A 57,671-nucleotide genomic window follows, 5' to 3' on the forward strand; every position below is an offset into this window, starting at 1 on the left:
AAGGTGCTGATCGAGCGCTGGCGGCAGTTCTACAACGAGCGCAGGCCGCACAGCGCCCATGGCTACAAGCCTCCGGCAAGCGTACGCCGGAACTGGTCCGAACCCGATACCATCCCCACAGGACTCACCGCCTGAGTGGCTACAAGATCCGTACGCAGGTCAACCGGACGGCAACTGTCCGCGAAATCGCTCGCTCATGCGCTTGAAATCAGCACGAAATGGCGAAAATTTCGCCACCCGGAATGTCGCCGGGGCCATGCGAAACACGTGAAAGGCAGAAAAGACGGCATCTGAACGCCGATCCCGGCCCACTGCGGGCACGGGATCGGTGATTGGCGGACGCGGACGTCACACCACGCTTCCACTCGTATCGGCGACTGGCTTTGGCGGAAATTTCGCCAAAACCGAGCCGCGATGCTACATGACGCCTCACCTCCACCGCCGAAAAACGGAATATCGGGCGATTGAACTGGACTGAAATCACCCCTAAGGGGTGACTGTCAGGATTCATGGACAGTGGAGATCACACCACGGTCACCGACGAGCGACTGCGCTGGATCGAGGATCGGCTCAACACCCGGCCAGGCAAGACGCCAGCCTTCCGTACGCCCCTCGCCATCTTCACGAGGGAAACCAAGACCGTTGCAAATCGGAGTTGAACTCGCCCGGCAAAAAAAAAGAAAGAGGCAAACTATCTTGCAATCAGCCTTCGTCTTGACCTTGCTGGACATGAACACCAAAGATGTCGCGTTTTGTTGTAATAAACCGAGGAGGCTGATAAAGCATATCGGCAGTTGCAATAATTTCATCAACCTCAAGTTGGCAGAGGCTAGAATCAAGTCGCACCACATCTCCTTCCCTCGCAAATATAGAGGAGAAAAAGCCGCCTTTATCGATAAGCGTGACTAGAGAATCAGCGGCCGATCCTGCCTCTCTTAACTTCATTTCGATCATCTTTGGAACACGAGCCCTAGATTTCAACCACGACAACAAACATATGCAAACAAGCCTCAAATTATGACTGCCCACAAGACTCTGAGCATCGAATAATTCTGGTGACGCTAGGCCGGATTTCACATACCCGAACATAGCTTCAACCAACGAAGCACCATTGAAATCAGTACGGGAAGAAGAGGTCATTTTTGTAATTCATCCAGATATGAAAGAGCATGTCACGAGGCGTCGCAAAATCAGGAGTCATTCCCGCGGCTTTCTGGAATTGATTCTCATAGAAGAACGCCCGCTTTTCCCACTGCCAACGGCTCTTGGGTGATTCGAGACCAAATCCATTCAAATAGTCCAGCCCATGAGTGCCCTCGTGAACTGCATCCGAGAGGATGTTACTTGAACTTCTACGCAAATAAATTTTGTTGCCAATAGCCATTCCGACTGTGTCTATAGGATCGCTCTTTGACAGAATGTATCGTTCAAACAGCTCATCGCCGAGAACGCTAACCTTGATATCACCAGCCTTAATCGCCCCTGCAATTTTAGTCGACTGCAGTGTGTGGCCATCGAGTCCTATGGCAATATCTCTGCCATTGACATTTAACATCCCATCAGGCGACCTGGCCCCAGGACGCAAGCTAGCGAGAGGGCTTCGAGCTTCGAAATTTACTCTGTTTGCGACTTCTCCCGCTTTTGCACCGTAAGCATCCTCAGCACTCGCAATCCTATAGTTCAGAATGCGCCCGCTGCCGCTTGCTACCGCCTCAGTCTCGGCAGCTATCCTAGCAGCGCCGGCCTCGGCGCGCACTGCATTGCCTGTCACCGCCCCAGCTTGGGACTCCGGCGCCACGAAGGATAGGGCCACCTGCGCCACGCCCCACATCGCCCCACCGGCTTCATAGTCCCCCTTGATGTCGAACATCGGCAATTGCATCTGCTGCCCCGTCACGGCGTAGGTCAGCCGTCCTGGCAACGAGATGCTGTTCAGTCCACTCAGCGTGCCGCTGACGGTATTGGCCACGCCCATGTAGTACCCGCCGGCCATTTTCAGCGGATTGCTGGAGACCTGATAGCCGTGATCCATCCACGGGAGGACGCCGGGAGCGCCGTTCCTGACGATGCCTTCCCAGCTCCACTGCGGCAACTGCAACGGACCATCGCCCATCAGACGCTGGCCGAACCCGGTCTGCCCCAGCGGGGTAGATGTGTAGACCGACCAACGCACATTGTTGCTGAAATTCACGATCGGCCTGGCTACGTTGTAGATCGCCATCCCCGGCGAGAACGCCTGCATCAACGGCGAATCCTGCTTCGAGTCCGCCCATTGGAGAAAGCGTGTCAGCAGCGACGGAGCTTCGATGGTTTCGCGGATGGCGCCGGAGACAGCAAGGGTCGGCGGCGTCAGCTCGACCGGATCGACATCCGGAATGGAAACCCGCTCGATCTCCGCACGCGCGGGCGGCGTACTGGCTGCCGCTGCACGATGCGGGCGCGGGCTTGAAGTCGCTGGCACGACATTCTTCGTGCCCCCAGAAAGGGTTCTGATGATGTTCGGAGCAGGCTCCAGTTCCTGACGTTGCGACGCCAACTCAAGCTGCCGGGCATATTCCTTGTTGAGCTTGTCGTCGTACCAGCTGATGCCATGCTGCGCCATTGATCTGTTGTGCATCACATAGCCCATTGAATCTTCGGGCTGCTGGAAGAACATGACTCCGGCAGGATATTTCGAGCTGATGTACATGGAGCCGGCGTTTCCAGCATCATCGATACGGATGTTCCCGCCAGTCTTTCCAGCCTCATGCAGCAGGCCACCACTCGCCTTGTCGAACTTGCCCCCTGTTCCCTCGGCATCGCCAGACATCATGCCCCCGGTCACCATCGCACTGATCCCATCGATGATCGCCGTGCCGATGTTGAAGTCTTCGTGGAATCCGAAGGCTTTCCTCACTTCATGACTAAGGGCGGCACCGAGCATCCCGCCCGCAAACTGCTGCACGCTGTCATTCTTCAGCCACGAAGTCGCGAGGGAAGATCCCTTTCCTGCGATAGCCGTCGACACTGCACTCGCCGCGACCGCCTTCCAGCTGAAGTGAGTATCCGGGACGCCGGCGATCTTGCCGCCCGCGTAGCCCGCCAGATTCCCGACGATGGCAGATGCTGCCACCTTCGCGGCGGATGACCCACCCATGATCGACGCAAGGCCAGTGGCAATGCCAGTGCCGGCAGCAAACGAGGTCAATCCGGCCGTAATGCCCGATGCGACCGCACCTCGCCAGCTGAAGCTCGCCACACCCATCATGCTGCCAATGGCCTGGGAGGCCACGCTGCCGGCAAAAGCACCGACGCCTGCGGAGATCGCCAATGTTGCCGAGAGGCCCGCGCTGGCAGCGAACGATCCGGCCGTCACGCCAAGGGTCGCGACACTGCCGACAGCCGTACCTGCCACGGCGCTGCCGCCGATTGCAGCCGTCGACGCCGCTGCGCCTGTGGCCGTCGTTCCGGTCACGCCCATCGCACTGGCAGCGGCTCCCGCCGTGTACACGGTCACCACGATGGCGACCACGACCATCAGGATCATCGCGACCTTGCCGCAGCCCGCATCCGGCGGCTGGATATACGGCAGACTCGGCGTGGTGCTCCCGATCGCCTCGTTCGGGTTGTACGGCTTGAACGTGTTGGCGTCGTTCTTGCCCACGTTCGTGCTCGGGGCCTTCAGCTGCACGCCCGCCGTCAGCGTCGCTTCCGGGTCGCTCAGCCCGTTCGCGTCCGCCAGCACGTACCACTGGCTGCTGCTGCCGTACACCCGCTGCGCCAGCGTCCGCAGCGTCTCGCCCGCCAGCGGCACCACCGTGCCACCACCGGCCTCGTACGCCTCCATCCCCGCCACCGACTGGATGCCGAGCGTCATCCCCGCCCGCACCTGGCCGCCGTCCTTCAGCTCCGCCATCGACTGACCGTTCGCGTACACGTACCGGTACAGCGGCTTGCTGCCGTAGCTGTCCGCATCGCCCTCCGCGAACTGGCTGTTCTTCCACGTGCCCTCGCGACGGTTCAGCACCTGGCCTTCGCCCGTGCTCGCGTACACCCGCACCCGGTCGTCGATCGCGTTGTCCTGGTACTCGGTGTGCTCCTGCTGCTTCGTCAGCCGACCGTAGCGGTCGTAGCTCAGCGTGTTCGTCGTCGGCTTGAACGTGGTGTTGGTGCTCGTCCCGGAGACCTGCTTCTCGCTCCAGCCCTCCCAGCCCTCGAAGCTGCTGGCGAACGTGTGCGTGAACCAGTTCCCGTCCTGTTTCGCCGAGTACCGGTAGCCCGTCAGCCGGCCCGCCGCGTCGTACTTCGACGTGTTGTTGCTCAGGTCCGTGTCCTCCCACGCCGACGTGCCGTCGCCCTGGGTGTAGTCCACACGCGCCTGCAACTGCAGCACGCTCGTGTCGCTGTACTGCGCCGACGGTGCGCCCTCCGCCCATGTCGCGTTCTGCCACCACGTGTCGCCGGTCGGTCGACCCAGCGTGTCCTGGCGCACCATCCGCCCGTCCGCGTCGTACTGGAACGTCTCACGACCCGACAGCATCCCGCCGATGTTCACCGTGTACAGCGGATAGCCCTCGCCATCCAGCGGGCCCGCCTTCCAGCTCTCCGCGCCCACGCTGAAGTAGCTGCGCGACTCCGTCATCTGGTTCGCTGCGTCGTACGTGTACGCCGTCTGCACCCCCGTGTTCGCGCCGCCCACCTCCTGCAGGTTGTACAGGTAGATCCGATTGCCGCGCGCATCGAAGATCGTCTGCGTCGCGAACGTCTTGATGCCCTGGTTGCCCACCGTCATCTGCCGGTAGATCACCGTCTGACGGCCCGCCGCGTCGTAGCCCACCTCGAACGCCTCGTTCGACGTCGTCGACGGCTGCAGCTGGATCGTCGCGTTCTGGCCCGGCGCGCCCGCCACCAGCGTGCCGCCGCTAATCTTGATCCGGTTCAGCGCGTCGTACGTGAACCACCGGTCCTGCACCTGCACCGACGCCACGCCCGAGGTCTGCGTGTAGCTCTGCGTCAGCGTCTCCTGGCTCAGGCCCATCTCGTACACCATCGCCTGCGAACCGCCGCCGCTGCTGGTCGAGAACACGAAATCGTCGTACACGCTCGCGCCCGACGGGTCCGTCGTCGTCACCCGGATCGTCCAGCTCGCGTCCGTCATCACCGGCGTCGTGCCCGAGAACGTCCGCGTCGAGGCGTTGAACGTCAGCCACGACGGCAGGTTGCTGCCGTCGCTCTTCTTCGCCGTGTACGTCAGCGTCGCCCCTTCCGGGTCCGTGAACGCATCCGCCGCCAGCTGGAAGCTGAAGCCCGTGCTCGGGTCGTACAGCATGTCCGGCAGCGGGTTCGTCACCACCGGCGCCTGGTTGCCCACCGGCTCGGCGATCGTGTAACCGAACGTCGTGCTGGTCACCCCGCCGCGGCCGTCGTTCGCCGTGTACGTCACCGTCCAGCTACCCGTCGCCGTCGGACGGCCCGTGATCGTGTGCGTCGACGCGTTGAAGCTCATCCCCGTCGGCAGGCCGCTGACGCTGTACGCCAACGTGTCGTTGTTCGCATCGGTGAACGCCGGCAGCTCGATGTACACCGGCGTGTTCCGCACCCCCGACTTCGCCGCGATCGTCGGCGCCACCGGCGCCACGTTCGCTTCCACCGCGATCGTGAAGCTCGTGCTCGTGGTCACCCGGCCGTCGTAGGCGCTGTAGGTCACCGTCCAGTTGCCGCCGGTCGTCGGCGTGCCGCTGATCGTGCGCGTCGCCGTGTTGAAGCTCAGCCCCGGCGGCAAGCCGGTCAGGCTGATCGTCAGCGTGTCGCCGTTGGCGTCGAAGAACGCCGGCAGCACCTCCGTGAACGCGGCGCCCTGCCGCGCATTGCGATTGCTCACCGGCGGTGCTTCCGGCGCGACGTTCGTCGTCACCCGCACCTGCACCGTCGTGCTCACCGTCGCACCGTCCGGGTCGGTCGCGGTCAGCACCACGTTGTACGTCGTGTTGTCCTGTTCGGTCGGCGGCACCACGCCGTTCAACACGAGCTTCGGCGGCGACGCACTGGTCTGGAACTGGAAGCTCAGCCAGTTCGGCAGGCCGCTCGCGGTCACCTGCAACGTGTCGCCGTTGGGATCGGTGAACACCTCCGGCAGCGTCTTCTGCCACAGGTAGGTGCCGTTGACCGTGGCGTCGGTCGCGGCCTGCGCCGTCGCCGTCGGCACGGCGTTCGCCGCGCAGACGAACGTGATCGTCTTGTCCGCCGTCGCGCCCGCCTGGTCGGTGGCGCGCAGCGTGATGCTGTACGTGCCCGCCGTGGTCGGCGTACCGGCCAGATGCACCAGCCCGCCGCTGGCCGTCGCCGTCATCCCCGGCGGCAGCGTGCCGATCACGCTCAGCGTCAGCGCGTCGTTCACGTCGATGTCGCGGAAGAAGTCGCCCGCCAGCAAGTCGCGGCCGTAGGCCTGACCCGTCTTCGGGTAATACGTCATCGCACCCGGACCCAACGTCTCGGGCGCATTGTTGCTGCGCACCTTCACCGTGAACGTGGTGCTGACCGTCTTGGCGCTGTCGGACGTCTCGTATGCGGTGAGTTTGACCACCACGTCCTCGTCCGCCGCGCCCGCGGCCGGGCTCGCCACGAACACGATCTCGCCGGTCTGCGCATCGCGCGTGGCGGTCAGCCACGACGGCAGTGCGCTGCCATCGCCCTTGCTGATCGCCAGCGTCAGCGCATCACCCTCGGCATCGCGGAACACGTCGCTGAACAGCAGACGGAACGTCGAGGTCTGGCCCTTCTTCGCGCCGCGATCCTGCGGCGCCGCCGTGACCACCGGCGCGCTGTCGGTCACGGTGATCCCGCTGACGTTGTCGCCGAAGCCGGACTGGCTGACCACGCGACGGCGATTACCGTTGGCGTCGTAGTCGTAGATCAGGTCGAAGATCCGCTTGCCGGTGGGCACGTCGTCCTGCACCACGCGCTGCACGCGGTTGTTGCTGTCGTAGGTGGTGCGGGTGAGCAGGTGGAAGGTCTTGTTGTCGCCGTCGATGGCGGTCACGTCCTCCTTCACCCGGTTGCCCGCGGCGTCATACTCGTACAGGTACGTGCCGCCACCGACCTCCTCGACCTTCCGCACCCGCCCGTTGCGGGTGTAGCTGATCGTCTTGTCGCCCGCCGTGTAGCCGTAGGCGCCGCCGGCTGAGGTCTCCTGCTTCAGCATGCCCGACGCCGCATCGTAGACGTAGTTGCTGTCGCGGCCGCCCAGATCGTTGTGGTCGGTCACCCGACCGAACGCGTCGTAGACCCAGCGCAGGCTGTTGGTCTGCACCACGTCCCCGTCGCGATCGGTCCAGGTACCCGAGGGCGCCGCCATCGAGGTCTGTCCGGTCAGGCCGTTGGTCTCGCGGATCTTGTGGCCCTGCACGTCGTAGGCGTAGCCAGCGACCACGCCCATCGCCGTCTCGCTGCGCAGCAGCCGCTGCTGGGCGTCGTAGTCGTAGCGCTGGGTCTGGCCCAGTGCGTTGGTCACCCGCAGGCGATCGCCGTTCTGGTTCAGCACGTAGGCCTGCAGCACGGCGGACTGGCGGCCCGAGCCCGACGCCAGATAATCGCCGATCGCGGTCACGCGGCCGGCCTGATCGAAGCTCTTCGACGTGATGTAGCCCATCGCGTCCTGCGCCAGCGCTTCGTTGCCCAGCGCGTCGTAGGCGTGCCGCGTCACGTTGCCCAGTGCATCGGTCTGCGCCACCACCCGGCCGCCGGCGTCGTAGGCATACGTCGTCAGATTGCCGTTCGCATCGCGCGTGCCGGACAGCCGGCCCAACGCGTCGTAGTACCACGCATTCACCGGACGCTGCCAACTGCCGACGCCCGCCTCGTTCACCACCCACACCAGCGGCCGCGTCTCCTGCACCATCTGGTTGCGGTCGTCGAACTGGTAGTCCGTCTGGTAGCCGCGGGCATCGATGACCTGCACCACGTTGCCCCAGCGATCGAACGCCTGCCGCACCAGCGCGGTGTCGCTCGCGCTGGTGGTGTACGACGGCAACTGCACAGAGACCGCACGCCCCAACCGATCGGTCTTCGTCCACGTCACCGTGTCCAGGGCGCCCGTCGCGGTGTCGATCCACGTCATGTGCGACTCGCGCACCTGCATGCCGGCCAGGTTGTAGCCGAACTGCCGGGTGGCGCCGGTCGCGTTGTCCGACACCATGCGACCGGCGGCGTCGTAGCCGTATTGCAGGGTGCCGGACAGCAGCGCCCCGGCCTCGCCGTAAGTCTTGGTCGCGATCTCGCCGAAGGCGTTGTAAGTCACCGCCTCGGACTGGTCCGCGCCCAGCAGGGTCGCGCCATCGAGGCTGGTGCGCAGGATGCGGCTGCCGGTCTGCCGGCCCGCGGCATCGTAGGTGTACCAGCGATGCACCATCGCATCGCGCACGTCCTCCGATCCCTCCAGCCGCGACCAGGCATGCACCAATCGACCCGCGGCGTCGTACGTCGAGTAGGTGAGATTGCCCAGCGGATCGCGGCTCATCGCCGCCTGGCCGGATTTCAGGTAACGGGTGACGCTGATCTGGTCTCGGGTGTCGTCGGCCACCGCGGCGTTGCTGCCGTCGCGGCCGTTGGCGTAGCGACGCACACCGACGACATTGCCGAAGGCGTCGTAGGCCATCGTCGTGTACGGCGACCGCTGCACGTACAGACCCGCCGATGCCAGCGTGTTGGTGTTGCTTTGCTGCAACAGCGTACCGGCGTTGGACGCCAGCACGTTCCGGGCCTGTTCCTGGACCGCGACCACGTGCCCCAGCGCGTCGTAGGTCGTGGTCACGGTGCCGCTGGCATCGGTGACCGTCGTCGCCCGGTCCTCGTTGTCGTAGCCGTAGACGGTCACGGCATCGGCGGACTGCACGCCGCCAGACGTGGTCCGAAGCATGCGCACCACCGTCTCGCTGGCCTTGCGGCCCAGCACGTCGTACGTCCAGCGGGTTTCGCGATCGTAGCCGGTGGTCGCATCCCCCGCCGTGGGCAGGGTCGGCGGCGTGGTCGCGTTCACGCCCGACGTGGACACGGCACGGGCATATTCGACGACCTTGGTCGCATCGCCGGTCGCGTTGTAGTCGGTGCGGGTCACGTAGCCTTCCGCGTCGACGGTCAGCGTATTGCGCCCGGCTGCGTCGTAGAAGCGCCAGGTATCCGCCCACACCGCGTCCGCCTGGCCGGCGGTGCCTTCCAGCAGAACCGATTCGCGGACCGTCTCGCCGTAGGCGTTGTACGCGAAGGTCGTGGTCGGCTGGCCGGTGGCGAGCGTGCCAGCGGCCTTGTAGTAGCTCACCGACGACAGCAGCACCTTCGATTTGCGGCCGAGGCCGTCGTATTCAGTGGTGATCGTGCGATTGGCGGCATCGCCGGCATTGGTGCCGGCCGTGATCTCCGCGGCGGTCATCGCCTTGCCGGCACTCCAGCCAGCCGAGGTGAAAGCGGAAGCGGCCGTGTTCAGAACGGCGGCGAAACGCACGGTCGACGTCTGTTCGCCATAGGCGTTGTAGGCGTAGGTGCTGACGTTGAGCAGCGGATCGACCTCCGCCACCACGCGATCGAGCCCGTCGTAGACGCGGTAGGTGTACTGGCCCGTCGCATCCTTGACGACGACGGCACGCCCCAGGAAATCATAGGTGGTGTCCAGCGTCGGCGGATTGCCGGCATAGACGATCGCGCCGGTCGTGGGATCGACCGCGCCGGGATCCGGCAGCGTCGTCCGGGTCAGATGACCGCGCGTGTCGTAGGTGTACTGGGTGACGCGGGTGTCGCCGGTATCGGCGTTCTCGGTCTTCGTGACCAACTGGCCCAGCGCGTCGTAGGCGTAACGGGTGACGACGGCACGCGTGGTCGTGGTCAGTGCACCATAACCATCGACCGTATTCACCTGCACCTGCGGACTGATCTCCGCGACGCGGCGTCCGGCGCCATCGTACTGGTACGTCCACACGGCACCGGCACGATCGGTCCGACTGGTCATGCGACCCGCACCGTCGTAGACGAAGCTCTCGGTGTGGTTCAAGGCATCGGTGCGCGACAGCAGCCGGCCGCCGGCATCGTAGGCATTCACCAGTTTGCGGATGTCCGCGGAGGCCTGCGTCTGCGTCCAGGCATCCAGCCCCGCGGTCGTGAACGTGACGCCGGCAGGGCGATTGGCGTAGCTGCGCGATTCCACCACGCGACCGACACCGTCGTAGCGCGACTCGCTCACAGCACCGGTGGCGTCGGCGACATAACGCACCTGGTTCGCGCCATCGTAGAGATAGCGCGTCGCCCGGTACTGGGTCGCCTGGATCTGGGGATCGGTGCTCAACTGCGCCTGGATCGCAGCGACCACGTTCGCCTCGACCTGGCCTTGCGTGTAGGCGATGCCGAAACCGTAGCGCAGTTCCGCCGTGGTGCGGCCGAGGCCGTCGTACTGACGCTCGCCGACGAACCACTGGCTGCCATCGCGATCCAGCGAGAAACGCAACTGGCCGGCGGCGTCGTGGACCTGCGCCGTCGCCCGCGCCGTCGCCTCGTTGGCCGCGGTGAAGGTGGCGAAATCGGCGAGCGTCGCGGTGCCGGCGAACAGACGGCCACCCAGCGTGCCGTCCGAGGTGCTGAACACGGAGGCGTAACGGTGCGTCATCACCAGACGTCCCGCGCCATCGTAGTCCATCCGCGTGATCATGCCGGTCGTGTCGTAGACGACGCGCAACTGGTCGGCTGCGTCGTAGACCCGGTACTCCATCCGTGCCGCCGCGTTCCAGTCCAGCAGCCCGTCGAGCTGGCCTGTGGTCGTCGCATCGCTCACGTTCGCCGGCGCGAAGGCGGCGTCGAACCGACGAACGGCCACTGCACGTCCCATCCCGTCGTACCACGTACGGGCATACGCACCTGCGGCATCGATCGTGTAGACGACGCGACCGGCGGCGTCGTAGACGCGGCGCTCGCTCTGCGCGTTGGCGGCATGCGACGTCGCGAACGACACGAAATCGCTCTCGACGGCGGTCCCCGCGCCGAGTTTTCCGATCAGCGTGGTATCCAGGCTCATCAGGTCAGTGAACGCCCGAGTGTTCAGCACCCGGTTCGCACCGTCGTAGCTCGTCTCCGCCACGCTCGCCGTGAACGGGAACACCGTAATGTCGCCGATGCCCCGCAGCACGAAGCGCTGGCGACCCGCGGCATCGTAGACATACATCCGCAGGTCGTCGGTCGCGCTCCACGTGACCAGCGTGTTGAGCTGGTCGACCGTCGTGGCATCGCTCAGGCCTGTCGTCGACAACTTGACGACCATGGTCCGGGTCACGCTCACGCGGCCCGCACCGTCGTACCAGGTCCGGGTATACGCACCCGTGCCATCGATCGCGTAGGTCAGTCGGCCCGCGGCGTCGTACACCCGCCGCGTGCTCTGCACGTTGCCGGCATGCGACGATGCAAACGCCGCGAAATCGCTCTCGACGGCGGTCCCCGCGCCGAGTTTTCCGATCAGCGTGGCATCCAGGCTCATCAGATCGACGAATGCCCGGGTGTTCAGCACCCGGTTCGCACCGTCGTAGGTGGTTTCCGCCACGCTCGCGGTGAACGGGAACACCGTGATATCGCCGATGCCCCGCAGCACGAAACGCTGGCGACCCGCGGCATCGTAGACGTACATCCGCAGGTCATCGGTCGCCCCCCACACCAGTTGCGTGCTGACCTGCGCCGACGTGGTGGCGTCGCTCAATCCGGCCGTCGACAGCTTCGCCACGAGCGCGCGGGTCACGCTCACGCGGCCGGCCTGGTCGTACCAGGTTGCGCTCACGCCGCCGGTCCCGTCGATCACGAAGACCTGCCGGCCTGCCGCGTCGTAGATCCTGCGCTCGCTCTGCGCTGTCGCGGCATTGGCCGCCGTGAACGTCGCGAAGTCCGCCTCCGCCGCCGTGCCGCTGCCCAGCTTGGCAATCAGCGCCGCGTCCAGCGTCATCAGCTCCGCGAAGGTGCGCGTCAGCAGCACGCGGTCCGCGCCGTCGTAGCGGGTCTCCGTGATCGCGGCCGTGAACGTGGCGGCCGTGGGGTCGCCGACTGTCTGCAGCGTATACCGCAAGCGGCCTGCGCCGTCGTAGACGAACATGTCAAGATCGTCGGTCGCGCCCCACTGGTTCATCGCGTCGATCTGCGCCACCGTCATGCCGTCGGTGATCGACGCAGGATTCAGGGGCTTGATCATCGACCGCTTGACGGAGACACGACCGGCCGCGTCATACCACACCGCGCTGTAGCTGCCCGTTCCCTCGATTGTGTAGCGCAGTTGGCCCGCCGCGTCGTGGACGTAACGGACGTTCTCGTCCGACGCGGCGGCGGTCACCGTGATCGAAGCCGGCGTCGCCCCTGCCGTCAGCGTGGTGCGCAGGGAGGGGGCCAGCGCGATGCGGTTGACGTAGCGCGTCTGCCGCGTGATCCGCCCGCCGGCGTCGTAGACCTGTTCGACCACGTCGCCCGCGCCATCGATGCGGAAGCGTTCGCGGCCGTTGGTGTCGTAGACCCGGTACTCCGTTTCGTCGAGGGCATCGTTGGCCAGGGACTGCGACTGGATCGCCGTGGCGATGTCCGCCTCCGACGGCGTCGCGCCCAGCGTGGTCGTGTTCAACGCCTTCGCGTAGCGTCGGGTCATCGTCACCCGGCCATTGAGGTCGTAGGCCGTCTCGGCGACGTCGCCCGTCCCGTCGAGCACGAACCGCAGCCGGTCCGCGGCGTCGTAGGCATAGCGCGTGACCCGGCCGCTGGCATCGGTCTTCGACACGACGTTGTCGTTGGCGTCGTAGACATAGGTCGTGGTCAGCGCAAGCGTGCCCGGGGCCACCGTCTCGCCGGTCCGACGGCCGTAGCCGTCATAGGCGTAGCTGGTGGTCGTCGCGTTGGCGGTGTTCGCGCCTTCGGTCACGCTCAGCTGGCGACCGTCGCGATCCCAGGTGTAGGTGGTCTTCAGCGCCAGCCCGGAGGGATCGCGCACGACCTCTGTCAGCTGCCCGTTGCGGTCGTAGGCCATCGTGGTGGCACGACCGCTCGCGTCCGTGACCCGGACCTGCCGGCCCTGTGCGTCGTAGACCGTGGTCGTGACGAGATTGAGCTTGCCCGCGCCCGGATCCTCGGTGCGCGTCAGCATGCGGCCGACCGCGTCGTACGCGTATTCCACCCGTCGTCCGGTCGCATCGACCGTCGCCGCCAGCAGGCCGCGGACGTCGTACTCGTTGGTCAGCACCTTGCCCAACGCGTCGGTCTGCGTGATCACATGGCCGTCGAGATCGTATGCCGTGCTCGACACCGCGGTACCGCCACCCGGCAGCGGCTGCCGCACTTCGATCGTCTGGCCGAAGCGATTGAATTTGGTCGTCACCACCAACCCTTCGGGCGTGGTCATGACGATGCTGCGATCGGTGTCGCTATAGACCCAGCTTGTGGTCGCACCGCGCGCATCGGTCGTGGTCAGCACCCGGTCGAACGCATCGTAGGTGCTCGACACGGTTTCGGAACGGCTGACGCCCAGCACCTGCGTCACCTGCACCTGGCGGCCGCGACGGTCGTATGCGTACTGCGTCACCGTCCCGCGCGCGTCGGTGGCTGTCGCCATGCGCCCGAACGCATCGTAGGTCCAGCTCTGGCTGCGCGTCAGCGTGCCCGCGGTGTCGGTCGTACCGGTAAGCTGGCCGCGCACGTCGTAGCTGCGGCTCTGCGTCCGCAGCAGCGCGTTCGCGAGCGTCCAGTCCTGCACCTGAGCTTCTTCGCCGAACGCGTTGTAGCCATAGGTCGTCCGGTAGCCTTCCGCATCGATCCGCTCGGTCAGCAGGCCACGCTGGTCGTAGCGCAGTTGCAGGCGGCTGTCGGTACTGCCGATCGCTGCCAGGGTCGCGATCGCGGTCTGCACGCTGGCGCGGCTGCCGGGCGTCGCGATCGTGATGCGCCCGGTGTAGGCGATCACGTCGGTCACTTCACCGAACGCGCCGTAGCGTGTTTCCGTCACTTCGCCGGCGCCGTTCTGCAGACCGGCACCGTCCTTCACGCCCCGGACGACGAAGGTCGGGCGTCCGGCGTTGTCGTAGAACGTCCAGGTCTTGTTGCCCTGGGCGTCGATGCTCTCGATGCGGCGCCCCAGCAGGTCGTAGTCGTGGCGCACGCCGTACTGTGCGTAGACCGCATCCAGCGTGGCCGACGACAGGGTCGGATCGTCGAGCGTCTTGCCGGGAGTGAGCGCCTGCCTCGCCTTGATCGCGTTCTCGCTCGAGATTTCGCCGATCACGTTGCCGAACACGTCGTAGCGCAGATTGTTCTCGCGCACCTCGGTCGTTCCGTACCCGCTTTCCGTCCGCACCAGCCGACCGGCTTCGTCGTACGAGTACCGGGTCACCGTGCCTTCCGCATTCAGTTCGGTCTGCAACTGGCCCAATGCGTTGAACGTGCGCTGGGTCAGGCGGTATGCCTCGGTCGGCGCACCCGTGGTCGCCAACGTCCGTAGCGTCGACAGGCTCTCGGTGCCCGCCAGGCCCGTCAGCTTCTTCGCGTAGGCCTTCACCGCGCGCTGGTTCGACGCCTCGTCGTAGATCGACTCGGTGAAGTAGCCTTCGGCATCGACCGTGCCGACTTCGCGACCCTGACCATCGTAGAGATGACGGGTGGCGAGATCGCCGGTCGTCGCGATCGTCGCCAGCGTGGTCTTCAACGTCGCGAGGTCGGTCACGTTCGGATTCGCCAGCACGGTCACGTACCGCACCGTCTTCACCACCCGGCCCACCAGATCGTAGAGCGTCTCGGTGACGTAACCCTTCGCGTCGATCGTCGCGCCCACCCGGCCGACGCTGTCGTAGAGGAAGCGCGTGGTGCGAGCGGTACCGGCGGTGCCTGCACCATCGGTCACGTTGACCTGGAGCAGGCGATCGGCTGCGTCGTAGGTGTAGGTGGTCTTCTGCGTCTGGCTGTTGTCCGCGCCGACCACGGTTTCCGTCGCCAGTCGACCGGCATTGTCGTAGGTCTTCTGGGCTGTACGGTCGTGGGCCGCGTCGGTCGGCACCCAGGCCTGCCCGGCGATCAGCGCCGGCGACGTCGCCGCATACACCAGCGCGTTCTTGACCACGGCACCGCCCGACAACCACGTCGTCGTGTCCACGCGCGTCGCATAACCGATCGTCTGCACGACACGGCCGACGCTGTCGTACACCGTCTGCGTCACCGCGCCGGTTCCGTCCACGGTCGCCACCAGTCGACCATCTTCGTCATAAAAGAGGTACGTCCGCGCGCCGGAGGCATCCTGGCTCGCGCGAAGGCGGCCGGTGTTGTCGTAGAAATACTGCGTGGTGCGCGTCACCGTCGCGCCGGTCGCTGCGTTGGCTTCGCTGAACGAGACCATCTGGCCGGCGGCGTTGCGTGCTTCCGTCCGCACCATGCCGGTGTCGGACGTGACCCGGATCTGGTTCGAGGAATCGACGTAGACATACGTCGTCAGCACCGTCGCCGCATCGTTTGCCGCCACCCAGTTGGCATACGCCGTCGCATTCGCCGGGTTGTTCCGGTCCGGTGCCGCGGACGTCGCGTAGCTCCGACGGATCACGTCTGTCAGCCGACCCATGCCGTCGTAGACGTAGTTGACCACCTCGCTGGTCTCCGGGGGCGTGCCGCCGAGCGCGCGCGTCGTGCCGTGCACGGTGATCTGCTGCCGCAGCAGGCCCTGCCCGTCGTAGACGAAGGTCGTCAACGAGGTGGCGGCATCGAACACACCGTTACCGTTGACGTCGTTGCCGACGCTCGCGTAGCGCACGGTCTGCGACAGTCGGCCCTTGGCGTCGTAATCGTAGGTCGTCAACTCGCTGTTCGCCCGGCGCATCGCGGTGGCATTGGTCGCCCACGCGTTCAGCGACGACTCGTCGAAGATGCCGCTGTAGGTCGCACCCGTGTAGCGACGTTCGCTCGCCGCCTGACCGATCCCGTTGCCACTGGTCGCATAGGCGAGTTCGCGCACTTCACCCGCGGCGTTCACGACGAAACGCAGGCGATTCTGCGTGTCGTACACGTAGGTCGTGGTCAACGCGCCGTCGGGCTGGTTCGTGCCGCCGGTGTGGTTCGGATCGAGTCCGTCGGCATCCGCCACCGTGTAGCGGATCTCGGTCACGACCTGGTTGGCGCTGTTGTAGGCCCAGGTGACGGTATTGCCCAGCCTGTCGCGCTGCAGCGTCCGGTTGCCGTTGGCGTCGTAGGTGTAGACCGTGTCGATCTGGGTCGTGGTCGTCGTGTTCTGGCTGTCGCCGGCCACGCTTACCCGGACCAGGTTGTCCGAGGTGTCGTAGGTGTAGGTGGTGATCTGGCGCTGGCCGTTGAGCGTCGGCTCCAGCACGGCGGTCAACCGCTTGTTCGCATCGTACTGGTACGTCCACGTGCGCCCGGCACCGTCGACCACGTCCGTCGAGCCCGTGCCGTAGGTGAAGGTCATCGTCTGCGACGCCCCGTCCCCGGCATTGCCCTGCGTCACCGTGCTGATGCGGTAGCCGCTGGCACCGTCCGACTCGTAGGTGTAGGCCACCGTCACCCCGTCGCTGGTCGATACGCTCGCGATCCTCAGGTCGGTGGGCTCCGCGGTGACGTAGGCGTAGGTCGTCTTGAACAGCTTGCCGTCGTTGGCCGACGCGGTGGCGTTCCACGTGTTGTCCGCAGACTGGTCCGGCGTCAGGTCGGTGAGCACCGAGGCCAGTCGGCCATAGCTGTCGTACTGGTAGAACACCTGCGACAGCAGTTGGCCGCCCTCGCGCGTCGAGACCGAGGCCAATTGCGTGGTCGTGCCGTTGTAGCCGAAGACGATCGCATCCGCCGTCGTCCCAGTCCCATCGACCGAACGCACCTCGCTGATGCGGTTGTACGCGTCGTAGATGATGTCGAATTCCGCAGGGCTGGTGCCGTCCGAACGCAGGTCGCGGATCCGGGTCAGACGCCCCTTGAGCGTCGCATCGGCATGGTCCGCGTACTGCTCCTCTCGCCGCGTGCTGCCTTCGGTGTAGGTCCAGGTACCGGCGTTCCAGAGCAGAGTGTCGTGCGCGCCGTCACCATCGGTCGACTGGTACACACCCGTGGTCGACACGTAGGAAAAGACCTGTGCCTGCCCATCGCCGGTGTACAGCGTCATCTTGCTGCCGGCCTGGTTCAGCGTTCCGGTGGTCAGCGCCACGTTGCGCTCGAATCCCGTCACCCAGCCGTCCTGGCCCGCGCCGGTCACCGTGCCGCGGCTGTTGTAGGTGCGCTGGAAACTCGCGCTGAGGCCGCGGACCAGCAGGCTCTCATCGAGGTTCTGCAGCACGAGGTTGCCGGTCGCCGCGTTGACGTACTGGCCGCCGCGCAGCTGGCCGAGTCCGGCCGTACCGCCCGAGGCGCCGCCCAGCGCGGTGATGGAAGTGTTGAACAGCCCGAGTCCCGTACCGGTGTAGACAGCGACCATTGCTCTGACCCTTGATGGCAAAAGGAAGGGGCGAAGTCCGCCCCGGATCGATGCAGTACTGATCCGCCGGCGCCGGAATTTGTTTAGGGGCAGTCGCACGCCCGGGACGACAGGCGTCCGCCGGACGAATGCAGAGAGGATCGGATCGCGGCCGGAAAGCCGCGGAATGCGCCGTCAACGCTCGTCGCGCAGGGCCTGTCGGAGTCGGGTCAACGCTTCGCGGTGGAGCTGGGATACCCGCCCCTTGGTGACCGCCATGTCTTCGGCGATGTCGCGGAACGGGACATGGTCGAAATAGTGCGCGACGACCAACGTGCGCAGTCGTTCGGGCAGGCGCTGGACCGCCGCCTGCAGCCGCGTGCCGGTCTGGTCCCGGCGAACGAAAGCATAGCCATCGCCGCCCTCGTCCGCCGCGTGTTCCAGCAGGAAGCCCAGGCCGAGGCCGACGACGGCCTGGACCACGCTGTCGAACGGATCGCCATCCTCGTCGTGGAGGTCCCGCAGGCGTTCCGCGTGGCGCCGATCCTCGCCGGGCAACCCGCGCTCACGCAGCATCGCGCGCACGCCGTTGAACACCGCGCCACGCACGCGCGGGCGGGCGAAGGCACGGAAGTCGACCCCCCGTCCCGGCTCGTAACGACCGATCGCCTCCAGCATGCCCAGCTTCGCGTTCTGGACGAAGTCATCGCTGTCGAGGCCGTAGATCCCGACCCGGCGATAGACGCTCTTGCCCACCGCAGTGGCCCACGGCAAATGCAGGGTCACGATGCGGTCGCGGGCGACCAGATCGGCGTGCTCGCGATAGCGACGCCAGAGTTCGGCTTCGTCGCAGGGAATGTCCGCGGCCAGCGCCATGCGTCAGTTCCAGTAACTGTTGAGCAACGCGCGCGACACCAGCACCCAGCCGTCGATCAGGATGAACAGCAGCAGCTTCAGCGGCAGGCTGATCGTGGCCGGCGGCACCATGATCATGCCCAGCGACATCAGCACCGCGCCGACGACCAGGTCGATCATGAGGAACGGCAGGAAGATCACGAAGCCGATCTGGAAGGCGGTCTTCAGCTCGCTCAACAGGAAGGCCGGCGCAAGGTGGCGGATCGCGATGTCGTCCACTCTGGTCGGAGGCGGTGCATGCGCCATCTCCAGCACCGCCCGAAGGTCGGACTCCCGGGTCTGCCGGATCATGAAGGCACGAAGCGGCACGCTGCCGCGATCAAGCGCCTGCTGGGTATCGATCCGGCCGGCCAGGTAGGGTTCGAGCGCGACCTTGTTGGCTTCGTCGAATACGGGCGCCATGGTGAAATAGGTCAGGCAGACCGAGAGCGCGACGATCACGCTGTTCGGCGGCGTCTGCGGCAACCCCAGCGCGTGCCGCAGCAGCGACAGCACGATGACGATGCGGGTGAACGCCGTCATGCCGATGAGCATCACCGGAAGCAGCGACAGCAGCGACAGTGCGATGAAATTGCGCAGGATCGGCGAATAATCCTGGTGCAGCGCCTCGCCCACGAGACCCGCGGCATCCGCGGCCATGGCCGTGCCTGCCGACAGCAGCAGCGCCGCGGCGACGCACGCGCGCCAGCGGCAGCGGGTGGCAGGCACGGGATTCGGCACTGGATCAAGCGTGGTCATCGACACTCCCGGGCGAGACATCGTCCAGCGGATGAAGGCGGGTGGAAGGCGCGAGCGACTCCACGAGCAGGAAGCTGCGCTCGCCATCGCGGATGCGATGGATCGTGGTCCGCGGCCCGACCCGCAGCGATCGTTCCAGGCGCAGCGGCGCACGTCCGTCGCCGGCGGCAGGCGGTGCCACGATCCAGCGATCCAGCCATCCCTTCGCCCGGGCGAAGCGCAGCACGGCGACCAGGAGCGCGAGCAGCAGCACGGTGACGACCAGCGCACCGAGTGCGGGCGAACCTGTCGCCCCGCCTTCGCTGCGGTAGGGAATCGGCACGTCGCGCGCGCCGTGAATCACCGGTGCCGCCTGCGGCTTCGCATCGATCGACGATGGTCCCGCGGTCTGACTCATGCGACCTCGAGGATGCGGATGCCGAAATGGTCGTCGACCGCGAGCAGTTCGCCTCGCGCAACCGGCCGGCCATCGATCATCAGCGTGAGCGGCGCTTCGAGCGACTCGTTCATCCGGACGATGTCGCCCGCCGCCAGCGAGAACAGGCGTTCGACCGAGAGCGTGACCGTGCCCACCTGCGCAGTCATCGAGACCTGGACATGGCCGATCAGGCCGATGTCGCGGGCCGGGGCGGCCGCGGTGGCGGAGTCCTGCGTGGGGTCCTTTGCAAGCGTCGTCTTCATCATGGCGTGTCTCCGGTCGGGCGAAGTTGGGTGACTTTGAGGGCGCGATGTGCGCCGTCCGCGACCAACGCACCGGCGAGCACCGCCTGTCCGCGATCGGCGACCAGGCGCAGGCCTGCACTCAGCGGGATCGCGGTACGGATGACGTCGCCCGGCGCGAACGCGAGCGACTCCGCGAGCGGAACGCGGCCAAGATCCAGCACTGCATCGAACGTGGCGTCGACTGTCGTGATCGCGTCGCGGCGCGCGGTCAGCGGCGCGACATCGAGGTCGACCGACGGCGCAAACTGCTTGCACAGGGCCGCGTTGAAACGCAGTTCGAGCATCTGCGCACCGATCGTCACCAGGAATCCCGCGGCACCGTGGCGGGCGCCGATATCCGCGGGCGGCGGCAATCCGTCGAGACGGGTCCAGCCTCCGGTGGCGACGGACAGGCAAGCGCGCGCAAACGCCTCCAGCGCACGACGACCGATGCCGGCGGACAGACCGCTGGCATCGTCCTCGGTCGTACCTGCGAGCAGCGCGCCCAGGCGTTCAAACGTGCGCCCGCCGATGCGCAGCGAGAGCCGCGCATCGCCGTCGACGGCGACGTACCAGACGTTGCCGGCATCGACCGCGTCGGGCCGATGTACACCGAGTGTTTCGACGACCACGGTCGCACAGGTCGTGGGCACCGCCCACTGCGCCAGCCAGCCGGCAGTGCGTTCGGCGACGACACGACGCAGGATCTCGGTCCGCGCTGCGCCCTGCCAGCGCAAGGGCATGACCTCCATCAGCCGCCCCGGGTGCTGTTGTAGAGCTGGTCCAGCATTTCGTTGCTGACGCTCATCACCCGAGAGCTGGCCTGGTAGCCACGCTGGATGACGATCATGTCGGCGAATTCCTGGGTCAGATCGACGTTCGACATTTCCAGACTGCCGCCGGCGATACGGCCGAAGCCGTCGCTGGTCGGACGCCCCAGGGTGCGCTCGCTGACCGTCGCGCCGGAAATCAGGCGACCGCCATCGAGGTGCAACGCGCTTTCGTTGGGGAAGCGTGCCAGGGCCAGCTGCGGGCCGCTGCGACGTTCGGAAGCCGAATAGACCAGTTGCAGGATGCCCTTCTCGTCGAACGAGAGCGACGTCAGGCCGAGCACGCCATGGCCATCATCGACCCGCGATGTCAGGTTGCTGGGCGTGGAAGCCAGCGACCTCATGCCGTCGAGCGCGCCGGGCGTGCCGAAATTGAACACGATCGCCTGGGTACCACCGGCGATGGGCAAGCTCGCGGTGATCTTGTCGTAACCCGCCACGAGCAGACCGCTCGCGTCGAACCGCACCTCGCCACTGGCGATCTGGACGTTGGATTCGTTGGTGATCTTCACCTGGAAGATGCCGGAACTGCTGTTGGTGAAGGTGACGGTCAGTGCATGCACGCCACCGGAGGCGTCGTACACATTGATGGCGTTCACCGCCGTGGTGGTCGAGGTGCCGGCGATGTTGCCGGCGAGATGCACGCCGGTGGTCGCCACTCCGGGGATCGAGCGGTAGTTGTCGTAGTCGATCGGCACCAGGCTGCCGGTGGCATCGAACGCCATCACGCGATACCCGTTGGCGGAGTCGACAAGCAATCCTTCGTTGTTGAAGCGGAACTGGCCCGCTCGGGTGTAATGCACGTTGCCGTCGGGATCGGTGAGGATGAAGTAGCCCTCGCCATCGACGGCGACGTCGGTGTCGTTGCCGGTCTGGCGGATGTCGCCGGACTGGGTCCGCAGGCCCTCGCTGCCGATCCGCACGCCGCGCCCGCCGCTGACGTTCGAGAAGAAGGCATCGCTGCCGCGGAAACCCGGCGTGTTCATGTTGGACACGTTGTTGCTGACCGTGTTCAGGCTCCTGGAGAAGCTGAAGAGGCCGGACAGGCTGTTGTAGAGCGCTTGGAACATGGCGTTGTCCTCTTGGGATCAGGGTTTGACGAGGGAAACCTGGGACAGGCGCACGCCGGTCTGCAGTTGTCCGGTCGTACCGAGGACCGTGAGCTGCGCGCCGTTCGTGTTGAATTGCACCGCGGTCACCGTGCCGCTGAACGGCACCGCGAGCCCGGCGACATCGACCTGGCGATTGAGCAGCGACACTGCCTGGATAGTCGCGGTCATCGACAGGAGATCCGTGGTGTTCTGGCTGGTCTGGCGGGACTGTTCGAGCGAGGTGAACTGGGCGAGCTGGGCGAGGAACTCGCGGTTGTCGACCGGCTCCAGCGGGTCCTGGAACTGGAGCTGGGTCAGGAACAGGCGGATGAATTCCTCCTGGCTGATGTTGCTGTTGCTGGACGTCCCGGTGCTCTGGGCGTTGAAGACGTTGCCGATGGCGTCAACGGGCATCGATCACTCCCGGGGTTCGTGGAAAGGACGGGCCTGCGCATCGCGCCAAAGCTCGCGGCCGTTGACGACGATGCGTTCGAGGACGATGCCGTCGGCCGTCGCGGCGCGATGCAGCACATCGGCCATGCGGCGCGCATCGTCGGGATCGAGTCGGTAATCACGCAGCCAGAGCGACGGAGGCCGACCCGTGCGCTGGATCCAGCCGACCCAGCGGGCCAGCCAGTTCGCGGCATCCGCCGGCGTCCCGGCATGCGATGCCGCGACCCCGTCGGACGCCTCCATCTCGTCCTGCCTCGGCACGAGCAGCGCGGGTGCCTGCATCTCGATGACCGCGGTGCCCTCGCCTGCCGCGACACCATCGGCGAGCCGCGCGATCTCCGGCACCGAGGCGCGGGCAGCCACGCGAGCATCGTCGGAGACCGCCATCGCCGCATCGAGGACGGATGGCGGAACGAATCCCGTCGCGGCTTCCGACAACTGCGCCAGCGTACCCACGGCACGCAGCCGCAACGGCACGATCACGATGTCCTGTCCGCTGCCTGTCGCAGTGAAGTGCAGCTCCGCATGCCACCACGTACCGGCGACGGACACGCGATCCCCCGGTCCTGCAGGCAGTGCAGATACGTCGGGGGGCGACAGCGCATGCAGTCCGGTCGTGGGAGAGCACCCGTTCGGAACGTTCATGCCCGCAACATGCGCACCACAAGGCACTTCGCCGGGCCTCCACGTGGAAGATGCGGGCACGCTGCCGGCAAGCTGCGGCACGGAAATCGCGGGCATCGCCTCGGAAGCGACGCTTGCGCTTGGCACTGCCGGCGCAAGCCACGCCGCGTTCCCCGGGAATGCCGACGGGAGCGCAGTCCCGGGAGCGAGCGGAATCATCGGCACGGCTGCGCCCGCCTCCACAGCGATGGTCCCGGGTGCAGGTGCCCCCGGTTCCGGTTCGGTGCCGCTCGACGGTGATGCCATCCCGCCAGACAGCGCCCACGGGAGGAACGCAGGAGCAGACGTCGAAGCGTTCTCCTTCGATGCCGACAGCGTCGGCGAGCCCGGCGGTGCGGAAAAGGCAGGGAGGCGGTCAATCATCGGCCTGGACTCCACCGCCGGCGGCGACCAACGACGCCATCCGGTCGAACATGCGTTTCTCCTCCAGGTCGGCGGCTTCGGCGGAAAGACGGGCTTGCCGGGTCTCGGCCACGCGGACATCGGCGCGCGCACGCAGATGCGCGGCGCGCGCGTCATCGTGTCGCTGTTCGCAGGCCGCCAGAGCGTCGAGCCGATCGCGCACATCGTCGAGGGCGCGCGTCTCGCAGGCCGCGACGCGTTGCAGCAGGCCAAGATCGACGTTCGGCGCCGACAACAAGGCCTCGCGATGCCGGGCAACCCCTGCCGCGACCGACTGCGCCTCGTCGCGACGAGCACCGGCTTCGTGAAGCTCTGCCGCGACGGCGATGCGGTCGCGCTCGGCCAGGGCTTCGCGGAACGCGCGCCAGCGCAACAGGGTGGACACCGCCGCAAGCGCCGTGTCGCTCATGCGCCACCTCCGGCCCGCAATGCAGCGGCGAAGCGGCGCCCGGTGTCCGCGGACGGCGTGAAATCGCGGGGATCCTGCTGCAACACGGCCTCGATCGGCGCCTGCACGTCGATGGCCGCATCCAGCGCGGGATTCACGCCGCGCTGATGCGCCCCGAGTTCGATCAGGTCGCGCGAGGCCGCATACACCGCCATCTGCTTGCGGACATCGCGCGCCACGGCCTGTGCCTGCGGCGACGCGACCTGCCCCATCAGGCGACTCGCACTGTGGAGGACGTCGATCGCCGGGAAATGGCCGCGGGCCGCCAGCGTGCGGTCGAGCACGATGTGCCCGTCGAGGATCGCCCGCATGTGGTCGGCGACCGGCTCGTTCATGTCGTCGCCTTCGACGAGCACGCTGTAGATGCCGGTGATCGCACCGCCGGAACGCAACCGCCCGCAGCGCTCGAGCAGCGTCGGCAGGCGACTGAAGACGGAAGGCGTGTAGCCGCGGAACGTCGGCGGTTCGCCGATCGCCAGGCCGATTTCGCGCTGTGCCATCGCGAAGCGGGTCATCGAATCGACCACGAGCAACACCGAGCGGCCACGATCGCGGAAATATTCGGCGATCGCATGCGCCGCATGCGCCGCATGGGTGCGGACCAGCGCCTGCGCGTCCGAGGTCGCGACCACCACGACCGACCGCTTGCGGCCTTCCGGGCCCAGGGCGTGTTCGAGAAATTCGCCGACCTCGCGTCCGCGCTCGCCGACGAGCGCGAGCACGGTCACATCGGCGACGACCTGGCGCGCCAGCATGCCCAGCAGGGTGCTCTTGCCCACGCCGCTGCCAGCCAGGATCCCGACACGCTGGCCGATGCCCAGCGTCAGCAATCCGTCGATCGCGCGCACGCCGGTGTCCAGCGCGGTGTCGATCGGCACCCGGTCGAGCGGATTGATCGGCGCACGGTGCAGCGGGTATGCCGCATCGAACGCGATCGACGGGCCCTCGTCGAGCGGGCGACAGAAGGCATCGACCACCCGGCCCAGCAGGGCCTCGCCCACGGGCACCGCGAGCGGCCTGCCGGTCGGACGGATGAGGCTGCGCGTGGAGATCCCGGCGAGATGCGCGTACGGCATCAGCAGCACATGTTCGCGTCGGTAACCGACGACCTCGGCCGGGAAGGTGGCGCCGGAACCGTCCGCGGCCTCGATCTCGCACAGCTCGCCCAGACGCGCATCGGGGCCCGCGGCCTCGATCACCAGGCCGTTGCAGGAGACGATCCGGCCCAGCGCCCGCCCCGCGGGAAGGCGAGCGATGCCGGCCTGCAGGCGATCGGCGAACGACGTCATGCGTGCTCCGTGCCGTCCGGCGGCGCAAGTGCGTCGAGCAACGCCTGCTTCAATGCGTCCAGCCGCTGTTCCAGCGCGCTTTCGTACACGCCGGAGGCGCTCTCGATCCGGCAATGCAGGGGGCCAAGCCGGGCGTCGCCTTCGATGCGCAATGCGTCCGCGGACGCCTCGGGCAAGGCGTCGCGCACGGCGGTCAACGCATCGGGCCTGACGCGCAACACCGCCGGTCGCGTCTGATGTGCGGCGAGTGCGGCCCGGCAGGCATCGACCACCCGCGCGCCGTCGCAAGCGACCTCGCCCACCAAGCGCACGGTGGCGGCGAACACCGCCTCCACCACGAGCGGTTCGTTGCGTCGGTCCAGCGCGGCGATCTCGTCGGGCAAGGCCGCAACCAGCGCTTCGAGCCGCTGCACGGCGCCGGCGAGGCGCTCGGTCTCGCGGCGATGTGCGTCCCGTGCCGCCGCCTCGGCGGCGCGGGCACGCGTCTCGATGCGAGCCTCGGCCTCGCGAAGCCCTGCGGCCAGCCCTTCCTCGCGCGCGGCGTCGAGCACGCGCTTGCGCTCCGCCTCCAGCAACTGGCGCGGATCGGGCGCGGGCGGTACCGCCTGCGGCGCGGGCACGGCCGGCCGCGGACGCAGCAGTTCGCCGAGACCGATGATCCGCGCGTCGTCGCCCACGCGTTCGAAACGCGCACCGCTCATGCAGCCTCCCGGTCGTCGAGCAATGCCATGGCCTCGGCCTTGAGTGCATCGGCCAATCGCGGCGGCAGCACCGGCAACACGAGCAATTCCCGCCGCACGTCGACCGCGACCGATGGATCGAGCAGGGCGAGACAGAAGTTGCGGTCCAATCCCGGCCACGCGGCGAGCGCACGTGCGAACCACGCCGGAGACAGACGCTGCGAGAGCGCCACGAGTTGTTCGAGATCGGGCGAATTGCGCGCGGTCAGGCCCAGCACTTCCTCCGCGAGCAGTTCGTCGGCCAGTTCAGCCACGGGCCAGGGCATGGCATCGAGTTCGGCGATCAACCGGCGCAGTGGCGCAGCGGCGGCGCGCGGCAGCCGCGCGAGCAGCCGGCGGCGATCGTCACCCCGCAGCGTGCACAGCAGCAGCGCCGCCTTGCGCTGCCCGGGCGTGGTCGCGGTCGTCGTCATGGCGGCGTGCCCTCCGCCAGCCACGCGCGGAGCTTGCCGAGCACGGCCTCGCGTTCGGCGGCCGCAAGCCGCGCGGGGCGACGCTGCAGACCGAATCCCAGGATCAGGCCCGAGAGCAGACCGACCGCCACGAGCAGCGCCATCTTCGTCCACGCCGGCCATGCAACGGCCTCGAACCCGATCCGGACCGGCGTGCGCGCATCGTCGCGCGCCGCCGTCGCGACGGGGGCGCCAGCCGCACCGCCACGCTCCGCATCGCGTCCGAGCCGCGAGATCTCGAGCCGATCGCCTCGGGCTTCGTCCAGGCCCGCCGCTGCCGACACCAGCGGTTCGATCCGCTGCAGCTCACTGTCGTCGACACCGACGGGCAGCACCACCGCCACCGAAATGCGCTCGATCCTGCCCGGCGCCGCGGCGGTTTCCTCTCGCACCGTGCCATGGCGGTATTCGACGTCCTCGCCGCCACCCGCAACCTCTCCGGTCGCGTCCTCGCGCGGACCCACCCGCTTGCGCACGACGACCGCATCGTCGGTCATCGGCCTTTCGTCCACACGGCGCACGGCATCGAAGTTCATGCGCACGTCGACCGACACGCGGTAATCGTCACGATCCAGCGCCTGTCCCAGCAGTTCGGACACGCGCGACTGGATCCGCGCTTCGACCCGCGCGGCTTCGTCGTCACGGGCCTCGAAACTCTGTGCAGCGGCGCCCTCGCCGCCCGCGACGAGATTGCCGGCGGCATCGACGATGCTCACCTGTTCCAGCGCCAGCCCCTCGACCGCGCCGGCAACGAGACTGCGGATGCCGCGGATCTGCCGCGGGCCCAGGCGTTCGCCCGGCCGCAGGCTGAGCGCCACGGAAGCCTTCGATTGCTCGCGGTCGCCGACGAACAGTCCCGGCCGGCGGATGCTCAGATGGACGCGGGCGTTCTCCACGCCGGGCAACGCGTCGATGGTGCGCTCGATCTCGCCCTGCAGCGCGCGCTGGTAGTTCACCCGCTGTGCGAATTCGGTGACGCCGAAATCGGAATCGTCGAACAGCTCGAAGCCGACCGCGCCGCCACGCGGAATGCCTGCGGAGACCAGTCGCATCCGGGTTTCGTAGAGCACGTCTTCAGGCACTTCGATGCCGGCACCGCCGTCGACGATGGCGTGCGGCACCTTCCATTCGTCCAGCGCCTTCACGATCTCGGCTGCATCGGCTTCCTTGAGTCCGCCGAACAGCAACTGCTGCCGGGGCGTGGCGAGCCACCACACCGCGGCGACGGAAAACGCGAGGATCGCGACGAGGCCGGCGACGAGGCCGATCCGCGCACTGCGTTCAAGCGAATGAAAGAATTTGATGAGCGTCATGTTTCCATATCCTGGGGGCGCGAAAGCGCCGCCGCGAGGCGGCGACCGTCACGTCCGTCACAACTGCATGCGATTGAGTTCCTGGTACGCCTCGACCAGCCGGTTCCTCACCTCGACCGCCAGCATCAGGTCGAGGCGCGCGCGCTCCATCGCGATCATCACGTCGTGCAGGGGCACGTTCTCGCCAGCGGCAAGTGCGCGCACGGCGTCGTCCGCCGTGCGCAGGCTGGCATCGACGCGCTCAAGTCCCTTGCCGATCGTCGACAGGAAATCGACGTCACCGACACCCGTCGCCGCGATGCGATCCGGGGCGACGATGTCGCCGGACAATGACAGGCCACCGAGCGCCGTGATCGGTTCGATGGCCATCACTTGCCTCCGATCTCGAGCGCGCGCGCATGCATGCCGCGCAGGAAATTGAACGCCCGCACATCGGCTTCGTAGCCGCGACTGGCCGTCATCAGCGTGGTCATCTCCTGGACGAGATCGACCGCGGGATAGCGGACCATGCCGTCGGCGCCAGCCATCGGATGGCCGGGATCGTAGACCTGGCGGACCTCGGCCACGCCGGCGTCCAGCGCCGCGCTGGCGAAATCCGGAGCGCCGCGGACATGCCAGAGCGTGCCGGAGGCACCGGGCGCGATCGGCGTATTGGCATTGGCGATGTTGCGGCTCGCGGCTTCCAGACGCAGCCGTTCGTAGTCCATGCCACCGCGGGCGGCTTCGAGTGCGGATGCCGTCGGCATGTTCAGACCCTCCCCGCGATCGCGATGCGCATCAGCCCGAAATGCCGGCCGATCGCCTCGGTCAGCGACTGGTAATCCATCGAGGCCACGGCGATCTCCGCCATTTCGGCATCGAGCCGGATCTCGCCATCCTGCGTCGGACGCAGGTCGTGCAGCGCGGTCCCGGCGGCCTGCAGCCAGCTGGCCTGCTCGACGCCATCACCCGCGTGCGCGGCACCGCGCAGCGCGGCTTCGACGCTGGCGAAGTCGTAGCGCCGGGCGATCGCATCCGGGCGCCCGGCACCGGCGACGTTGGCCGTCGCCACCTGCGCCCGCAGGGTATGCAGTCCCAGCGCCAGCCGGACCGCGTCGATGGTGTTGTCCATGCCTCTGTCTTCCCCTACTGGATGATGAGTTCGCCGTCGAGCGCGCCCGCGGCCTTGATCGACTGCATGACCGCGATCACGTCGCGGGTCCCCAACCGGATGGCGCGCAACGCGGCGACCAGGTCGGCGACCGAAGCGCCTTCGGGCACGCGCACCAGCGGCGCGTCGCCTTCGTCGACGCGGATCGTGGTCTTCGGCACCACGGCGGTCCCGATGCCGGGCCCCGGGCGGACGAGTACGCCGTCCGGTTGCGACACGGCGTAATCGGTGCGGATCTCGACCTTGAGGTTGCCGTGCGAGATGCTCACCGCGCCAAGGCGCACGTCGCCGCCGGCGACGATCGTCCCGGTGCGCTCGTTGACCACCACGCGGGCGCGACGTTCGGGCACCACGCCGAGGTTCTCGATCCGCGCGATCTCGGCGACGAGGCTGGACGGCGGCGCCGCATATTCGACGACGACCTTGCCTGCATGTTCGGCATGCACCGAGGCCGCGGGCACGGCGTCGCGGATGACGGCGGCGATGCGGTTGGCGGTGGTGAAGTCCGGCTCGTCCAGCAGCACGCTCAGCGCGCGCCCGCCGCCGGCGACGCGCAGCGGCGACGCCTGCTCGATCACCGCGCCCGCGGGAATGCGGCCCACGGTGGGGTGGTTCTTCTGCACCGACGCGGTCTCGCCCTCGAACTGGTAGCCGCCGCTGAGCAGCGCGCCCTGGGCCAGCGCATACAGGCGCCCGTCCGGGCCCTGCAGCGGCGTCTGCATCAGCGTGCCGCCCGCGAGGCTGCGCGCATCGCCCGCAGAGGCCACCTGCACGTCGACGCTCTGGCCCGGTTCGGCGAACGCGGGCAATCGCGCGGTGACGATCACCGCCGCGACGTTGCGCCCGGCGATGTCGCCTTCGGTCACGTTCACGCCGAAATTGCGCAGCGTGTTCGCAATCGACTGGAGCGTCGCGCGATTGCGCGAGGAGTCGCCCGATCCGGACAGGCCGAACACAAGTCCGTACCCCGTCAGCGGGTTGTCGCGGACGCCGGCGATGCGCGCGATGTCGCGGATCTTCGCCTCTGCCGCGGAGGTCGAAGCCATGGGCAGCCACGCCAGCAGCACCGCGCAGGACATCGCCGCCAGGGCGCGGCGGGAAACGAGCATGCGCATCACAGCACCCCCAGCCATTCCAGCGCGCGGTAGATCACGCTCCTGCGCTGCGATGCGCTGACGGTGCCCACGCCAACCAGTTCGATGTCGGCCCCGGCGATGCGATGCGACCAGATGGCGTTGTCGGCATCGATGTCCGCCGGACGGACGAGGCCAGTGATGCGGATCCGCTGACGCTCGCCGTTGACCATCAGCGACTGGTCGCCGGCGATGCGCAGGTTGCCGTCGGCATCGACGCCCACGACGCGTGCGGAGATCTGCGTGCGCAACTCCCCGACCCGCGTGGTCTGCGCGCCGGCGGCATCGCCACCGGCGTAGCCGACGCTGCCGTCGAAGGACGCCGTCGGCGAATGCACGCCGGCCTGGAGCCCGACATCGCGACTGGCTTCGGTCGCCGCCTGCGATTTCGCGCGGGTGGTTTCCTGCACGTAGATCGTGATCAGATCGCCCGGGCCGTTGGCACGATGATCCGCGGCAAGACTGCGGTAACGCGCCGGGTCGATCAGGCTGTCCGTCGGCAACGCGTGATGGCCCGCGGATGCCGTTGCATCGGATGCCGCCCGGGCGGAAGTCGACGACATCGCTGCGCCCACGCACGCGAGCGCGAGCGCGCACACGGCCATGCTCGTGTGCCTGCGAGGACGGCGCATGCGTCGTTCACTGCGGAGAAGCATCATTGACCCTCACCTTGCCTGTTGCGATCACGCGCGCGGCCACGACCGACTGCGCGCCTTCCGGGCGGACCGGCACGCGCTCGCCGAGTCCGCCGTCGGTCAATGCGATGCCCTGCGTGCGCAGGCGCACCGCTCCTTGTTCCACTTCGATCTCGACCTGCGCGTGCGCGGCGACCGCCGGCAAGGGCTCGAAATCCGACTCCAGCACCGGTTCACCGGCGCGAACCCCACGCCGCAGGCGCAGCGCGGCGATGCCGGCCGGATCGAGCACCGGCGGCGATGCACAACAGGTCATGTCCACTTCGGCCGGCAGCAGGCGCAGGGTCGCGGCCGGCATGCGCGCGGCGCCCGCCTCCGCGTAGGTCAGGACCTTGCGCACATCGCCGAGCGAGACCCACGCCGTCACGGTGCGCACCGGGCGACCATCGACCATCAACCGTACCGGCACGCCGGCCCGCGCACGCGGCCAGCGGCCGGCGACCGCATCGACCGCGATCGAAGACCGACCGGCGGGCAGCAGCTGATCGCGCAGACCGTCGATCGCGACGATCCGCGCCGAGCTTTCCGCTTCGCGCAGCCGTGCGTCGACGGCGGAAGCCACGGCCTCGCGGATGCGCTCGGCCGGCAACGTCGTCGGCGGCGCGGCGGCGAGCGCCAGGGCGAACAGGGCCTGCATCGGCATCGTCATGTCCGTCAGCGACGCAGGTTGTTGATGGTTTCGAGGATCTGGTCGGCCGCCTGCAGCACGCGCGCATTGAGCTGGTAGCTCCGCTGCGCCAGCACCAGCGACGACATCTCGTCGACGAGCTCGACGTTCGCCATTTCCACGTACCCGGACTGGACGTGGCCGAAACCGGTATCGCCCGGACGCCCGTAGCTGGCGGCACCGGCGGCGTCGCTTGCACGGAAGCGGTTGTCGCCGATCGCAACCAAGGCATCCGGCGCGGCGAACGCGGTCAGCTCCAGCGTGCCCAGCAGACTGCGTTCGGTGGTGCCGCCAAGCTGCGCCGTGACGTCGCCATTGGCGGCGATCTCGATCTTCACCGCATCGGGCGGGATCTGGATCGGATGGGTCGGCCGCAACCCCTGCACGTTGACCAAATAGCCTTCGGCATCGACCCGGAACTGACCGTCCCGGCTGTAGACCGGCTCGCCGGTTTCCGACTCGAACTCGAAGAAGCCCGCGCCGTCGATCGCCAGATCCAGCGGGTTACGGGTCGCGCGCAAATCGCCCGGACCGAACAGCGTCGAGGTCGAATGCACGCGCGTGCCATCGCCGATGGCATCGAGGGCGCCACTGCCCCCCACGGCGGCGGACGCGACCTCGACGAAGTTCACGCGGCTGCGCTTGAAACCCGGCGTGTGCAGGTTCGCGACGTTGTTGGAAATGACGTCGATCTGCTTCTGATCGCTGCGCAGGCCGCTGGCGGAAATGTAGAGGGCGTCGATCATGGGAATGTATTCCTGTCGTGGGGACGGCTCAGTTGCCGCCGATCTGGTTGATGCCGGTTTCCATCGCCTTGTCGTAGACGGAGATCGCACGCTGGACGGACTCGGCATGGCGGGTCAGCTCCATCAGGCGCACGGTCTCGTCCGCAGCATCGACGTTGCCGTGCTCCAATGCCCCCTGGACCACGGCACCGCGCCACTCGGCCAACGGACCGTCGTAGGCATAGGCGCCGTCGCCGGCAGGATGCAGGCGCGCCGGCTCACCGACTGCGACGATCTGCAATTGCCCGACATTCGTGGCGCCGACGGACACCTGCCCGTCGCGACCGATGCGCACCTCGCCCGCAGGCAGGCGCAGCTCGCCGGAATACCCCATCACCGCATCGCCGGTCGCCGTCACGAGTCGACCCTCGTCGTCCGTGCGGAAGGCACCGGAACGCGCGAGCAACGCACGACCATCGCGCTCGATCACGAAAAAACCGGGACCGCGCAAGGCCACGTCGAGCGCCCCGGACGTCTGGGCGAGCACACCGTCACGCTGGTCGAATGCGGTGGAAACGACGGATGCGGATTCCGCAACGGAGGCATCGGGCTGGAACACGGGCACGGCACGCACGGCGCGATAGCCAGGCGTATGCATGTTGGCCACGTTCTGGCTGACCGACGACAGCGTCCGGACATCGGCGCCGAGGCTGCGGGATAGGGTCTGCACGGGATCGGTCATGGGCGACTCATGCGGCGGACGGGAGGGAAGCGAACGAACGCACGGACTGGCTCGGTGGCACCTCGTTGATGCCGATCACGGCCACGTAGGGCATCGAGCGCTGCAGCAGATTGCGCAACGGACGTCGCACCGGCGAAGGACACAGCACCACGGGCGAGAGATTGCGCGCCATCATCGCTTCGGCCTGCCGCACCAACGTCTTCATGAAAGCGTCGAGCTGTCCTGCTTCGGCGAACGGCGAACCGCGCGATTCGCCGCTGCCGCGGACGTTCGCGAGCAGCGCGCGTTCGAACTCTGGCGACAACGTCAGCACGTGCAGGTCGCCGCCCGGATCGCGGTGTGCCTGGCAGATCGCCGCACCCAGCCGTTCGCGGACACGTTCGGCGAGATCCTCTGCGCCTTTGATAGTCTTGCCTGCATCGACCAGGGTCTCGAGGATCGCTTCGAGGTTGCGGATGCCGACCTGCTCGCGAAGAAGCAGTTGCAGCACCTTCTGCACATCGGAATAGCTCATCACGCCGGGCACCAGTTCATCGACCAGCGAGGCATGCGTCTCGCGCATCCGTTGCAACATGCGTTCGACGCCGGCGCGCGTGAGCAGCTCCGCCGACTGGCGCTTCATCAGCTCGCCGAGGTGGGTCACCAGCACCGTGTCGGGATCGACGATGGTGTAGCCGGCCTGTCGCGCCGTCTGGCGCTGGGATTTCGCGATCCACTGCGCCGGCAACCCGTACGCTGGATCGCGCGTCTCGGGACCGTCGAGCTTCGTTCTAGGACCGCCCGGGTTGATCGCCAGCAGATGATCGAGCAACAGCTCCCCGCCACCTACGCGACCACCATGGAACAGGATTTCGTAGGCATTGGCCGGGAGTTCCGCACGCAGGCCGACGTGCAGTTTCGGCATCACGAAACCGGAGTCCTGGACGATCTGCCGACGCAGCGTGCCCACGCGCTCCTGGAAGTCGCCATCGTCGCCGAAGAGCGGCGCCAGAGCGGCGCCATGGCGCAGTTCCAGCGGTTCGATCCGCAACCATTGCTGGAGCTCGTCACCCGGCTTGCCGCCTTCGGTCGCGGCATGGCCGGTGTCGTTGCCCGCATCCTCGGCCTGCTCGCGTGCCATGCGCAGGCTCAACCACACCAGTCCGCCAAGCGCGAAGAGCGCGATCGCCACCGGCAGCTTCGGGAACCCGGGCAGGAGCAGCGCCAGCAGCAGCGATGCGCCGACGATGAGCAGCGCCCGCGGATTGGCGAGGATCTGGCGCGGGATCTCGGTGCCGAGCTGCGCGTCGGCAGCGGCCCGGGTGATGATGACGCCGGTGGCCACGGAGATCACCAGCGACGGGATCTGGGTCACGATGCCGTCACCGATCGTCAGCAGCGTGAAGCGACGCACTGCTTCGGCCCACGGAAGATCGAGCTGGGCGATGCCGATCGCCAGTCCACCGACGATGTTGATCAGGATGATGATGATGCCGGCGATGGCATCGCCCTTGACGAACTTCGTCGCACCGTCCATCGCACCGTAGAAATTGGCTTCCTTCTCGATCATGGCGCGACGGCGGCGCGCTTCGTGCTCGTCGATCAACCCCATGTTCATGTCGGCATCGATGCTCATCTGCTTGCCAGGCATGCTGTCGAGGGTGAATCGCGCGGCGACTTCGGCCACGCGCTGGGCACCACTGGTCACGACCACGTACTGGACCACGACCAGGATCAGGAACACGACCGCGCCGACCACGTAATTACCGCCGACCACGAACTCGCCGATCGCGTTGATCACGCGTCCGGCATCCTTGCCCTCCAGGATCAAGCGTGTCGCCGACACGTTGAGCGCGAGCCGGAACAGGGTCGACAGCAGCAGGATCGTCGGGAAGGTCGAGAAACGCAGTGGCGTGTCGGTGAAGAACGTCACCAGCAGGATCAGCAGTGCCATGCTGATGTTCGCGACCAGGAACAGATCGAGGACCGGCGAGGGAATGGGCACGAACAGCACGGCCAGGACGCCGAGGACCAGCACGATCAACGCCAGGTCGCGCTTGCCGGACCACACTTGGGCGAACAGCTCCCTCATGCCTTCGCCTCCGCACGCGCCGCCCAGAGGGCACGATAGACCGGCGCGAGTTGCAGGTAGCGCTCCGGGGGCACCATGCCGTCGATCTCGCACTCCGCATACAGCGCGCGCGCCAATGCGGGCGAACGCACGACCGGTACGGCGTGTCGACCGGCGAGCGAGCGGATGCGCGCGCTGATCAGGTCCGCGCCCTTCGCCAGCACGATCGGCGCCAGTGTTTCACCGGGGCGATAGCGCAGCGCCACGGCAACATGCGTCGGATTGGTGAGCACCACGTCCGCATCGCGGACGCGCCCGAGCGCACGCGTCTTCTTCAGCAACTCGCGGATCTGCTGCCGCTGCTTGGACTTCACAGCCGGGTCGCCGTCGCGTCGTTTGATCTCGTCCCGCAGTTCGCGCCGGCTCATGCGCATCTTCTTCGTGAACTCGCGACGCGCGAACAGGAGGTCGAGCGCGGCGACCGCGGCAAGCACGACGAGCGTGTAAAGCGAAGCGGACACGAAGGTGTCGCCCAGCAGGCGGCCATAGCGCCACGGAGAGGTCGTCACCACCGATTCCGCGAACGCACCGAGCTTCCACAGCAACGGCAAGGACACTGCCACGAGCAACAACATCCTTGCCGCCAGCTTGCCCAGTTCCCACAACGTCCGGAAGGAAAAGATGCGACGGAACGCCTGGGCCGGGTTCATCCGCTTGAAATCGGGTTTCAGCGGATGCAGCGTGAACATCGGGCCGGTCTGGAACAGATGCCCGACGACGGCCGCCACCAGCAATCCAAGCCCCAGCGGCACGGCGGCACGAAGCACGGGCGCATAGACGTCGCCGACACTGGCGAGGAAAGCGGCATCGACCGAAACCCCCTCGCCCGCCACTGCGATCATGCGCCGGCTGGCATCGGCCAGCCGGGACGCGATGTCGGCGCCCGTGAGAGCGACGATCGACCCAGCCACTGCCATCAGCACCACGCCAGCGGCATCGATGCTTTTCGCCGCTTCGCCACGCTTGCGGGCTTCATCGAGGCGATGGCGTGTCGGTTCTTCGGTCTTGTCCTGGTCTGCCTGTGACATTCGCGATCAACCCCCAAGCAGGCCGGGCACGCGACCGAAGGCGTCCCGATAGAGTCTCGACAACAGTTCCGGCGCAAAGCGTAGCGAGGCCGAGAACAGCAGCAGTGCCACGAGCACCTTCAGCGGCAACACGAGGAAATAGACGTTCGCCTGCGGCATCGCGCGGGTCGCATAGGCAACGGAAACATCGAGGGCGAAGAGACCCAGCAACACGGGCGCGATCACGGACATGGCCAGCAGGAAACCGTTGCCCAGCAGTCCCATGAACGCATCCACGTCGGGACGGGCCGTCGCGCCCCCCAGCGGCAGCCAATGCACGCTCGCCACGAGACCGCGATAGAGGTCAAGGTGCAGGTCCAGCGTGAAAAACAACACGATCGCGACCAGTGAAACCGCCGTTCCGAGCAGCGATTGCGGATCGCCTTCCATGCCCGGATTGAAGAGCGTGGCCGATCCTAGGCCGGCCTGGACATCGAGCAGCCACCCGGTACTGTGCAGTGCCGCCTGCGGAATCATGAGCGCAAGCCCGAAGACGATGCCGACCAGGCATTCGCCCAGACCGGCACGAATCCAGCCACCGACGTCGTGCGGCATGGCGCGCAACGCATCCTCTCCGGCCGCCAGCACGGTCAGCCATGCAAGTCCCGTCGCCAGCGCGATGCGCACCATTCCGGGCGCCCAGCGCAATGGTGTATGTGCCGGCAGCACGATCGCCGGTGCGTAGCGGATGAACGACAGCGCGAGCCCACCCACCAGGAATTCCAGCGACGACGTCTGCGGCATGGTCACAGTCCCCCCGCGATCTCGAACATCCGACGCGCCATTTCCACCGCGACCGACAGCATCCAGCTCCCGAAACCCAGACACACCGCGATCACGACGATCAGCTTGGGCACGAACGTCAAGGTCATTTCCTGGATCTGGGTCGCGACCTGGATGATCGAAATCACCAGGCCGACGGCCAGGGTCGCCAGCAGCAACGGCGCCGAAAGCTTTGCGGCCGACAGCAGCATGTCGGACATCAGGCGGAGGGCGAGGTCGGCGTCCATGATCCTTCCGTTTCAGCGCCCGGCACCGGTCAGCACGACCTTGAGCCGCTGCGCGAAATCGGCGACGCTCATCCCGGTCGCCTGCCGATCCGGCAACAGCGTCGCGATCCGTGCCTCGTACGCCGCGTGGTCGCCACGCGCCTCAAGCAGCAGCGCCTGCGCGTAGCGCGCCGTCTGCGCATCGGGATCCAGGCGCAACGCGCGACGCAACGCCTGTTCGGCTTCGTCCAGGTCACCGCGGAGGACTGCGACCAGCGCGAGTCCGCCGTGGGTATCGCCGAAATTGCGGTCGATGTCGTACGCCCGGCGATAGCAGCGCTCGGCTTCGTCGATCCCGCCCTGCAGCAGGCAGGCCCATGCCAGCGCATGCCAGGTGCCGATGTGATCGGGCATCGCGATCACGGCACGCTCCAGGGTTTCCCTCGCCTGCGGCAGATCGTTGCGGAGCATCAGCCATTGGCCCAGCCCGGACAGCGCGCGACCCGACCCCGGATGACCTGCGAGCGCCCGATCGAGGAACGCCTGCGCAAGATCGAGCTGCATCCGCCAGAGAGAGAGCGTCGACATCACGAGCAGGGCTTCGTGCTGGGCAGGATCGCGCACCAGCGCGGCCTGCGCGGCCTTTTCCGCCGCGGCTTCTTCCGCGCCGTCGAGTTGCGCAAGCGCCATCACACCGAGGGCAGTGGCATCTTCCGGATCGAGGGCGAGTGCATCCGCCGCCGCCGACGCGGCAAGCGCATATTCCCCGCGCATGGCGGCGATCCTCGCGCGAAGGACGAGCAACTGCGGCGAGGCCCCGAAGCGGTCGATCGCGGAATCGAGCGTTGCCATCGCATGGTCCGTCCTGCGCATGCACAACTGCGCGAACGCGAGGTCGTGGCGGACTGCGGCCCCATCCTCGCCGACGGCAACCATTGCGGAAAGGATTTCCTCCGTTTCCGCATACGCACCGCCGATCAGCGCGGCACGCGCACGCCGGAAACGCACCCCCGGGGCATCGGAAACGGATTGCGAAAACGTGGCAAGCAACGCACGCGCACCATCGGCGTCGCCGGCTGCCCAATGGGCATCGACGAGCGCGCAGGCGAGGTCCGGGTTTTCCGGGTCGTGCTCGAAATGGCCGCGCAGACGCGCGACCGACGACATGTCGGCTGTCATGCGAATGATTTCTCCATGGACATCAACCCAACGACTTTCGTTTCGTGGAGAAAGTCGATCGAGCCCCTGAATCAGGAAACGAAACCAGAGAATGGCGCCATCGCGCCGGAATGATTTCGCTCCATCTGCTTTTTTGCTTCGCGTTTTTTCACGCTACGAAGCGCTTTCGATTTTGTCAACGGGGTTTGTTCTTGAATTTCGAACCACCGGAAAAATCGTCGATCATGCGATTGAATGCGGCAGAAACTTTCTCGTCGGAATCCACGACACGGATAATCGTGTCCACCATCAACTGCCATTCCGGATGTTCCCGCAATGACGGGCCGAACTCCCACAAGAGAATGGCTTTCACGACGCGCGCCCGCAGCGCACCCTTGCCGACCGCACCATCGGACTTCGCGTTGCGGACGATGTCCTCCACTGTCGCCCGGAGCGCACGCGGATCGGGGCGCACATGCGCGGATTCGTCGGCCACTGATTCCGGCGCGCTGTCGTCACTCTCTTCGACGACGTGTTTCCTGCGTGATTTTCCGTTTCGCTCCGCCAACTCGGCCCGCAGCCGGGCAAGTTGCGCGGAAAGTGGCGAAAGCGGATCGACGCTCACTCGACGCTGCCCGCCCGCCCGTAACCGTAGCCGGCAAGGAACGCGGGCGCGGCGGGCGCACGTTCGACTTCGGCGCTGCGAAGCGTTTGTGCCAGCCGGCGCATGTCGGCCGCAAGGGCCGGAATGCGCTGTGGAGCGGCGAGCCCTTCTTCGATCGCGACAAGCCCCGCATCGACGTCATCGCTCGCCAGTGCGATGACGGCACGCGCATAGGCGGCGAGCGCAACGTCGCCACCATCGGCGAGTGGCGCGAGCACGGTACGGGATTCGCCGACCCGGCCTGACAGCGCCAGCAGTTGGCCCAACTGGAATCTGGCGGGAGCAAGGTCCGGCGCGAGCGTCAGGGTTTCGCGGAAACCGGCTTCGGCACGATCGAGCAGGCCGATCTGCGCGTGCTGCGCGGCCAGCAGATAGATCGCCTGCACGTGGTCGGGGCGCCGCGCAAGGATCTCCTTGAGCATGGACATGGCATCCGCATCGCGATCGGCATCGATCGCGGACAGCGACAGACGGAGAAGTTCCTCGTTGTCGAGGTGTTCGAAGGTCATCGATCGATCCTGAACGTCACACGCCGCCCGCACGCGATCCGGCCCCGCCGCGATCCCGGAAGGGATGCGAGCGAGGCCGCGGCGGGAGCGCAGGGGGGTGGAAGGCTGGCGCGGCGCTGGAGCCGAACCATCGGACTGGACGACGAGGCCGTGAAGGACTCGCGAACGGCGAATGCAGTCAGGGCGCATTCGCCCCCGGCTTGCGACCCGGAATCACCGGATTTGCGGTCGTCGTACACCACCATATCCACGAACTGGCAAAGGAGTTTAGGGGCAATTTGCAGCCAGCGGGTCCCGTCACGATCGTCATGGCGGAGGGCGCATGACATTCGAACGAGGACCGCCACAGGCATGCGGCCTGGATCCGGGCCCATCCCCGACGGCCACCGCCTCGCTCCGGGAGCCGATGCGTCCGGCGAGAGGGGCTCGCTTCCCCCCTCCTTCCCTCGACTGGCAGGAGGTCGTGACTCCCCTTTCACGACCTGCGGCACGTCATCACGCAAGAATCACCGCAGGAATGCAAATGAAAACGGGCATTCATCACAAAAAAACCGCTTTTCGACAGGCGCTTGCCCGGCGGGCTGGCCAGGAATGTCCCTGCCCCCCACGTTCCGTCGCATCGGGCACGCACGGCATGTCCCCTACGATCCATGCGTGGCCGAGACAGGAAACGGGAACAGCCCCCCGCTGATGCGCACCGGTGCCTGTCGTGGCACCGAAGCCGTCCGGGCCGACTAGCCTTCCCCTTCGCCTGTCGCTAGAATCTGCCACCCTTCATGCAGTAAACCTCCCGACCCCGGATCCACCAAGGGAGGCAGGCATGACCGGCCATCACGGCAACGGTCCCGCTCCGCTGCAAGGTCTGCGTCGCGACAGACGCAACGTCTATGGTGGCCCCGTCGGCCCCTCGCGACGCTAGGTCGAAAACCCCGCCAGGGCCGGAAGGCAGCAACGGTATCGACTGATGCGGGCGCCGAGGTCAGCCGGCGGGGCCATCGCCATTTCAAGTCCACGACATCGCGGCCCGAAGTTCGTCGGCCGTGGCGACGGCCCGAACGACGTCGCAATTCATGACCCTACCTCGCGCGGTATCGACTGATGCGGGCGCCGAGGTCAGCCGGCGGGGCCATCGCCATTCCGGAGCCACGCAACTCGGTCGGCCGCATCGCCGCTCGCCCTGCTATCGTGCCGCGATGCATCCCGATGTCGCCGACGCCCGCGCCTTCGCCATCGCCGCGCATGGCGACCAGAGCTATGGCGCGTTTCCCTACGTCCATCACCTCGACGCGGTCGCCGCGCTCCTCGCGCCCTACGGCGCCATGGCGCAGGTCATCGGCTATCTGCACGACACCATCGAGGACACGGCGGTCACGCGCGACGAGGTCGCAGCCCGGTTCGGCACGCTGGTCGCCGACTGCGTGGCGATCCTGACCGACGAGCCCGGCCCGAACCGCAAGGCGCGCAAGCAGCTCACCTACGCGAAGATGGCGAAGGTCGACGCCACGCACGCCCTGGCACTCATCGCCAAGGTCGCCGACCGCCTCGCCAACGTGCGCGCCTGCATCGCATCGGACAACACCGGCATGCTCGCGATGTACCGCGACGAGCACGCGATGTTCCGTCCCGCGGTGTTCCGCGACGGACTCTGCGATCCGCTGTGGGATGAACTCGACGGCCTGCTGGCGGCCTGATCGCCTGACTCGACTGGCGCGTCAGGGATGCAGCCACGCCGCGTCGCCCTCGACGTAGCGTTCGTGTTTCCAGATCGGCACCCGCGCCTTCGTTTCGTCGATGATCCAGCGGCAGGCCGCGAACGCGGCGTCGCGGTGCGCGGCGCTGACGCCGACCCACACCGCGAGATCGCCGACGTCGAGATCGCCGACGCGATGCACGCAGGCCGCGTCGGCGATGGCGAAGCGCGCCAGCGCCTCGTCGACGATCCGTGCGCCTTCGGCTTCGGCGAGCGCGGCATAGGCTTCGTAGCGCAGGCCCGACGCGCGCCGGCCTTCGTTGTGGTCGCGCACCCAGCCCTCGAAGCTCGCGTAGGCGCCCGCCTCCGCGCGCAGCAGGCGCGCGCGCAGCGGCGCGATGTCGAACGGGGCGTCGGCGAGAGCGAAGCGGGTCATCTCGGACATCTCGTCAGCGGTGGATGCATTGCCGTCCGTGGCGCGAACGTCCCGGCTCGCGGATCGCCCGGCCCGCCCCTCCATGGGCGGGCGTTCGCGGCCACGCGCGGCAGTGCCGCGCAAGCGTGGCCACTCACCCCCCCGACACCGGGGGGATGAACGCGATCTCGGCGCCGTCGCGCGGCACGTCGTGCCACTGCGCGAACGCGCCGTCGACGGCCACGCGCAGGCGTTCGACCGGCAGCGCGAACCCATGCCGCGCACGCAGCGCGGCGTACAGCGCGCGCAGGTCGCCGTCGAACGCGACCGCTTCGCGCTCGATGCCTGCGGCATCGCGCAGGCTCGCGAAATACAGCACCGTCGCCGAGGTCATGCGCCCTCCCCCGCGATCGTGCCGACGTCGCGCTTGCCGCCGCGCTTGCCGCGCAGCTTCGCCGGGCCCAGCACGATCGCGTGCGACAGCGCCTTGCACATGTCGTAGACGGTGAGCGCGGCGATGGTCGCGCCGGTCAGCGCCTCCATCTCGACCCCGGTGCGATGCACGGTCTTCACGGTGCAGACGATCTCCAGCGAACGCGCGTCGCGCCAGTCGATCGCGAAGCGGATGCCATCGATCGGCAACGGATGGCAGAACGGAATCAGCTCGTGCGTGCGCTTCACCGCCAGCGTGCCGGCGACGATCGCGGTGTCGACCACGCCGCCCTTCGCGCTCTTCAGCCCGTTCTCGCGCAGTTGCGCAGCGACCGCCACGGGAAACGTCACCCGGCATTCCGCCGTCGCCGCACGCGCGGTCGCGGCCTTGGCGGACACGTCGACCATCGCCGGATGGCCGTCGGAATCGAGGTGGGTCAGTCGGGTGCTCATTTCAGACACGCGTTCTCCAGCGCAGCCCGAAGCCCGGCTCCGGCGGCGCGAACAGGACATGCAGCACGCGTCGTCCCGAAGGCGATTCGGCCTTCGACGAGGCATGCAGCAGCAGGGGACGCATCAGGATCAGGTCGCCGGCATCGGCGAAACAGTGGGCTTCGTGCCGGTCGCGGCGCAGCGCGGGAATCGCTTCGACGTCGACGCGTCCCGCGGCATGCGTCCCCGGCAGCACACGCAGCGCACCGTCGCCGGCATGGCAGGGATCGAGATGCAGGCGCACCGCCAGCAGCCGTTCCAGCAGCGCCGCGGGCGGCTGCACGTAATGCCCGTCTTCCTTCGTCGACCAGCCGGACAACGCCGGATGATCGACCCGCTCGGCCACCGGCACCGACAGATCCTGGTGGTACGGCACCTTCCAGTTGCACTCGGGGGTCTTGCGGAAGAACGTGCACTGGATCGCAACCGCATCCGCGTCCAGCACGCCGGCCTGCTGCAGCATCTGCCGCAGTGGCGCGACCAGTGCGCGACACGAGGCGACGTCGAGCAGATTGCGCGACCCCGCCCGCTCGGCATCGAGCATCGTGTCCGGCGACAAGTTCGACAGCTGGTCGAACTCAAGCCCGGACGACATGCGCGCCCAGCCATGCTCGGCGAGTCGTGCCGTCGCCATCACCCGCCCACCAGGAACATCTCGACCCGCTTGCGCGGCGTGTGCAAGCCGGCGCGCAGTTCGCTGTAGCGGTCGCCGCGGGCGCGCCACAGCGTGGCAAGACGATGGTCGAAATCGCTGTCGTCGTGCAGCCATGGGCGCAGGTCGGTGCCGTCGGCGGCGAACAGGCAGGTGAACAGGCGGCCGTCGGCGGAGACGCGGGCGCGATGGCAGTCGCCGCAGAACGGCGCGCTGATCGAACTCACGAAGCCGACTTCGCCTGCACCGTCGTCGAAGCCGTAGCGGGCGGCCACTTCGCCGCGGTAGGTCGGCGCCAGCGCGTGCAACGGCCAGCGCGCATGGATCGCGTCGCGCAGCTCGGCCGACGGCAAGACGCGCGAGGCGTCCCAGGCGTTGCATGTGCCGACGTCCATGTATTCGATGAAGCGCATCGTGTGGCCGCGCGCGCGTGCGAAGGCGACCAGCGCCGGCACTTCGTCGTCGTTCACGCCGCGCTGGATCACGCAGTTGAGCTTGATGCGCGCGAAGCCGGCGGCCTGCGCGGCGTCGAGCCCGCGCAGCACCGCCGCAAGATCGCCGCGACCGCCCGACAGCGCGGCGAAGCGCGCGGGATCGAGCGTGTCGAGGCTGACCGTGAGCCGATGCAGCCCGGCGTCGCGCAACGCCTGCGCGTGTGTCGCGAGCAGGCTGCCGTTGGTGGTCAGCGCGAGATCGTCGAGGCCGTCGATCGTCGCCAGTCGCGCGATCAGATCCGGCAGGCCGCGCCGCAGCAGCGGTTCGCCGCCGGTGAGGCGCAGCTTGCGCACGCCCGCGCGCGCGAACCCGCGCACGAGCCGCTCGATCTCGTCGAACGACAGCCGCGAGGTCGCGTCGAGGCCGTGGTCGTCCGGCACGCGATCCGCCGGCATGCAGTACGGGCAGCGGAAATTGCAGGCCTCGATCACCGACAGGCGCAGGTCGCGCAGCGGGCGCCCCAGGGCATCGAGCGGAACATCGGCAGGGCGCGGCAAGGCATTCATCGACGGGAAGATACGCGGTTCACGCCGGAACGGAGGCGCCGTCGGCGGCATCGGTTGCGTCGTCGGTTGCATTGAACGGCTCCGCCCGGGCGGCCATGGGTTCGGCCAGCGGCAGGCACTCGCCCGGGTCGGCGACGCGATACCCACGCGCCTTCAGTGCCTGGCCTTCCACGGCGCCGACGTAGTGGTACAGCACGCAGCGCGACAGCAGCTCGGCGTCGTATTCTCGCTCGAGGTCGGCGATGCCGCTGTGCGAAGGGTTGCCGCGCAGCGCGCAGTCGTGGGCGACGAGTTCGCCGGCGTCGGCCATCTTCGCCAGGGTCTCGGGGATCGGCCGGGTGTCGCCGGTCCACACCACGCTGCCGCGCAGGCGCAGGCCCCAGGCGGTACGCGGCCAGTGATGCCTGGCCTCGAACGTCTCCAGGCGCACGCCGTCGTGCCAGAAAGCGTCGCCGACCGGGATCACCTGGAACGCGTCCCAGAAGTTCGCGCCGCCTTCGGCCAGCACGTTCGGGTAGTCGCCGACCCGCTGGTGCAGCAGCGGCACCAGCGGCGCGGGCACGTAGATCCGCGGGCGTTCGGCGTGGCCGCCGAACATCGCGTCGACGAACAGACGTTCGAAGCCGGCGACGTGGTCGAGGTGGGTGTGGGTGACGAACAGCGCACGCGGCGCCTCGCCGTAGTGCGCGAGGTAGGCGCTGAGCCCTTCCGCGCCGCAGTCGATGGTCAGCCACGGGCGGCCGTGGCGCTCGATCGTCGCCATCGCCGACCCCAATTCGACCGCCGACGCATTGCCGACGCCCTGGAACCGCAGAGCCCACGTCATGCCTGATTCGTCCGTGCGGCCTAGGTGCCGCGTTGCCACTGCGCATCGTACGCGGCGCGGAGCACGGCGTAATCCCGGTCGACCTCGGCCTCGCTGCGCGCACCGCGCAACTTCAGCAGCGAACGATGCAGCCGGGCGAGGTTCTTCTCGCGCCAGCCGGTGGCGGGAATGCGCAGCGCGCCGCGATCGAGATCGATCGCCCACCCGGTGCCCGCAGCGTCGAACAGCAGGTTGTGGGCGTTGAGATCGGCGTGGTCGAGGCCGCCGCGATGCAGCCGCGCGATCAGCTGCCCGGCCTGCGCCCAGGGCGCGTCCGCGCCGCGCGTCGCGGCCAGGTCGGCGAGCGCGGTCACGCCTTCGAGACGTTCCAGCAGGATGCCGGCGTAGTACCACGGCCCGTCGCGCCAGTAGATCGCGGCGATCGGCCGCGGCACCGGCAGATGGCGGCGCACGAGTTCGCGCAGAAGGCGGAACTCGGCGAAGCTGCGGGTGCGGTTCGCGCCGCGCCAGAGGTAGCGGGCGCGGGTGAGCTTCGCGACCAGCCCGCCGCGCAGGTAGAGGCGCAGCACCGCCGGCCCGAACCCGCCCGCTTCCGGGCCACCGTCGACGAACCAGGCGCCGCCGCGACCACCGCTGCCGACCCGCGTCGCCCGCGGGCCCCACCAATCCGGATCGAACCAGCCCGGAACGGCGCTCTTCGTGCCGGCTTGCCGCAGCAGCGAGGCGTCGAACAGAATCGCACCTCCCGCCCCCGAGCCGTCGGCGCGACGGAAAGGCGTCAGGCTCTCGCTGGCGTCGAAGGCGACCATCCTCCGAGTCTACCAATTGCGCGAGACAAGCCCCTCATCGATCTGCCTGCTGCGTCTCTCCGCCTTGGGAGATGTGACGCACGTCCTGCCGCTGGTCCGCACGCTGCGCCGGGCCTGGCCCGACGTCGCGCTGACGTGGGTGATCGGCAAGGGCGAGCAGAAACTGCTCGACGGCCTGCCCGGCGTCGAATTCCTCGTCTACGACAAGAAGAGCGGCCTCGCCGGCATGCGCGCGCTGCGCCGCAATCTGGCCCGTCGCCGCTTCGACGCGCTGCTGCAGATGCAGGTGGCGGCCCGCGCCAACCTGCTGTCGGCATTCCTGCCGGCGCGGCGGCGGATCGGGTACGACCGCTCGCGCTCGAAGGACCTGCACGGCCTGTTCATCAACGAACGCATCCCGGACCGGCCCGGCATCCACGTGCTGGACGCGCTCGGCAGCTTCTGCGAGCCGCTGGGCCTGCGCCAGACCGAGGTGGTCTGGGAGATGCCGGTGCCCGACGACGCCCACGCCTGGGCCCGCGCCCAGTGGCCGGAGGACGGCGTGCCGACGCTGGCGATCTCGCCCTGTTCCAGCCACGTCCTGCGCAACTGGCGCGCCGAGCGCTACGCCGCGGTCGCCGAGCACGCCCGCGCGCAGGGCTGGCGGGTGGCGCTGCTCGGCGGCCGCAGCGCGCTGGAACGCGACACCGCCGACGCCATCCTCGCCGCCATGCGCCCGGCGGCGCCGATCGGCAACGGCGACACGCACGACGTGCTTGACCTCGTCGGCAAGGACACGCTCAAGCAGCTGCCGGCCCTGCTCGCCCGCGCCGACCTGCTGATGACGCCCGACTCCGGGCCGATGCACATCGCCAACGCCATGGGCACGAAGGTGCTGGGGCTGCATGCCGCCAGCAACCCGCGTCGCAGCGGCCCGTATTCCGACGTGCGCTTCTGCGTGGACCGCTACGACGACGCCGCGAGGAAGTACCGCGGCCGGCCGGCGGCCGAACTCAAGTGGGGGGCGAAGATCGAACATGAGGGCGTGATGGATCTGGTGACCGTCGAGGACGGGATCGCCGCGTTCGAGCGCTACCGGGCCTTTCGCGCCGCCCAATGAGAAACCCCCGCGGCTGGCGCACCGCGGGGGCTGGGTCCGATCCTGGTCGTCGAGGCGGGTTTCCGTCCGTGGTCACCGCGCTTCGACCGTGTTCTGCCCATCGGTTCCTTTCGATGTCGGGTCCTTCCAGGCTGTCTGGCGCATCCTGCACCGAACGTACGCGATCCTGGTCCAGAGGATCGCGCCGCCCCTTGCGGGGCCGCACGATGGCATTTCCTTATGCCTGCGGTGACTTCCGGTGACCGGAAGATCCGGGATCCGGAGCCCCTTGCGGTGGCTGACGCGATCCGTCTCGTGCGGGGCCTAAGTTAGGCGCGAAGGATGACGTTGTGAAGACGTGCATCCGAGCGTTTTCGGCCAATATTGGTCACCACCATCGAAAAACCCCGGGATTTTTGCCATGCAAATCGCAACCTGCTACCAGAAGTGAACTGGCTGATGTTAATTTCGCTGTCGACGTGACGCTGACTGGCGACTTGCGATAGCACTGCTAATGAGACGCTCATCACGCTGCGCAATGGAGCGCTCATTGGCCTCCGAGCACCGCCGGGAGGCACGCGTGATCGATGCGGGCGATGGCCCGGAAACGCACGTGCAGCCGCCGCCAGACCGGCTGGCGGATCGATGGAAGGGTATCGGGAGGGGCCGGGCCACAGGCTCCGGCGGCGGGACTCAGGGCGCGGCGGTACCGGCGCGGTAGTCCTGGTAGGACTTCTCTTCGACGTAGGCCGAGCCCAGCGCCAGGTTGATGTCCTTCTTGATCTTGGCGCGCTCGTCGTTCTCGAAGTACACGCTGCGGGCCAGGCGGACGAACTCGTCGTCGAAGGCCTGCGCCTTCTCCTTCAGGCGGATGTCGTCCTCGATGACCCACAGCCGCTCGTTGACGGCCTTCAGTGCGGCCCGCAGGTCGCTGATGTCCTGCGCCGCGGCCGGATGCGCGCTCCAGGTCGCGTCCAGCGCCGCCAGTTCGTTGCGGACGTTGGCGAGCTTGGCCGGGTCGGACATGCGCTCGGACTTGATCTGCAGGATCGCGATCTTGTCGAGCAGTTCGCCGAAGGAGACGGGGACGAGGATTTCGGACATGGCGGGGACGTGCGGATCGCGGCAAGACGGGCGGCCAGTGTACGCGCCTTGTCGTCCGGCGCCCCGCCTCGTATGATGGCGCCCCCGCAGCACGGGACAGCGATGGCCCGGGCAGCAGCCCCTTCGGAGAGGTGGCAGAGCGGTTGAATGTACCTGACTCGAAATCAGGCGTACGTTAATAGCGTACCGAGGGTTCGAATCCCTCCCTCTCCGCCAGACAGACGAAACGCCCCCTCGCGGGGCGTTTCGTTTATCCGGCGACGCAAGACGGCCATGCTTCCGCGGGACAGGGACGGCAACGCGCACGGGGAAGGCGTCGGCGTCCGGTTTGTCGACGGGATTCCGTATACCTTCCAGAATTATGGCTGACTCACTTCCCCATGGCCCCCGCATGATCGAATTCGGGCACCTGACCCACGCCGGGCTACGCCGCGAGCTCAACGAGGACACCTACTACGGTGACAGCGACCTCGGGCTGTGGCTGGTGGCCGACGGCATGGGCGGGCACGAATACGGCGAAGTCGCCAGCGCGCTCGCGCGCGAAACCATCGTCCGCGAGATCCGCCAGGGCGCCTCGCTGGCGCAGGCGATCCGCACCGCCGACGAAGAGATCATCCGCGCCTCGCGCCAGCGCAGCGACGCACTCCCGATGGGCACCACGGTGGTCGCGCTGCGCATCACCGGCAATCGCTTCGAGGTCGCCTGGGTCGGCGACAGCCGCGCCTACCTGTGGCGCGACGGCACCCTCGCCCAGCTCTCGCACGACCACAGTTACGTGCAGGAACTGATCTCGCAGGGCGCGATCACCGTCGACCAGGCGCGCACGCATCCACACCGCAACGTCGTCACCCAGGCGCTGGGCGTGACCGAGCCGCAGAACCTCAACGTCGAGACCCTCGCGGGCGACCTGCGCCCCGGCATGCAGCTGCTGCTGTGCAGCGACGGGCTGACCGAGGAAGTCGAGGACGCCGGTATCTCGCAGGTGCTGGGCCACACCGAATGCAGCGCACAGGAATGCGTGGACGGGCTGGTGGCCGCCGCGCTCGACGGCGGCGGTTCCGACAACATCACCGTGGTGCTGGTGCGCCGCCACTGAGCGCACCACGTCCGACAGCGCCACGCGGCGAGCCGGTCTTCCTTTTCGGACGAACGCCCTCCGCTGCAATCAGCCGCAGCGCGGCAGCGCCTTGCGCAGTTCCGACCCGCCCTGCACTTCGCAGCGCCAGTCGATGGTGCCGGTGGCGCCGTTCGCCGTCGGCCGCAGCAGGATGACGCCACCGCGGCCGAACCGGCCATCCAGCTTCACCGTCACCACGCCCTGGCGATCGAGTTCCACCGCCTGCACCGCGCCGCCGCGGGCCTCGTCGGGAGACGGCAGGCCGGCCTCGTCGGCATCCTGCGGCCAGCGGCCATTGGTCTGGTAGTACTCGGTCAGCGCCACCCGGTACATCGTCGCGCGGCGCACGGCGTCCATCACCAGCGCGGCGCGCTCGTTGTCGGAGATCGCGGTCTCGGCCAGCGGCGGCAGGTCGACCGTCGACGATGACGGCGGCACGGATGCGATCTGCGGCGTCGCGGCGGGGGGCGCCCCGGTCGACGCGGCCGGCGGCACGGCATCCGTCGCCTGCGGCGGGCGCGAAGCCTCGCGCGGCGTCACGATGAAGCGATCGTAGGCCAGCAGGGCGAGGAAGCCGCCGACCAGCACGGCGAGCAGGGTGACGACGAACTGTTTCATGCGCGAAAGATGGGTTGGACCGGCGCCGAGCATAGAGCATCCGCCGGGCCTCTCGGCGTACGCAGGCCCGCCGGGATGGGAACGAGGTGGAAACGCGCGCCTGCGACGGCCACTGCGGTTGCGCAAGGCCGTCTATCCTGTCGGGCACGACACGACGGAGGAACGCATGGACGGCAACACCGCTTCGGGCAGCCAGCTGATCGACGTGGTCCTTGCGGTGCTGGCCGCGGTCGGCGGCGGCGGCGTGCTGGTGGTCGGGCTCGGCGCATGGCTGGGCCGGGTTTGGAGCGACCGCATCGCGCAGTCGCAGAAATACGCCGGCGAGATCGACCTCGACCTGCGCAAGCGGCGGATCGAGGTCTACGGCCCGCTGTGGCAGGCGACCTCGCTGCTGCCGAAATGGCCGCGCGACGAAAGCGTGGGCTACGAACAACTGGCGCAACTGGGCCGGGACCTGCGCCGCTGGTACTACGACGTCGGCGGCATGTACCTCTCGCGCACCGCCCACGACGAAGGCTACGGCCCGCTGCAGGGCGCGATCGCCTCGGCCGTCGGCGAAGGCCGCACCGGACCGCTCACCCCCGCGGACTACGAAGCCATCCGCAAGCGCTGCAGTGCGCTGCGCTCGCTGCTGGCGGCCGACGTGGAATCGCGGCGCGACAGCCCGCTCTGATCGACTGCCGCGCGCGTCAGATCCTCGAATACGCCCAGGACACCATCTTGCCGTCGCGGTACGGCATCACCCCGTGGAAGGCGCGCGAGTCGTCGTCGAACACCAGTGGCAGGAACTGGCGATCGCCGTCCCACAGCGGCAGGTCGAGGATGCGCTCCACCGGCACCCACTCCAGCGCACCTTCGGGATTCGACGCGAACGGCGTGCCGCTGTAGCGGGTGATCACGAACACGAAGCCCAGCCAGTCCTCGCCGGCCTTGCCGAAGCCGGGCCAGCTGATCGTGCCGCGGAGCGCGAGTTCGTCGCAGGCGATGCCGGCTTCCTCGAGGATCTCGCGGCGCATGCCGGCGACGACGTCCTCGTCGGGCTCGATCTTGCCGCCGAGGCCGTTGTACTTGCCCAGGTGCTGGTCGTCGGGGCGCGCGTTGCGGTGGATCAGCAGCACCTGCGTGCGATCGGGCGACAGCACGTAGCCGAGGGTGGCGACGATCGGGGTGTAAGGCATGGGCAGCGAGGCGGCATCCGTGGCGAAGCCGGCATTGTAGGCGCGGCGACACTTCCGCCGTCGTGCGGGATGTTCAGGCCGCGCGCGCCGCGAGCAGCCGCCGCAGCATCGATTTCAGCGCCAGCGCCTTCACCGGCTTCGGCAGCAGCCCCAGCCCGTGTTCGAGCGTGACCCGGCGCACGTCGCCGCTGTCGTCGGCGCTGAGGATCAGCGTCGGCCGCGCGCCGAAGCGCTGCGCCAGCCGCGCCTGCAAGGCGACGCCGGTGTCGCCGTCGTCCAGGTGGTAGTCGAACAGCCACAGCGCCGGTTCGGCCCCGGAGGCCAGCAGCGCCTCGGCGCCGCCGCCGTCGGCAAAAGCGTCGACGCGGCAGCCCCAGCCGTCGAGCACGCCGCGCAGCGCCGCCAGCGCCTGCGGGTCGTTGTCGACGATCAGGATGCGCAGGCCGTCGAGTCCGCCGCCTCCGGTCGGCACCGCATCCTGCCGCGGCGGCGCGATCACCGGCAGCGACAGCGCGAACACGGTGCCGCGGCCCATGCGGCTGCGCAGCCGCAGCGGCGCGTCGATCAGCCGCGCGATGCGGTCGGCGATCGCGAGCCCGAGGCCCAGCCCCTGCCCGGCCGCGCCCTCGCCGCGACGGAACTCCTCGAAGATCGTCTGCTGCTGCGACACGGGAATGCCGGGACCGGTGTCGTGGACCTCGATGCGCACGCCGTCGCCCTCGCGGCGCACACCCAGCAGCACGCCGCCCTGCGCGGTGTAACGCACGGCATTGGCGAGGAAGTTCTGCAGCACGCGCCGCAGCAGCTGCGGATCGGTCTGCACCCAGGCGCGCGTCGGCCGGCAGTGGAAGCGCAGCCCGCGCTCTGCGGCGAGCGCGCGGAACTCCGAGGCCAGCGGATCGAGCACGTCGGCCAGCGGGAACGGCCGTGGTTGCGGCACCAGGCCGCCGGCCTCCAGCCGCGACATGTCGAGCAGGCCGGCGAGCAGGTCGCCGGTGGAGTCCAGCGCGCCGCGGATCTGCTGCGCCACCGTGCGCTGCGCCGAGATCGGCAATTGCTCGACCAGCGCGTCGGTGAACAGCTGCGCGGCATGCAGCGGTTGCAGCAGGTCGTGGCCGATCGCCGCGAGGAAGCGGCTCTTGGCATCGTTCGCGCGCTCGGCGTCGGCACGGGCCTGGTCGAGCCGCGCGGTGCGGTCGGCGACGCGCTGCTCCAGCGTCTCGTTGCTGCGGATGAGATCGGCCTCGGCGCGCCGGAACGCGGTGACGTCGGTGAAGGTGGCGACGAAGCCGCCGCCGGGCATCGGGTTGCCGCGGATCTCGATCACCAGCCCGTCGCCGCCCTGCCCGTCCGGGAACGTGCGCTCGCTGACGTAGGGCGTGCCGGCCTGCATGTGGCGCAGGCGCTTGGCGACTTCCGGCTCGATGTCGCCCCAGCCGTTGCGCAGGTTGTGGCGGACCAGTTCGGCCACCGGCACGCCGACGCGCAGCAGCGATTCGGGATAGCCGAACAATTCGGCGTAACGCCGGTTCCACGCGACCAGCCGCAGGTCGCGGTCGACCACGCTGATGCCCTGGCTCATGTTCTCCAGCGCGGCTTCCAGCAGGCGCTGGTTGAAGCGCAGGTCCTGCGAGGCCTCGCCGACGATCGCGGCGACGGTGTCGAAATCGCGACCGGCCTCGCGGCGCGCGGCGTCCAGCAGCAGCCGCGCCGAAGCCGCGCCCAGCACCGCGGCGAGTTCGCGCTCCAGCCGGCCTTCCTGCAACGCCGGCACCGCGCCGGTGGGCGGCGCGCCGCGCAGCGCGGCCTCGACCGTGTCGTGCGGCAGGAAGCGGCGGCCGGCTTCGCGCAGGCTGTCGAGCGTGAGGCCGCGCGCGCCGGCGCGGCGCGGCACCGCCTGCCACCACGCAGCGCGCCAGCCGGACGCGATCCACGTGGTCGCCAGCCCCGCGAGCAGGCACAGCACCACCGCACGACCAAGCCGGCTCCAGCCGGTCAGCCCGCAGAAAGCGTCGGGGGCGATCAGCGTCCATCCGCCCGGGCCGTCGCGCAGCCACTGCGTGTCCAGTCCACGCGCTTCGACCAGCACCGGCACCAGCAGCAGCCACACCCACAGCAGCGCACCGGCGCCGATGCCCAGCAGCACCGCGCGCGGCGGCGTCTGCGGCCGCCACAGCGCGAAGCCCAGCGCCGGCGCCAGCGCCGCGAGCGCGGAGAACGAGAGCGCGCCGACGTCGGCCAGCGCGTCGCTGCCGACCAGCAGGCGGTTGTACGCCCAGGCCAGCAGCACGATCAGCAGGATGCCCACGCGACGCTGCACCAGCACCGCGCGGCGCAGGTCGGGCTGCGCGGCCGCGGGCTCGGATGCCGAAGGCCGCCGCGGCGCCCACGGCCCGCGCAGCCACAGCGGCGTGAGCCAGTGGTTGCCGATCATCAGGCTGAGCGTGAGCGTGCTGACGATCACCATGCCGGTACCCGCGCTCAGGCCGCCGAGGAACGCCAGCAGCGCCAGCCCTTCGCGCCCGTGCGCGAGCGGCAGCGCCAGCACGTACAGGTCCGAGGGCACGCCGCGCGCGGCCAGCAGCGCGTCGCCGGCACGCGCCAGCGGCAGCACCGGCAGCGCGATCAGCAGCAGGTACAGCGGGAACAGCCAGCGCGCGCGCAGCAGGTGGCGTTCGTCGCGGCACTCCACCGCGCCGACGTGGAACTGGTGCGGCAGCGTGAACATCGCCAGCACGCCCAACAGCACCAGCGGCGCGAAGCCGGAGAGGTCGCCGCGCCCCGGCGGCAGCGGCGTGTCGGGCACGGCGGGCAGCGGCAGCGACAGCGCGAACGCGCCGAGCACCAGCATCGCGGCGAGCTTGAGCAGCGCCTCGAACGCCATCGCCAGCACCAGGCCGCGGTTGTGCTCGGCGGCGCTGGCGCTGCGGGTGCCGAACAGCATCGCGAACGCGGCCATCGCCAGCGCCACGTACAGCGCGCTGTCGCGCCATGCCGGCATCTGCCCGGCGTCGTCGCGCACCAGCAGCGCGAAGCTCATCGCCACCGCCTTCAGCTGCAGCGCGATGTACGGGACGATGCCCAGCACCGCGACGAAAGTGACGGCCGCGGCCAGCCAGCCGTCCTGCCCGAGGCGGCTGGCGATGAAGTCGGCGATCGAGGTGCTGTTGCTCTCGCGCACCTGCCGCACCAGCCGCGTGAGCAGGCCGATGCCCAGCAGGTAGAGCAGGATCGTGCCGATGAAGGTCGGCGGCAGCGGCCAGTCGTAGCGCGCGGCCTGGGTGACGGTGCCGAAGAACGTCCACGACGTACAGTAGACCGCGAGCGACAGCGCGTAGACGTCGTTCCAGCGGCCGGCGAACGCCTGCGGCCGGCGTTCGCCGTGTACCGCCACGGCGAACATCACGCCCAGCCAGGCCAACGCGGCGAGGATGACCCAGCCGGCGCTCAGCATCTGCGCGGAATCTCCCTGCAACGCCCCTGCCCGATCGTCACGTCGCCGCCCTCACCCGGTGCGAGGGAGCATAACGCGGAAGCGGCGCGCTTTCGCACGCCGCTTCCGGAGCCTCATGAAGAGACGGGCCCGACGGAGAGGACGGGCCCGGAAATCGCTGCCGCCCGATCAGAAATCGTAGCGGGCGGTCAGCGTGTACTGGCGCGGCGGGCCGTAGAAGCCGGTCAGCACGCCCAGCGACGACTGCAGGTTGTAGCCGGTGGTCAGGTATTCCTCGTCGGCGAGGTTGCTGCCCTGCAGCGAGAAGCTCCACGCGTTGTTGAGCTTCCAGATCGCGCCGGCGTTGATCAGGCCGTAACCGTCCTGGCTGATCGGCGTGGCGCGCGCGCCGGTGACCGGATCGCGCACGACTTCGGTCGTGGCGACGACGCTGCTCTGGTAGCTGTAGCCGATGCGGGCCGACAGGCTGCCCATGCCGCCCAGTTCGGTGCGGTATTCCACGTTCAGCGCACCCGAGAACTCCGGCGCGTTCGTGAACTCCTGCTGCTTCGCGATGTTGACGTTCTTGAAGATGTACTCGTCGTACTTCGCGTCCAGCCACGCCAGGTTGCCGGAGATCGCCCAGTGCGAGGTCGGCAGCCACTGGTACTCGACTTCCAGGCCCTGCACAGTGCCGCGACCGGCGTTGGTGAAGTCGCCGAAGAACGCGTCGTCGGTGCCGTCGCCGTTGCTGTCGTAGGCGGTGAAGACCGACAGCTGGATGTCCTTGTACTTGTTGTGGAATGCGGATACGTTCAGGAACAGGCGGCTGTCGAGGAACGACATCTTGCTGCCGATCTCGAAGCTGTCGACCGACTCGTCCTGGAACGGCTCGGCCGAACGCGGCACCGCGGTCGCCTGGGCGCGGATGTTGTAGCCACCCGACTTGAAGCCGCGGCTGGCGAGGCCGTAGACCATGATGTTGTCGGTGACCTGGTAGTCCAGCGAGATCTTCGGCGACGTGTTCTTGAAGTTGATCGTCTTGTTGAAGTTCGCCGCGACGCTGATCGGACGGGTGAAGGTCGCGTCGGAGTAGCCGCGGTTGAGGACGACGGCGTGCTTGTCCTCGTCGGTGTAGCGCGCGCCGACGTCGAGCTTCAGGCGGTCGGTCAGGTCGAACGTCCAGTCGGCGTAGACCGCGATGCTCTTGGTGTAGACGTTGCCCTGGGTGTCGCCGAACAGCAGGTTGAAGAAGTTGTTCTGCACGCGGCCGCCGGCGCGGCCGTCGAACTGGTAAACGCCGAACACGCCGCGGGCGCGACCGCCGCCGTCGTAGTTGGCCTGCAGTTCGTTCGACGTCTGCTGGTCGCTGTAGAGCGCGTGCACGTCGGCGATCTTGTTCGGCAGGGTGTCGAAGTCGATGTTGGTGTCGGTGTCGGACTCGCGGCGGGCGCCGACGTACTTGAACGCCCACGCGTCGTTCGGACGCCAGTTCACGGTGACCGACGCACCCTTCATCTCGGTGTCGTTGGTGTTGGGCATGCCGTTGCGCACGTCGTAGCGGCTGTCCAGCGGCGCCAGCGTCGGGGCGAAACGGTTGGCGGCGAGCATCTGCGCGCCGCGGACGCCGGAGTTGTCCTTCATCCAGTCGAACGCGAACTGCACGTCGAAGTCGTCCTGCGAGTACGCGCCGAGCGAGAAGCGCACGGCGTCGATGTTCTTGTCGCTGACCTGGGCGCCGGTGGTGCGGTTCTTGCCGAAGCCGTCGCGGTTGAGGCTGGCGACCGACAGGCGCGCACGCAGGCCGCTGTCGTGACCGAACAGCGGGCCGCCGATCGCGGCCTTGCCGTCGAGCTGGTTGTAGTTGCCCAGCGTGACCGAGGCGAAGCCCTCGAAATCCTGCGGCAGCGGCTTGGACACGTACTTGATCGCGCCGCCGATGGTGTTCTTGCCGTACAGCGTGCCCTGCGGGCCGCGCAGCACTTCGACGCGGCCGACGTCGAACACGTCGAGCAGCGCGCCCTGCGGGCGGGCAACGTAGACGTCGTCCAGGTACAGGCCGACGCCCGGATCGACACCCCACAGCGGATCGGACTGGCCGACGCCGCGGATGTAGGCGGTCAGGGTGCTGCTGGAGCCGCGCGCGGCATAGACGGTCAGGTTCGGCACCTGCGCGTCGAGGTCGCTGAGATCCTCGACGTTGAGCTTGTCGAGCGAGTCGGCCGTGAACGCGGTGACCGCGACCGGCACGTCCTGAATGGTTTCCTCGCGCTTGCGGGCGGTGACGGTGATGGCGTCGAGCGTGCCGCGGTCGGCCTGGGCGCCGGCGTCGGCGTCCTGGGCGAAGGCGGTCGGGGCGCAGAGGCTCAGCGCGATGGCCAGGCTCAACGACGAATGCTGCAGGGCGGCGCGACGGAGCGCGGCGGGGACGACAAGAACGGGCGTGATGCGGCGCATCGGTCGATTCCTCGGAGAGATCAAACGCAGGACCGCCCGCCGGACGCGGCGAGCGGGATGCGGCAAGCCTAGGCAACGGGTCCGGTGGCGGCACTTGTACCTTCGGACAATGGGCCGGGACGCGGCGCCTGCGGACACTGCCGGCCGTCTCCCGCGTTCGCCGCGGCGGTGCACCGTGCGCTCGCACGCCGCCGCCACGCCGCCCTTCCGCATCCTCCGGCGCCCTTTCCATGTCCTTCCTGATCGTCCTGGCCGCGCTGTGCTTCCTGATGTTCGTGGCCTACCGCGGCTACAGCGTGATCCTGTTCGCGCCGATCGCCGCGCTCGGCGCGGTGCTGCTCACCGATCCGTCGCTGGTCGCGCCGATGTTCACCGGCCTGTTCATGGACAAGATGGTCGGCTTCCTGAAGCTGTATTTCCCGGTGTTCCTGCTGGGCGCGATCTTCGGCAAGCTGATCGAGCTGTCGGGCTTCTCCAAGTCGATCGTGAAATCGGTGATCCGGCTCTTCGGCGCCGATCGCGCGATGCTGTCGATCGTGGTCGTCTGCGCGTTGCTGACCTACGGTGGCGTGTCGCTGTTCGTGGTGGTGTTCGCGGTGTATCCGTTCGCGGCCGAACTGTTCCGCCAGGGCGACATCCCCAAGCGGCTGATCCCGGGCACGATCGCGCTAGGCGCGTTCACCTTCACCATGGACGCGCTGCCGGGCACGCCGCAGATCCAGAACATCATCCCGACGTCGTTCTTCGGCACCACCGCGTGGGCCGCGCCGTGGCTGGGCACGATCGGCGCGGTGTTCATCCTGATCGTCGGCAGCCTCTACCTGGAATCGCGGCGCCGCGCGGCCAAACGCAAGGGCGAAGGCTACGGCGATCCCGCGGCGCTGCTCAACGAACCGGCCGCCTTCACCGACGATCGCCTCGCGCATCCGCTGCTGGCGCTGTTGCCGCTGGTGCTGGTCGGCGTGGTCAACAAGCTGCTGACGGTGCATATCCCGCAGGCCTACGGCAGCAGCCACGAATTCATCCCCGCGGTGATCGGCAAGGCCACGCCGGTGGTGCAGGAAGTGTCGAAGGTCGCGGCGGTGTGGGCCGTGCAGGGCGCGCTGCTGGTCGGCATCGCCAGCGTGCTGCTGCTGGCGTGGAAGCCGGTGAAGGCCGGTTTCGCCGACGGCACCAAGGCCGCGATCGGCGGCGCGATGCTCGCGGCGATGAACACCGCATCGGAGTACGGCTTCGGCGCGGTGATCGCGGCGCTGCCGGGCTTCCTCGTCGTGGCGAACGCGCTGCACGCGA

48 protein-coding genes, 1 tRNA gene and 1 other RNA gene (1 of these 50 running past the window's edge) are annotated in these 57,671 nt (G+C 68.1%); 8 read left to right on the forward strand and 42 right to left on the reverse strand.

Annotated elements, in window-relative coordinates:
* Positions 1–135: integrase core domain-containing protein (locus ACT53R_RS00005; RefSeq protein WP_476170297.1), on the forward strand; the 135-nt coding region annotated here is incomplete at its 5' end.
* Between the two features lie 567 nt (positions 136–702).
* On the opposite strand, the gene ACT53R_RS00010 is transcribed toward ACT53R_RS00005, so the two are convergent.
* From ACT53R_RS00010 to ACT53R_RS00155, 30 genes are all read right to left on the reverse strand, one after another.
* The gene (locus ACT53R_RS00010) at positions 703–1,140 is read right to left on the reverse strand and encodes a hypothetical protein (protein WP_476169785.1); all 438 of its coding nucleotides are present in this window, start codon (positions 1,138–1,140) and stop codon (positions 703–705) included.
* The gene (locus ACT53R_RS00015) at positions 1,118–17,431 is read right to left on the reverse strand and encodes a putative Ig domain-containing protein (RefSeq protein WP_476169786.1); all 16,314 of its coding nucleotides are present in this window, start codon (positions 17,429–17,431) and stop codon (positions 1,118–1,120) included. The genes ACT53R_RS00010 and ACT53R_RS00015 overlap by 23 nt, the downstream gene beginning before the upstream one ends.
* Positions 17,432–17,605: 174 nt before the next feature.
* On the reverse strand, positions 17,606–18,286 hold the full coding sequence (locus ACT53R_RS00020) for a sigma-70 family RNA polymerase sigma factor (protein WP_476169787.1): 681 nt from the start codon (positions 18,284–18,286) through the stop codon (positions 17,606–17,608).
* A gap of 3 nt (positions 18,287–18,289) precedes the next feature.
* Positions 18,290–19,063, reverse strand: coding sequence for a flagellar type III secretion system pore protein FliP (gene fliP / locus ACT53R_RS00025; RefSeq protein ID WP_476169788.1), 774 nt, complete (start codon positions 19,061–19,063; stop codon positions 18,290–18,292).
* Positions 19,050–19,460 carry a hypothetical protein gene (locus ACT53R_RS00030; protein ID WP_476169789.1) on the reverse strand — a complete coding sequence of 137 codons (411 nt, stop codon included), beginning with the start codon at positions 19,458–19,460 and terminating at the stop codon, positions 19,050–19,052. The genes fliP and ACT53R_RS00030 overlap by 14 nt, the downstream gene beginning before the upstream one ends.
* Positions 19,457–19,747 (reverse strand): FliM/FliN family flagellar motor switch protein, encoded by a 291-nt coding sequence (locus ACT53R_RS00035; RefSeq protein ID WP_476169790.1) that lies wholly within the window; start codon positions 19,745–19,747, stop codon positions 19,457–19,459. Before ACT53R_RS00035 ends, ACT53R_RS00030 begins: the two co-directional genes overlap by 4 nt.
* Positions 19,744–20,517: a hypothetical protein gene (locus tag ACT53R_RS00040; protein WP_476169791.1), complete on the reverse strand. Its 774-nt coding sequence runs from the start codon at positions 20,515–20,517 to the stop codon at positions 19,744–19,746. Before ACT53R_RS00040 ends, ACT53R_RS00035 begins: the two co-directional genes overlap by 4 nt.
* Positions 20,517–21,665, reverse strand: a complete 1,149-nt coding sequence (gene flgF, locus ACT53R_RS00045; RefSeq protein WP_476169792.1) for a flagellar basal-body rod protein FlgF — start codon at positions 21,663–21,665, stop codon at positions 20,517–20,519. The genes ACT53R_RS00040 and flgF overlap by 1 nt, the downstream gene beginning before the upstream one ends.
* An 18-nt stretch (positions 21,666–21,683) precedes the next feature.
* A complete protein-coding gene (locus ACT53R_RS00050) occupies positions 21,684–22,100 on the reverse strand; it encodes a flagellar hook assembly protein FlgD (RefSeq protein ID WP_476169793.1) in 417 nt (138 codons plus the stop codon).
* Positions 22,101–22,103: 3 nt separating this feature from the next.
* Positions 22,104–23,186, reverse strand: a complete 1,083-nt coding sequence (locus ACT53R_RS00055; RefSeq protein ID WP_476169794.1) for a hypothetical protein — start codon at positions 23,184–23,186, stop codon at positions 22,104–22,106.
* A complete protein-coding gene (locus ACT53R_RS00060; protein ID WP_476169795.1) occupies positions 23,179–23,634 on the reverse strand; it encodes a hypothetical protein in 456 nt (151 codons plus the stop codon). The genes ACT53R_RS00055 and ACT53R_RS00060 overlap by 8 nt, the downstream gene beginning before the upstream one ends.
* Positions 23,631–24,962 (reverse strand): FliI/YscN family ATPase, encoded by a 1,332-nt coding sequence (locus ACT53R_RS00065; RefSeq protein WP_476169796.1) that lies wholly within the window; start codon positions 24,960–24,962, stop codon positions 23,631–23,633. Before ACT53R_RS00065 ends, ACT53R_RS00060 begins: the two co-directional genes overlap by 4 nt.
* A complete protein-coding gene (locus tag ACT53R_RS00070; protein ID WP_476169797.1) occupies positions 24,959–25,663 on the reverse strand; it encodes a FliH/SctL family protein in 705 nt (234 codons plus the stop codon). The genes ACT53R_RS00065 and ACT53R_RS00070 overlap by 4 nt, the downstream gene beginning before the upstream one ends.
* Positions 25,660–26,115: a hypothetical protein gene (locus ACT53R_RS00075; RefSeq protein WP_476169798.1), complete on the reverse strand. Its 456-nt coding sequence runs from the start codon at positions 26,113–26,115 to the stop codon at positions 25,660–25,662. The genes ACT53R_RS00070 and ACT53R_RS00075 overlap by 4 nt, the downstream gene beginning before the upstream one ends.
* Positions 26,112–27,467, reverse strand: a complete 1,356-nt coding sequence (gene fliF / locus ACT53R_RS00080) for a flagellar basal-body MS-ring/collar protein FliF (protein ID WP_476169799.1) — start codon at positions 27,465–27,467, stop codon at positions 26,112–26,114. The genes ACT53R_RS00075 and fliF overlap by 4 nt, the downstream gene beginning before the upstream one ends.
* A gap of 57 nt (positions 27,468–27,524) precedes the next feature.
* Complete coding sequence (fliE, locus tag ACT53R_RS00085) at positions 27,525–27,836, reverse strand: flagellar hook-basal body complex protein FliE (RefSeq protein ID WP_476169800.1); 312 nt, start codon at positions 27,834–27,836, stop codon at positions 27,525–27,527.
* The gene (locus tag ACT53R_RS00090) at positions 27,836–28,213 is read right to left on the reverse strand and encodes a flagellar basal body rod protein FlgC (protein WP_476169801.1); all 378 of its coding nucleotides are present in this window, start codon (positions 28,211–28,213) and stop codon (positions 27,836–27,838) included. Before ACT53R_RS00090 ends, fliE begins: the two co-directional genes overlap by 1 nt.
* A gap of 2 nt (positions 28,214–28,215) precedes the next feature.
* Entirely contained in the window at positions 28,216–28,578 is a 363-nt protein-coding gene (locus ACT53R_RS00095; protein ID WP_476169802.1) for a flagellar basal body rod protein FlgB, read from the reverse strand.
* Between the two features lie 14 nt (positions 28,579–28,592).
* A complete protein-coding gene (locus ACT53R_RS00100) occupies positions 28,593–29,726 on the reverse strand; it encodes a flagellar basal body P-ring protein FlgI (protein ID WP_476169803.1) in 1,134 nt (377 codons plus the stop codon).
* A 5-nt stretch (positions 29,727–29,731) separates the two neighbouring features.
* Positions 29,732–30,313 carry a flagellar basal body L-ring protein FlgH gene (locus ACT53R_RS00105; RefSeq protein ID WP_476169804.1) on the reverse strand — a complete coding sequence of 194 codons (582 nt, stop codon included), beginning with the start codon at positions 30,311–30,313 and terminating at the stop codon, positions 29,732–29,734.
* Between the two features lie 76 nt (positions 30,314–30,389).
* Positions 30,390–31,088 (reverse strand): flagellar basal body P-ring formation chaperone FlgA, encoded by a 699-nt coding sequence (gene flgA / locus ACT53R_RS00110; RefSeq protein ID WP_476169805.1) that lies wholly within the window; start codon positions 31,086–31,088, stop codon positions 30,390–30,392.
* 11 nt (positions 31,089–31,099) lie between these two features.
* On the reverse strand, positions 31,100–31,858 hold the full coding sequence (locus ACT53R_RS00115) for a flagellar hook-basal body protein (protein ID WP_476169806.1): 759 nt from the start codon (positions 31,856–31,858) through the stop codon (positions 31,100–31,102).
* A gap of 28 nt (positions 31,859–31,886) precedes the next feature.
* The gene (locus ACT53R_RS00120) at positions 31,887–32,579 is read right to left on the reverse strand and encodes a flagellar hook-basal body protein (RefSeq protein WP_476169807.1); all 693 of its coding nucleotides are present in this window, start codon (positions 32,577–32,579) and stop codon (positions 31,887–31,889) included.
* 7 nt (positions 32,580–32,586) lie between these two features.
* A complete protein-coding gene (locus tag ACT53R_RS00125; protein ID WP_476169808.1) occupies positions 32,587–34,650 on the reverse strand; it encodes a flagellar biosynthesis protein FlhA in 2,064 nt (687 codons plus the stop codon).
* The gene (locus ACT53R_RS00130; RefSeq protein ID WP_476169809.1) at positions 34,647–35,717 is read right to left on the reverse strand and encodes an EscU/YscU/HrcU family type III secretion system export apparatus switch protein; all 1,071 of its coding nucleotides are present in this window, start codon (positions 35,715–35,717) and stop codon (positions 34,647–34,649) included. The genes ACT53R_RS00125 and ACT53R_RS00130 overlap by 4 nt, the downstream gene beginning before the upstream one ends.
* A 6-nt stretch (positions 35,718–35,723) precedes the next feature.
* Positions 35,724–36,500 carry a flagellar biosynthetic protein FliR gene (locus tag ACT53R_RS00135; RefSeq protein WP_476169810.1) on the reverse strand — a complete coding sequence of 259 codons (777 nt, stop codon included), beginning with the start codon at positions 36,498–36,500 and terminating at the stop codon, positions 35,724–35,726.
* Positions 36,501–36,502: 2 nt separating this feature from the next.
* Positions 36,503–36,766, reverse strand: coding sequence for a flagellar biosynthetic protein FliQ (locus tag ACT53R_RS00140; protein ID WP_476169811.1), 264 nt, complete (start codon positions 36,764–36,766; stop codon positions 36,503–36,505).
* Between the two features lie 12 nt (positions 36,767–36,778).
* The gene (locus tag ACT53R_RS00145; protein ID WP_476169812.1) at positions 36,779–37,912 is read right to left on the reverse strand and encodes a tetratricopeptide repeat protein; all 1,134 of its coding nucleotides are present in this window, start codon (positions 37,910–37,912) and stop codon (positions 36,779–36,781) included.
* Positions 37,913–38,099: 187 nt separating this feature from the next.
* Complete coding sequence (locus tag ACT53R_RS00150; RefSeq protein WP_476169813.1) at positions 38,100–38,528, reverse strand: hypothetical protein; 429 nt, start codon at positions 38,526–38,528, stop codon at positions 38,100–38,102.
* The gene (locus ACT53R_RS00155) at positions 38,525–39,076 is read right to left on the reverse strand and encodes a hypothetical protein (protein ID WP_476169814.1); all 552 of its coding nucleotides are present in this window, start codon (positions 39,074–39,076) and stop codon (positions 38,525–38,527) included. The genes ACT53R_RS00150 and ACT53R_RS00155 overlap by 4 nt, the downstream gene beginning before the upstream one ends.
* Positions 39,077–39,972: 896 nt before the next feature.
* On the opposite strand from ACT53R_RS00155, the gene ffs reads away from it, so the two are divergent.
* An RNA gene (gene ffs, locus ACT53R_RS00160) (signal recognition particle sRNA small type) lies at positions 39,973–40,069 on the forward strand.
* A gap of 200 nt (positions 40,070–40,269) precedes the next feature.
* Positions 40,270–40,767, forward strand: a complete 498-nt coding sequence (locus ACT53R_RS00165; RefSeq protein ID WP_476169815.1) for an HD domain-containing protein — start codon at positions 40,270–40,272, stop codon at positions 40,765–40,767.
* A gap of 21 nt (positions 40,768–40,788) precedes the next feature.
* On the opposite strand, the gene ACT53R_RS00170 is transcribed toward ACT53R_RS00165, so the two are convergent.
* From ACT53R_RS00170 to ACT53R_RS00200, 7 genes are all read right to left on the reverse strand, one after another.
* Positions 40,789–41,211: a molybdenum cofactor biosynthesis protein MoaE gene (locus tag ACT53R_RS00170; RefSeq protein WP_476169816.1), complete on the reverse strand. Its 423-nt coding sequence runs from the start codon at positions 41,209–41,211 to the stop codon at positions 40,789–40,791.
* Between the two features lie 124 nt (positions 41,212–41,335).
* Positions 41,336–41,575, reverse strand: a complete 240-nt coding sequence (locus tag ACT53R_RS00175) for a MoaD/ThiS family protein (protein WP_476169817.1) — start codon at positions 41,573–41,575, stop codon at positions 41,336–41,338.
* Positions 41,572–42,066, reverse strand: coding sequence for a cyclic pyranopterin monophosphate synthase MoaC (gene moaC / locus ACT53R_RS00180; protein WP_476169818.1), 495 nt, complete (start codon positions 42,064–42,066; stop codon positions 41,572–41,574). Before moaC ends, ACT53R_RS00175 begins: the two co-directional genes overlap by 4 nt.
* Position 42,067: 1 nt before the next feature.
* Positions 42,068–42,739, reverse strand: a complete 672-nt coding sequence (locus tag ACT53R_RS00185) for a phytanoyl-CoA dioxygenase family protein (RefSeq protein ID WP_476169819.1) — start codon at positions 42,737–42,739, stop codon at positions 42,068–42,070.
* The gene (gene moaA / locus ACT53R_RS00190) at positions 42,739–43,758 is read right to left on the reverse strand and encodes a GTP 3',8-cyclase MoaA (protein ID WP_476169820.1); all 1,020 of its coding nucleotides are present in this window, start codon (positions 43,756–43,758) and stop codon (positions 42,739–42,741) included. Before moaA ends, ACT53R_RS00185 begins: the two co-directional genes overlap by 1 nt.
* A 19-nt stretch (positions 43,759–43,777) precedes the next feature.
* Positions 43,778–44,584 carry an MBL fold metallo-hydrolase gene (locus tag ACT53R_RS00195; RefSeq protein ID WP_476169821.1) on the reverse strand — a complete coding sequence of 269 codons (807 nt, stop codon included), beginning with the start codon at positions 44,582–44,584 and terminating at the stop codon, positions 43,778–43,780.
* Between the two features lie 20 nt (positions 44,585–44,604).
* Positions 44,605–45,393, reverse strand: coding sequence for a 3-deoxy-D-manno-octulosonic acid kinase (locus ACT53R_RS00200; protein WP_476169822.1), 789 nt, complete (start codon positions 45,391–45,393; stop codon positions 44,605–44,607).
* Positions 45,394–45,409: 16 nt separating this feature from the next.
* Here ACT53R_RS00200 and ACT53R_RS00205 point away from each other — a divergent pair, with 16 nt between their 5' ends.
* Positions 45,410–46,492: a glycosyltransferase family 9 protein gene (locus ACT53R_RS00205; protein ID WP_476169823.1), complete on the forward strand. Its 1,083-nt coding sequence runs from the start codon at positions 45,410–45,412 to the stop codon at positions 46,490–46,492.
* 672 nt (positions 46,493–47,164) lie between these two features.
* Here ACT53R_RS00205 and ACT53R_RS00210 read toward each other — a convergent pair.
* A complete protein-coding gene (locus ACT53R_RS00210; RefSeq protein ID WP_476169824.1) occupies positions 47,165–47,575 on the reverse strand; it encodes a DUF6165 family protein in 411 nt (136 codons plus the stop codon).
* Positions 47,576–47,700: 125 nt separating this feature from the next.
* Here ACT53R_RS00210 and ACT53R_RS00215 point away from each other — a divergent pair.
* Positions 47,701–47,791: transfer RNA gene (locus tag ACT53R_RS00215), tRNA-Ser, on the forward strand.
* Positions 47,792–47,966: 175 nt separating this feature from the next.
* Positions 47,967–48,671, forward strand: coding sequence for a PP2C family protein-serine/threonine phosphatase (locus tag ACT53R_RS00220; protein ID WP_476169825.1), 705 nt, complete (start codon positions 47,967–47,969; stop codon positions 48,669–48,671).
* A gap of 69 nt (positions 48,672–48,740) precedes the next feature.
* Here ACT53R_RS00220 and ACT53R_RS00225 read toward each other — a convergent pair whose 3' ends face one another.
* A complete protein-coding gene (locus tag ACT53R_RS00225) occupies positions 48,741–49,310 on the reverse strand; it encodes a pilin (RefSeq protein WP_476169826.1) in 570 nt (189 codons plus the stop codon).
* A gap of 166 nt (positions 49,311–49,476) precedes the next feature.
* Between ACT53R_RS00225 and ACT53R_RS00230 the strand changes: the two genes are divergently transcribed.
* Complete coding sequence (locus ACT53R_RS00230) at positions 49,477–49,983, forward strand: hypothetical protein (RefSeq protein WP_476169827.1); 507 nt, start codon at positions 49,477–49,479, stop codon at positions 49,981–49,983.
* A gap of 16 nt (positions 49,984–49,999) precedes the next feature.
* Here ACT53R_RS00230 and ACT53R_RS00235 read toward each other — a convergent pair whose 3' ends face one another.
* From ACT53R_RS00235 to ACT53R_RS00245, 3 genes are all read right to left on the reverse strand, one after another.
* On the reverse strand, positions 50,000–50,488 hold the full coding sequence (locus ACT53R_RS00235; protein WP_476169828.1) for an NUDIX hydrolase: 489 nt from the start codon (positions 50,486–50,488) through the stop codon (positions 50,000–50,002).
* A 73-nt stretch (positions 50,489–50,561) separates the two neighbouring features.
* Positions 50,562–53,942 (reverse strand): hybrid sensor histidine kinase/response regulator, encoded by a 3,381-nt coding sequence (locus ACT53R_RS00240; protein ID WP_476169829.1) that lies wholly within the window; start codon positions 53,940–53,942, stop codon positions 50,562–50,564.
* A 168-nt stretch (positions 53,943–54,110) separates the two neighbouring features.
* Positions 54,111–56,378: a TonB-dependent receptor gene (locus tag ACT53R_RS00245; protein WP_476169830.1), complete on the reverse strand. Its 2,268-nt coding sequence runs from the start codon at positions 56,376–56,378 to the stop codon at positions 54,111–54,113.
* A gap of 230 nt (positions 56,379–56,608) precedes the next feature.
* Here ACT53R_RS00245 and ACT53R_RS00250 point away from each other — a divergent pair, with 230 nt between their 5' ends.
* A protein-coding gene (locus ACT53R_RS00250) for a GntP family permease (RefSeq protein ID WP_476169831.1) crosses the window boundary here: on the forward strand, positions 56,609–57,671 show its 5' portion. Its footprint extends 341 nt past the window's final position; 1,063 of the gene's 1,404 nt are visible here — the first part of the coding sequence; the start codon lies at positions 56,609–56,611; its stop codon lies off the right edge, out of view.

The organism is Lysobacter sp. DMC104 (genome assembly GCF_056313665.1).

Excerpts from the sequence above, each read along its gene's own strand:
- ACT53R_RS00035 (WP_476169790.1), bottom strand. The coding sequence starts at position 19,747 with ATGATGAAGACGACGCTTGCAAAGGACCCCACGCAGGACTCCGCCACC.
- ACT53R_RS00170 (WP_476169816.1), bottom strand. The coding sequence starts at position 41,211 with ATGTCCGAGATGACCCGCTTCGCTCTCGCCGACGCCCCGTTCGACATC.
- ACT53R_RS00060 (WP_476169795.1), bottom strand. The coding sequence starts at position 23,634 with ATGAGCGACACGGCGCTTGCGGCGGTGTCCACCCTGTTGCGCTGGCGC.
- ACT53R_RS00185 (WP_476169819.1), bottom strand. The coding sequence starts at position 42,739 with ATGGCGACGGCACGACTCGCCGAGCATGGCTGGGCGCGCATGTCGTCC.
- ACT53R_RS00125 (WP_476169808.1), bottom strand. The coding sequence starts at position 34,650 with ATGAGGGAGCTGTTCGCCCAAGTGTGGTCCGGCAAGCGCGACCTGGCG.
- ACT53R_RS00135 (WP_476169810.1), bottom strand. The coding sequence starts at position 36,500 with ATGCCGCAGACGTCGTCGCTGGAATTCCTGGTGGGTGGGCTCGCGCTG.
- ACT53R_RS00140 (WP_476169811.1), bottom strand. The coding sequence starts at position 36,766 with ATGGACGCCGACCTCGCCCTCCGCCTGATGTCCGACATGCTGCTGTCG.
- fliP (WP_476169788.1), bottom strand. The coding sequence starts at position 19,063 with ATGACCACGCTTGATCCAGTGCCGAATCCCGTGCCTGCCACCCGCTGC.
- ACT53R_RS00120 (WP_476169807.1), bottom strand. The coding sequence starts at position 32,579 with ATGACCGATCCCGTGCAGACCCTATCCCGCAGCCTCGGCGCCGATGTC.
- ACT53R_RS00230 (WP_476169827.1), top strand. The coding sequence starts at position 49,477 with ATGGACGGCAACACCGCTTCGGGCAGCCAGCTGATCGACGTGGTCCTT.
- ACT53R_RS00145 (WP_476169812.1), bottom strand. The coding sequence starts at position 37,912 with ATGTCGTCGGTCGCGCGTCTGCGCGGCCATTTCGAGCACGACCCGGAA.
- ACT53R_RS00015 (WP_476169786.1), bottom strand. The coding sequence starts at position 17,431 with ATGGTCGCTGTCTACACCGGTACGGGACTCGGGCTGTTCAACACTTCC.
- ACT53R_RS00105 (WP_476169804.1), bottom strand. The coding sequence starts at position 30,313 with ATGTCGTCGACTTCCGCCCGGGCGGCATCCGATGCAACGGCATCCGCG.
- ACT53R_RS00220 (WP_476169825.1), top strand. The coding sequence starts at position 47,967 with ATGATCGAATTCGGGCACCTGACCCACGCCGGGCTACGCCGCGAGCTC.
- ACT53R_RS00040 (WP_476169791.1), bottom strand. The coding sequence starts at position 20,517 with ATGGAGGTCATGCCCTTGCGCTGGCAGGGCGCAGCGCGGACCGAGATC.
- flgA (WP_476169805.1), bottom strand. The coding sequence starts at position 31,088 with ATGCCGATGCAGGCCCTGTTCGCCCTGGCGCTCGCCGCCGCGCCGCCG.
- fliE (WP_476169800.1), bottom strand. The coding sequence starts at position 27,836 with ATGGCCATCGAACCGATCACGGCGCTCGGTGGCCTGTCATTGTCCGGC.
- ACT53R_RS00175 (WP_476169817.1), bottom strand. The coding sequence starts at position 41,575 with ATGACCTCGGCGACGGTGCTGTATTTCGCGAGCCTGCGCGATGCCGCA.
- moaA (WP_476169820.1), bottom strand. The coding sequence starts at position 43,758 with ATGAATGCCTTGCCGCGCCCTGCCGATGTTCCGCTCGATGCCCTGGGG.
- ACT53R_RS00195 (WP_476169821.1), bottom strand. The coding sequence starts at position 44,584 with ATGACGTGGGCTCTGCGGTTCCAGGGCGTCGGCAATGCGTCGGCGGTC.
- ACT53R_RS00235 (WP_476169828.1), bottom strand. The coding sequence starts at position 50,488 with ATGCCTTACACCCCGATCGTCGCCACCCTCGGCTACGTGCTGTCGCCC.
- ACT53R_RS00065 (WP_476169796.1), bottom strand. The coding sequence starts at position 24,962 with ATGACGTCGTTCGCCGATCGCCTGCAGGCCGGCATCGCTCGCCTTCCC.
- ACT53R_RS00095 (WP_476169802.1), bottom strand. The coding sequence starts at position 28,578 with ATGGACAACACCATCGACGCGGTCCGGCTGGCGCTGGGACTGCATACC.
- ACT53R_RS00090 (WP_476169801.1), bottom strand. The coding sequence starts at position 28,213 with ATGCCGACGGCATCCGCACTCGAAGCCGCCCGCGGTGGCATGGACTAC.
- ACT53R_RS00225 (WP_476169826.1), bottom strand. The coding sequence starts at position 49,310 with ATGAAACAGTTCGTCGTCACCCTGCTCGCCGTGCTGGTCGGCGGCTTC.
- ACT53R_RS00165 (WP_476169815.1), top strand. The coding sequence starts at position 40,270 with ATGCATCCCGATGTCGCCGACGCCCGCGCCTTCGCCATCGCCGCGCAT.
- ACT53R_RS00245 (WP_476169830.1), bottom strand. The coding sequence starts at position 56,378 with ATGCGCCGCATCACGCCCGTTCTTGTCGTCCCCGCCGCGCTCCGTCGC.
- ACT53R_RS00020 (WP_476169787.1), bottom strand. The coding sequence starts at position 18,286 with ATGGCGCTGGCCGCGGACATTCCCTGCGACGAAGCCGAACTCTGGCGT.
- ACT53R_RS00010 (WP_476169785.1), bottom strand. The coding sequence starts at position 1,140 with ATGACCTCTTCTTCCCGTACTGATTTCAATGGTGCTTCGTTGGTTGAA.
- ACT53R_RS00200 (WP_476169822.1), bottom strand. The coding sequence starts at position 45,393 with ATGGTCGCCTTCGACGCCAGCGAGAGCCTGACGCCTTTCCGTCGCGCC.
- moaC (WP_476169818.1), bottom strand. The coding sequence starts at position 42,066 with ATGAGCACCCGACTGACCCACCTCGATTCCGACGGCCATCCGGCGATG.
- ACT53R_RS00100 (WP_476169803.1), bottom strand. The coding sequence starts at position 29,726 with ATGCTCGTTTCCCGCCGCGCCCTGGCGGCGATGTCCTGCGCGGTGCTG.
- flgF (WP_476169792.1), bottom strand. The coding sequence starts at position 21,665 with ATGTTCCAAGCGCTCTACAACAGCCTGTCCGGCCTCTTCAGCTTCTCC.
- ACT53R_RS00155 (WP_476169814.1), bottom strand. The coding sequence starts at position 39,076 with ATGACCTTCGAACACCTCGACAACGAGGAACTTCTCCGTCTGTCGCTG.
- ACT53R_RS00210 (WP_476169824.1), bottom strand. The coding sequence starts at position 47,575 with ATGTCCGAAATCCTCGTCCCCGTCTCCTTCGGCGAACTGCTCGACAAG.
- ACT53R_RS00055 (WP_476169794.1), bottom strand. The coding sequence starts at position 23,186 with ATGATTGACCGCCTCCCTGCCTTTTCCGCACCGCCGGGCTCGCCGACG.
- ACT53R_RS00075 (WP_476169798.1), bottom strand. The coding sequence starts at position 26,115 with ATGACGACGACCGCGACCACGCCCGGGCAGCGCAAGGCGGCGCTGCTG.
- ACT53R_RS00130 (WP_476169809.1), bottom strand. The coding sequence starts at position 35,717 with ATGTCACAGGCAGACCAGGACAAGACCGAAGAACCGACACGCCATCGC.
- ACT53R_RS00050 (WP_476169793.1), bottom strand. The coding sequence starts at position 22,100 with ATGCCCGTTGACGCCATCGGCAACGTCTTCAACGCCCAGAGCACCGGG.
- ACT53R_RS00070 (WP_476169797.1), bottom strand. The coding sequence starts at position 25,663 with ATGAGCGGTGCGCGTTTCGAACGCGTGGGCGACGACGCGCGGATCATC.
- ACT53R_RS00240 (WP_476169829.1), bottom strand. The coding sequence starts at position 53,942 with ATGCTGAGCGCCGGCTGGGTCATCCTCGCCGCGTTGGCCTGGCTGGGC.
- fliF (WP_476169799.1), bottom strand. The coding sequence starts at position 27,467 with ATGACGCTCATCAAATTCTTTCATTCGCTTGAACGCAGTGCGCGGATC.
- ACT53R_RS00115 (WP_476169806.1), bottom strand. The coding sequence starts at position 31,858 with ATGATCGACGCCCTCTACATTTCCGCCAGCGGCCTGCGCAGCGATCAG.
- ACT53R_RS00030 (WP_476169789.1), bottom strand. The coding sequence starts at position 19,460 with ATGAGTCAGACCGCGGGACCATCGTCGATCGATGCGAAGCCGCAGGCG.